Source organism: Propioniciclava soli (genome assembly GCF_038502305.1).
In the GTDB taxonomy this organism is placed as follows: Bacteria; Actinomycetota; Actinomycetes; order Propionibacteriales; family Propionibacteriaceae; genus Propioniciclava; species Propioniciclava soli.
In genome coordinates, this window is the sequence record NZ_CP115965.1 from 1,091,734 (window position 1) to 1,147,416 (window position 55,683).

57 protein-coding genes (2 of these 57 cut by a window edge) are annotated in these 55,683 nt (G+C 72.1%); 31 read left to right on the forward strand and 26 right to left on the reverse strand.

Translation table 11 applies throughout. The annotated features are described in order from the left end of the window. The 4 genes in view from PCC79_RS04980 to PCC79_RS04995 are tightly spaced (at most 46 nt apart) and all read left to right on the forward strand, a layout consistent with a single transcriptional unit that may run on beyond the window. On the forward strand, positions 1–163 hold the 3' portion of the coding sequence (locus PCC79_RS04980; RefSeq protein ID WP_232548942.1) for a GNAT family N-acetyltransferase. 323 nt of this gene lie to the left of the window's left edge; only the last 163 of its 486 coding nucleotides appear in the window; the start codon falls outside the window, past its left edge; the stop codon is at positions 161–163. Then, the gene (gene tsaD / locus PCC79_RS04985; RefSeq protein WP_342373170.1) at positions 156–1,199 is read left to right on the forward strand and encodes a tRNA (adenosine(37)-N6)-threonylcarbamoyltransferase complex transferase subunit TsaD; all 1,044 of its coding nucleotides are present in this window, start codon (positions 156–158) and stop codon (positions 1,197–1,199) included. The genes PCC79_RS04980 and tsaD overlap by 8 nt, the downstream gene beginning before the upstream one ends. Before the next feature lie 46 nt (positions 1,200–1,245). After that, the gene (locus tag PCC79_RS04990) at positions 1,246–2,199 is read left to right on the forward strand and encodes a DMT family transporter (RefSeq protein WP_232548940.1); all 954 of its coding nucleotides are present in this window, start codon (positions 1,246–1,248) and stop codon (positions 2,197–2,199) included. Next, a complete protein-coding gene (locus tag PCC79_RS04995) occupies positions 2,199–2,696 on the forward strand; it encodes an 8-oxo-dGTP diphosphatase (RefSeq protein WP_342373171.1) in 498 nt (165 codons plus the stop codon). Before PCC79_RS04990 ends, PCC79_RS04995 begins: the two co-directional genes overlap by 1 nt. Positions 2,697–2,817: 121 nt before the next feature. On the opposite strand, the gene PCC79_RS05000 is transcribed toward PCC79_RS04995, so the two are convergent. Genes PCC79_RS05000 through PCC79_RS05010 form a run of 3 tightly spaced genes read right to left on the reverse strand, consistent with a single transcriptional unit; the run spans position 2,818 to position 4,847 of the window. Continuing rightward, positions 2,818–3,891 carry a polysaccharide pyruvyl transferase family protein gene (locus tag PCC79_RS05000; RefSeq protein ID WP_342373172.1) on the reverse strand — a complete coding sequence of 358 codons (1,074 nt, stop codon included), beginning with the start codon at positions 3,889–3,891 and terminating at the stop codon, positions 2,818–2,820. Between the two features lies 1 nt (position 3,892). After that, positions 3,893–4,477, reverse strand: coding sequence for an acyltransferase (locus PCC79_RS05005; RefSeq protein ID WP_232548937.1), 585 nt, complete (start codon positions 4,475–4,477; stop codon positions 3,893–3,895). A gap of 7 nt (positions 4,478–4,484) precedes the next feature. Next, positions 4,485–4,847 (reverse strand): DUF2200 domain-containing protein, encoded by a 363-nt coding sequence (locus PCC79_RS05010; protein WP_342373173.1) that lies wholly within the window; start codon positions 4,845–4,847, stop codon positions 4,485–4,487. Positions 4,848–4,887: 40 nt separating this feature from the next. Here PCC79_RS05010 and PCC79_RS05015 point away from each other — a divergent pair, with 40 nt between their 5' ends. After that, the gene (locus PCC79_RS05015; protein WP_342373174.1) at positions 4,888–6,609 is read left to right on the forward strand and encodes an NAD-dependent malic enzyme; all 1,722 of its coding nucleotides are present in this window, start codon (positions 4,888–4,890) and stop codon (positions 6,607–6,609) included. Between the two features lie 4 nt (positions 6,610–6,613). On the opposite strand, the gene galE is transcribed toward PCC79_RS05015, so the two are convergent. Further along, positions 6,614–7,627, reverse strand: a complete 1,014-nt coding sequence (gene galE / locus PCC79_RS05020) for a UDP-glucose 4-epimerase GalE (RefSeq protein ID WP_232548934.1) — start codon at positions 7,625–7,627, stop codon at positions 6,614–6,616. Positions 7,628–7,722: 95 nt separating this feature from the next. Between galE and PCC79_RS05025 the strand changes: the two genes are divergently transcribed. From PCC79_RS05025 to PCC79_RS05040, 4 genes are all read left to right on the forward strand, one after another. Next, a complete protein-coding gene (locus tag PCC79_RS05025; protein ID WP_342373175.1) occupies positions 7,723–8,436 on the forward strand; it encodes a type 1 glutamine amidotransferase in 714 nt (237 codons plus the stop codon). Between the two features lie 48 nt (positions 8,437–8,484). Next, positions 8,485–8,874, forward strand: a complete 390-nt coding sequence (locus tag PCC79_RS05030) for a hypothetical protein (protein WP_232548932.1) — start codon at positions 8,485–8,487, stop codon at positions 8,872–8,874. Then, positions 8,871–9,260 (forward strand): hypothetical protein, encoded by a 390-nt coding sequence (locus PCC79_RS05035; protein ID WP_232548931.1) that lies wholly within the window; start codon positions 8,871–8,873, stop codon positions 9,258–9,260. The genes PCC79_RS05030 and PCC79_RS05035 overlap by 4 nt, the downstream gene beginning before the upstream one ends. A 173-nt stretch (positions 9,261–9,433) precedes the next feature. Next, a complete protein-coding gene (locus tag PCC79_RS05040) occupies positions 9,434–11,194 on the forward strand; it encodes a nucleoside-diphosphate sugar epimerase/dehydratase (protein ID WP_342373176.1) in 1,761 nt (586 codons plus the stop codon). A gap of 31 nt (positions 11,195–11,225) precedes the next feature. Here the strand turns inward: PCC79_RS05040 and PCC79_RS05045 are convergent, their stop codons facing one another. From PCC79_RS05045 to PCC79_RS05055, 3 genes are read right to left on the reverse strand one after another with little or no spacing between them, the layout of a single operon-like run. After that, positions 11,226–12,128: an NAD-dependent epimerase/dehydratase family protein gene (locus PCC79_RS05045; protein ID WP_342373177.1), complete on the reverse strand. Its 903-nt coding sequence runs from the start codon at positions 12,126–12,128 to the stop codon at positions 11,226–11,228. Further along, the gene (locus PCC79_RS05050; protein WP_342373178.1) at positions 12,125–13,309 is read right to left on the reverse strand and encodes a glycosyltransferase family 4 protein; all 1,185 of its coding nucleotides are present in this window, start codon (positions 13,307–13,309) and stop codon (positions 12,125–12,127) included. Before PCC79_RS05050 ends, PCC79_RS05045 begins: the two co-directional genes overlap by 4 nt. 54 nt (positions 13,310–13,363) lie before the next feature. Next, a complete protein-coding gene (locus tag PCC79_RS05055; RefSeq protein ID WP_232548927.1) occupies positions 13,364–14,173 on the reverse strand; it encodes a hypothetical protein in 810 nt (269 codons plus the stop codon). Between the two features lie 283 nt (positions 14,174–14,456). Here PCC79_RS05055 and PCC79_RS05060 point away from each other — a divergent pair, with 283 nt between their 5' ends. From PCC79_RS05060 to PCC79_RS05110, 11 genes are all read left to right on the forward strand, one after another. Further along, positions 14,457–15,404: an NAD-dependent epimerase/dehydratase family protein gene (locus tag PCC79_RS05060; RefSeq protein ID WP_342373179.1), complete on the forward strand. Its 948-nt coding sequence runs from the start codon at positions 14,457–14,459 to the stop codon at positions 15,402–15,404. Then, positions 15,401–16,684, forward strand: coding sequence for a nucleotide sugar dehydrogenase (locus tag PCC79_RS05065; protein ID WP_232548925.1), 1,284 nt, complete (start codon positions 15,401–15,403; stop codon positions 16,682–16,684). Before PCC79_RS05060 ends, PCC79_RS05065 begins: the two co-directional genes overlap by 4 nt. Further along, a complete protein-coding gene (locus tag PCC79_RS05070; protein ID WP_232548924.1) occupies positions 16,681–17,721 on the forward strand; it encodes a glycosyltransferase in 1,041 nt (346 codons plus the stop codon). The genes PCC79_RS05065 and PCC79_RS05070 overlap by 4 nt, the downstream gene beginning before the upstream one ends. Beyond that, positions 17,718–18,608, forward strand: a complete 891-nt coding sequence (locus tag PCC79_RS05075) for a glycosyltransferase (RefSeq protein WP_232548923.1) — start codon at positions 17,718–17,720, stop codon at positions 18,606–18,608. Before PCC79_RS05070 ends, PCC79_RS05075 begins: the two co-directional genes overlap by 4 nt. An 80-nt stretch (positions 18,609–18,688) precedes the next feature. Continuing rightward, positions 18,689–19,879, forward strand: coding sequence for a lipopolysaccharide biosynthesis protein (locus PCC79_RS05080; protein ID WP_342373180.1), 1,191 nt, complete (start codon positions 18,689–18,691; stop codon positions 19,877–19,879). Positions 19,880–20,034: 155 nt separating this feature from the next. Beyond that, a complete protein-coding gene (locus tag PCC79_RS05085) occupies positions 20,035–21,168 on the forward strand; it encodes an O-antigen ligase family protein (RefSeq protein ID WP_232548921.1) in 1,134 nt (377 codons plus the stop codon). After that, complete coding sequence (locus PCC79_RS05090) at positions 21,165–22,541, forward strand: right-handed parallel beta-helix repeat-containing protein (protein ID WP_342373181.1); 1,377 nt, start codon at positions 21,165–21,167, stop codon at positions 22,539–22,541. The genes PCC79_RS05085 and PCC79_RS05090 overlap by 4 nt, the downstream gene beginning before the upstream one ends. A gap of 4 nt (positions 22,542–22,545) precedes the next feature. Beyond that, on the forward strand, positions 22,546–23,703 hold the full coding sequence (locus PCC79_RS05095; protein WP_342373182.1) for a class I SAM-dependent methyltransferase: 1,158 nt from the start codon (positions 22,546–22,548) through the stop codon (positions 23,701–23,703). Between the two features lie 187 nt (positions 23,704–23,890). Beyond that, the gene (gene groES, locus PCC79_RS05100; RefSeq protein WP_232548918.1) at positions 23,891–24,187 is read left to right on the forward strand and encodes a co-chaperone GroES; all 297 of its coding nucleotides are present in this window, start codon (positions 23,891–23,893) and stop codon (positions 24,185–24,187) included. A gap of 41 nt (positions 24,188–24,228) precedes the next feature. Continuing rightward, positions 24,229–25,827 carry a chaperonin GroEL gene (groL, locus tag PCC79_RS05105; protein WP_342373183.1) on the forward strand — a complete coding sequence of 533 codons (1,599 nt, stop codon included), beginning with the start codon at positions 24,229–24,231 and terminating at the stop codon, positions 25,825–25,827. Between the two features lie 340 nt (positions 25,828–26,167). Next, positions 26,168–26,704 carry an Lrp/AsnC family transcriptional regulator gene (locus PCC79_RS05110; RefSeq protein ID WP_342373184.1) on the forward strand — a complete coding sequence of 179 codons (537 nt, stop codon included), beginning with the start codon at positions 26,168–26,170 and terminating at the stop codon, positions 26,702–26,704. On the opposite strand, the gene PCC79_RS05115 is transcribed toward PCC79_RS05110, so the two are convergent. Continuing rightward, positions 26,589–27,995 (reverse strand): DUF418 domain-containing protein, encoded by a 1,407-nt coding sequence (locus tag PCC79_RS05115; protein WP_342373185.1) that lies wholly within the window; start codon positions 27,993–27,995, stop codon positions 26,589–26,591. The two genes, PCC79_RS05110 and PCC79_RS05115, sit on opposite strands and share 116 nt — an antisense overlap. 152 nt (positions 27,996–28,147) lie before the next feature. On the opposite strand from PCC79_RS05115, the gene mptB reads away from it, so the two are divergent. Genes mptB through PCC79_RS05135 form a run of 4 tightly spaced genes read left to right on the forward strand, consistent with a single transcriptional unit; the run spans position 28,148 to position 34,224 of the window. After that, a complete protein-coding gene (mptB, locus tag PCC79_RS05120; protein ID WP_342373186.1) occupies positions 28,148–29,557 on the forward strand; it encodes a polyprenol phosphomannose-dependent alpha 1,6 mannosyltransferase MptB in 1,410 nt (469 codons plus the stop codon). A gap of 57 nt (positions 29,558–29,614) precedes the next feature. Continuing rightward, positions 29,615–31,135, forward strand: coding sequence for an IMP dehydrogenase (gene guaB / locus PCC79_RS05125; RefSeq protein ID WP_342373187.1), 1,521 nt, complete (start codon positions 29,615–29,617; stop codon positions 31,133–31,135). A gap of 30 nt (positions 31,136–31,165) precedes the next feature. Beyond that, a complete protein-coding gene (locus tag PCC79_RS05130) occupies positions 31,166–32,272 on the forward strand; it encodes a GuaB3 family IMP dehydrogenase-related protein (protein WP_232548912.1) in 1,107 nt (368 codons plus the stop codon). Further along, entirely contained in the window at positions 32,272–34,224 is a 1,953-nt protein-coding gene (locus PCC79_RS05135; RefSeq protein ID WP_342373188.1) for a penicillin-binding transpeptidase domain-containing protein, read from the forward strand. The genes PCC79_RS05130 and PCC79_RS05135 overlap by 1 nt, the downstream gene beginning before the upstream one ends. Before the next feature lie 42 nt (positions 34,225–34,266). On the opposite strand, the gene PCC79_RS05140 is transcribed toward PCC79_RS05135, so the two are convergent. The 4 genes from PCC79_RS05140 to PCC79_RS05155 form a co-directional block, all read right to left on the reverse strand. Beyond that, positions 34,267–35,424, reverse strand: coding sequence for a phosphatase domain-containing protein (locus PCC79_RS05140; RefSeq protein ID WP_342373189.1), 1,158 nt, complete (start codon positions 35,422–35,424; stop codon positions 34,267–34,269). An 83-nt stretch (positions 35,425–35,507) separates the two neighbouring features. Next, positions 35,508–35,912: a hypothetical protein gene (locus PCC79_RS05145; RefSeq protein WP_232548909.1), complete on the reverse strand. Its 405-nt coding sequence runs from the start codon at positions 35,910–35,912 to the stop codon at positions 35,508–35,510. A gap of 308 nt (positions 35,913–36,220) precedes the next feature. Further along, positions 36,221–36,979, reverse strand: a complete 759-nt coding sequence (locus PCC79_RS05150) for a MerR family transcriptional regulator (RefSeq protein WP_342373190.1) — start codon at positions 36,977–36,979, stop codon at positions 36,221–36,223. Between the two features lie 56 nt (positions 36,980–37,035). Beyond that, complete coding sequence (locus PCC79_RS05155; protein WP_342373191.1) at positions 37,036–37,953, reverse strand: DUF2268 domain-containing protein; 918 nt, start codon at positions 37,951–37,953, stop codon at positions 37,036–37,038. 101 nt (positions 37,954–38,054) lie between these two features. On the opposite strand from PCC79_RS05155, the gene PCC79_RS05160 reads away from it, so the two are divergent. Then, positions 38,055–38,537 (forward strand): hypothetical protein, encoded by a 483-nt coding sequence (locus PCC79_RS05160; protein ID WP_342373192.1) that lies wholly within the window; start codon positions 38,055–38,057, stop codon positions 38,535–38,537. A gap of 11 nt (positions 38,538–38,548) precedes the next feature. Here PCC79_RS05160 and PCC79_RS05165 read toward each other — a convergent pair whose 3' ends face one another. The 4 genes from PCC79_RS05165 to PCC79_RS05180 form a co-directional block, all read right to left on the reverse strand. After that, positions 38,549–39,115, reverse strand: coding sequence for a PIN domain-containing protein (locus tag PCC79_RS05165; RefSeq protein ID WP_342373193.1), 567 nt, complete (start codon positions 39,113–39,115; stop codon positions 38,549–38,551). Then, complete coding sequence (locus tag PCC79_RS05170; RefSeq protein ID WP_342373194.1) at positions 39,115–39,555, reverse strand: excisionase family DNA-binding protein; 441 nt, start codon at positions 39,553–39,555, stop codon at positions 39,115–39,117. The genes PCC79_RS05165 and PCC79_RS05170 overlap by 1 nt, the downstream gene beginning before the upstream one ends. Before the next feature lie 1,079 nt (positions 39,556–40,634). Next, the gene (locus PCC79_RS05175; RefSeq protein ID WP_342373195.1) at positions 40,635–41,399 is read right to left on the reverse strand and encodes a DUF1345 domain-containing protein; all 765 of its coding nucleotides are present in this window, start codon (positions 41,397–41,399) and stop codon (positions 40,635–40,637) included. Positions 41,400–41,433: 34 nt separating this feature from the next. Next, positions 41,434–42,399, reverse strand: a complete 966-nt coding sequence (locus PCC79_RS05180; RefSeq protein ID WP_342373196.1) for a diacylglycerol/lipid kinase family protein — start codon at positions 42,397–42,399, stop codon at positions 41,434–41,436. A 59-nt stretch (positions 42,400–42,458) separates the two neighbouring features. Between PCC79_RS05180 and PCC79_RS05185 the strand changes: the two genes are divergently transcribed. Continuing rightward, entirely contained in the window at positions 42,459–42,755 is a 297-nt protein-coding gene (locus PCC79_RS05185) for a chorismate mutase (RefSeq protein WP_232548901.1), read from the forward strand. Between the two features lie 3 nt (positions 42,756–42,758). Here the strand turns inward: PCC79_RS05185 and PCC79_RS05190 are convergent, their stop codons facing one another. From PCC79_RS05190 to cysK, 3 genes are read right to left on the reverse strand one after another with little or no spacing between them, the layout of a single operon-like run. After that, positions 42,759–43,487, reverse strand: coding sequence for a glutamine amidotransferase (locus PCC79_RS05190; protein ID WP_342373197.1), 729 nt, complete (start codon positions 43,485–43,487; stop codon positions 42,759–42,761). Continuing rightward, entirely contained in the window at positions 43,484–44,617 is a 1,134-nt protein-coding gene (locus tag PCC79_RS05195; RefSeq protein ID WP_342373198.1) for a carboxylate-amine ligase, read from the reverse strand. Before PCC79_RS05195 ends, PCC79_RS05190 begins: the two co-directional genes overlap by 4 nt. Before the next feature lie 53 nt (positions 44,618–44,670). Beyond that, on the reverse strand, positions 44,671–45,600 hold the full coding sequence (cysK, locus tag PCC79_RS05200; protein WP_232548898.1) for a cysteine synthase A: 930 nt from the start codon (positions 45,598–45,600) through the stop codon (positions 44,671–44,673). A gap of 983 nt (positions 45,601–46,583) precedes the next feature. On the opposite strand from cysK, the gene PCC79_RS05205 reads away from it, so the two are divergent. Further along, entirely contained in the window at positions 46,584–47,492 is a 909-nt protein-coding gene (locus PCC79_RS05205) for a type IV toxin-antitoxin system AbiEi family antitoxin domain-containing protein (RefSeq protein WP_342373199.1), read from the forward strand. A 173-nt stretch (positions 47,493–47,665) separates the two neighbouring features. On the opposite strand, the gene PCC79_RS05210 is transcribed toward PCC79_RS05205, so the two are convergent. Next, positions 47,666–48,085, reverse strand: coding sequence for a hypothetical protein (locus tag PCC79_RS05210; RefSeq protein WP_342373200.1), 420 nt, complete (start codon positions 48,083–48,085; stop codon positions 47,666–47,668). Next, positions 48,082–48,672 carry a hypothetical protein gene (locus PCC79_RS05215; protein ID WP_342373201.1) on the reverse strand — a complete coding sequence of 197 codons (591 nt, stop codon included), beginning with the start codon at positions 48,670–48,672 and terminating at the stop codon, positions 48,082–48,084. The genes PCC79_RS05210 and PCC79_RS05215 overlap by 4 nt, the downstream gene beginning before the upstream one ends. Positions 48,673–48,809: 137 nt before the next feature. On the opposite strand from PCC79_RS05215, the gene guaA reads away from it, so the two are divergent. Further along, positions 48,810–50,369 (forward strand): glutamine-hydrolyzing GMP synthase, encoded by a 1,560-nt coding sequence (guaA, locus tag PCC79_RS05220; protein ID WP_342373202.1) that lies wholly within the window; start codon positions 48,810–48,812, stop codon positions 50,367–50,369. Between the two features lie 38 nt (positions 50,370–50,407). Further along, positions 50,408–51,271: an oxygenase MpaB family protein gene (locus PCC79_RS05225; RefSeq protein WP_342373203.1), complete on the forward strand. Its 864-nt coding sequence runs from the start codon at positions 50,408–50,410 to the stop codon at positions 51,269–51,271. 65 nt (positions 51,272–51,336) lie between these two features. Here the strand turns inward: PCC79_RS05225 and PCC79_RS05230 are convergent, their stop codons facing one another. The 3 genes from PCC79_RS05230 to PCC79_RS05240 are packed head-to-tail and all read right to left on the reverse strand — an operon-like array spanning position 51,337 to position 52,974. Further along, complete coding sequence (locus PCC79_RS05230) at positions 51,337–51,588, reverse strand: PspC domain-containing protein (RefSeq protein WP_342373204.1); 252 nt, start codon at positions 51,586–51,588, stop codon at positions 51,337–51,339. A 55-nt stretch (positions 51,589–51,643) separates the two neighbouring features. Then, positions 51,644–51,817, reverse strand: coding sequence for a hypothetical protein (locus tag PCC79_RS05235; RefSeq protein ID WP_232548891.1), 174 nt, complete (start codon positions 51,815–51,817; stop codon positions 51,644–51,646). After that, a complete protein-coding gene (locus PCC79_RS05240) occupies positions 51,814–52,974 on the reverse strand; it encodes a PspC domain-containing protein (RefSeq protein ID WP_342373205.1) in 1,161 nt (386 codons plus the stop codon). Before PCC79_RS05240 ends, PCC79_RS05235 begins: the two co-directional genes overlap by 4 nt. Before the next feature lie 106 nt (positions 52,975–53,080). Between PCC79_RS05240 and PCC79_RS05245 the strand changes: the two genes are divergently transcribed. After that, positions 53,081–54,340 (forward strand): PspC domain-containing protein, encoded by a 1,260-nt coding sequence (locus tag PCC79_RS05245; protein WP_342373206.1) that lies wholly within the window; start codon positions 53,081–53,083, stop codon positions 54,338–54,340. Continuing rightward, positions 54,337–55,017, forward strand: coding sequence for a response regulator transcription factor (locus PCC79_RS05250; protein ID WP_342373208.1), 681 nt, complete (start codon positions 54,337–54,339; stop codon positions 55,015–55,017). Before PCC79_RS05245 ends, PCC79_RS05250 begins: the two co-directional genes overlap by 4 nt. Before the next feature lie 124 nt (positions 55,018–55,141). Here PCC79_RS05250 and PCC79_RS05255 read toward each other — a convergent pair whose 3' ends face one another. Together PCC79_RS05255 and PCC79_RS05260 are read right to left on the reverse strand one after the other, a co-directional pair. Beyond that, the gene (locus PCC79_RS05255) at positions 55,142–55,408 is read right to left on the reverse strand and encodes a GlsB/YeaQ/YmgE family stress response membrane protein (protein ID WP_342373209.1); all 267 of its coding nucleotides are present in this window, start codon (positions 55,406–55,408) and stop codon (positions 55,142–55,144) included. A gap of 143 nt (positions 55,409–55,551) precedes the next feature. Further along, positions 55,552–55,683: the 3' end of a phospholipase D-like domain-containing protein gene (locus PCC79_RS05260; RefSeq protein WP_342373210.1), read on the reverse strand. It continues 1,101 nt past the right edge of the window; 132 of the gene's 1,233 nt are visible here — the last part of the coding sequence; its start codon lies beyond the right edge, outside the window; its stop codon occupies positions 55,552–55,554.

A 55,683-nucleotide genomic window follows, 5' to 3' on the forward strand; every position in this document is an offset into this window, starting at 1 on the left:
CGTCCTGCTGGAGGTGGCCGCGATCAACGCCCCCGCCATCGCCCTGTACGACGCCTGCGGCTTCAACCGCGTGGCCGAGCGGGCGCACTACTACGGGCCGGGGCAGACGGCGCTGGTGTTGGAGACCTCCATCGCCACGACCCACGGGGGTGGAGATGAGTGAACCGCTGGTGCTCGGCATCGAGTCGAGCTGCGACGAGACCGGGGTGGCGCTGGTGCGCGGCCGGGAGCTGCTGGCGCACGAGGTGGCGAGTTCGGTGGAGCAGCACGTCCGCTTCGGCGGGGTGGTGCCCGAGGTCGCCTCCCGGGCGCACCTGCAGGCCATGGTGCCGACCCTGCAGCGGGCGTGCGCGTCCGCCGACGTCGATCTCGCCCAGATCGACGGGGTGTGCGTGACGGCCGGGCCCGGGCTGATGGGCGCGCTCGTGGTGGGCCTGTCGGCCGCCAAGGCCATTGCCATGGCGCTGGACAAGCCGCTGTACGGGCTGAACCACCTGGTTGGCCACGTCGCGGTCGACCTGCTGGACCACGGGGCCCTGCCCGAGCGCTTCGGCGCCCTGCTGGTGTCGGGCGGTCACACGTCGCTGCTCGTCGTGGACGACATCACGAGCGCGCTCACCGAGGTCGGCGCCACCATCGACGACGCCGCGGGAGAGGCGTACGACAAGGTGGCCCGCCTGCTGGGCATGGGTTACCCGGGGGGTCCGGTGATCGATGCGGCCGCCGCCGGCGGAGATCCGCGGGCCATCGCGTTCCCCCGCGGGCTCACCAGCGCGCGCGACCTGGAGCGGCATCGCTTCGACTTCTCGTTCTCCGGGTTGAAGACCGCCGTGTCCCGCTGGGTCGAGACCCGGCGGCTGGAGGGGGGCGACGTGCCGGTCGCCGACGTGGCGGCCTCGTTCCAGGAGGCCGTCGCCGACGTGCTCACCGCCAAGGCCATGGACATGTGCGCCCACCACGGCCTCGACACCCTGGTGCTCGGCGGGGGCGTGGCCGCGAACTCACGCCTGCGCGGGTTGCTGGCCGAGCGGGCGGACGCCGCGGGCGTCACCGTGCGCCGCCCGCGTCCGGGCCTGTGCACGGACAACGGGGCCATGATGGCCGCGCTCGGCGCCGAGGTGATCCGGCGCGGCCACCGGCCCAGCAGCCTGGAGATCGGGGCCACCCCGGGCCTGCCCGTGGGCACGGTGCTGGTGTGAGCGGAGCCACCTCGGCCGTCGGCGTCCTCGCTCGGCGCGCGATCCGGTGAGCCGCACCGCCCGCTCCACGCTGTTCCTGGTGGCCTGCTCGCTGATCTGGGGGTTCACGTTCGTCGCGCAGCGGCTGGGTGCCGAACACCTGGGCGCGTACGCGTTCAACGCCGCGCGCGGCGTCCTCGGCACCCTGGCTCTGCTGCCGCTGGTGGCGGTGCTGGACGCCCGCGCCCGGCTCAGCCCCCGCGAGCGAAGCCTGGCGTGGCGCGGCGTCGTCGCGCCCGGGGTGTTCATCGGGCTGATGCTGACCGGTGGGCAGACGCTGCAACAACTCGGCATCGAGCAGACCACGGCCGGCAACGCCTCGTTCGTCACCGGGCTCTACATGGTGCTCGTGCCCCTGGCCGGGGTGCTGTTCGGGCAGCGGACGAGCGGGTTCACCTGGGCCGGCGTGGCCCTGGCCGTGCCGGGGCTGTTCCTGCTGACGTGGACGGGGGGCGGCATCGGCCCGGGCGACCTACTCGTGTTGGTCGGCACCCTGTTCTGGACGTTCCAGATCCTCGGCGTCGGACGCGTCGCCCGGCACGTCGACCCGATCCGGCTGTCGGCGGTGCAGTTCGCGGTGATGGCGGCGGTGTCCGCCGTGATCGCGTGGGTCGCGGAGCCGGCCCCGTTCGCCGGGCTGGTGCCGGCGCTGGGGGCCGTGCTGTTCGCCGGCATCCTCTCGACGGGGGTGGCGTTCACGCTGCAGGTGGTCGGTCAGCGGCACGTGAAGGCGTCGATCGCCGCGATGATCATGGCGTTGGAGGCCCTGTGGGGGGCCGTGGGTGGCGCGCTGTTTCTGGGCGAGCGGTTCACGCCCGCCGGTTACGTCGGGGCGGCGCTCATGATGGCCGGCATCCTGCTCGCTCAGGTGCCGAGCCGTGCCGAGCGCGAGCAGGACGCCGAGGTCGCTGCGGTGCCCGTCCCCGTCCCGCCGGCCACGGCGCTGAGGGAGGACGTCTGATGCCCTACGCACCCGTGCTGACCACGCTGGCCTACGTCGTGCGGGGTGAGGAAGTGCTGCTGGTGCACCGGACATTCCGGGAGGACGACGCCGCGCACGGCAAGTTCAACGGCCTCGGCGGCAAGGTGGAGCCGGCCGAGGACGTCGTGGCGGGCCTGCGGCGGGAGCTGCGCGAGGAAGCGGGCCTCGAGGTCACGTCGTGGGTGTTGCGGGGGACGGTCAGTTTCCCGGGCCTGGGCGCGGGTGAGGAGAGTGAGCTGGCGATGGTGTTCGTGGTCGACGGCTTCGCCGGCGAGCCGCCGCCGTCGAACGAGGAGGGCACCCTGCACTGGGTGCCTCGCGACCGCTTGGGCGAGCTGCCGATGTGGGAGGGCGACCTCTGCTGGCTGCCGCACGTCTTCGACCCCACGATCGGGCAGTTCCACGGCGTCATGCCCTACCGCGACGGCCACCCCACGGGCTGGTCGGTGAGCATCCAACCGGCGGGAACCGGTTGACCTCGCTCCTCTGCCGTGGCGGTGCCCGTGGTGCACGGAGAGCGCCGCCAGGGGCGGGGAGCGAAGTGGCTGGGTGGGGCCCCCTCCGGATCGGGCTGGGCGCCTGTGGACGCCGCGGGCATCAGACCAGTGCGCGCAGGCAGTCGCGGGCGGCGTCCAGCATCGGCTGCGCGGTGGGCCGGACGTCCGCGGCGGCCGCGGTGAGGTCGTCGGAGCGGTCCAGGAGGCCGCGGACGGCGTCGCGGGCGTCGGCGTCCGCCAACGAGACCACGTGGGGCCACCCGACCGCCGACAGCAGCGGCGCGAACTTGCGCGAGTAGGCCAGCGGGATCGCGGGCGTGCCGACCGACAGGGCGTTGAGGCAGGCGTGCATGCGCGAGCCGAGCACCAGGCGGGCCCCGCGCATGGCCCGGCGCACGTCGGTCAGGTCGGTAGGCACCACCTGGTCGAGCCCGAGTTCGTCGCCCAAGGCGCGCACCACGGCCACGTCGCTGTCGGCGGCGTCATCGGCCTCGAGCACGTGCGAGAGCAGTGTCACGGTGCGTCCCCGCTCCTGCAGGTCGGCGATCACGCCGCGCACCAGTTCCTGGTATCGCGAGGCGGGCCCGTGGCTGTCACTGGTCCACAACAACCCCGACACGTTGAGCAACACGTCGCGCTCCGGGCCCGGCTCGGGAACGTCCAGGGCGAAGACGACATCGGTGGTGAGCACGTCGACCGGACGCCCCAGCGCGCGGGCGGCGTCCGCCGAGAGCGGATCGCGGGCCATGACCTTGGTGGCGCGGTGGAGCGACCAGCGCCCGATCGCGCGGCCGCGCGGGGTGTCGAAGGGGCCGACCGTCTGCGGGCCCATCACCAGCGGGACGCCGCAGGAGCGGACGAACTCGGCCATGCTGCTCATGGCGAACAGGCGCTGCAGGCCGTAGATGTCGGCGAAGGAGTCGCCGGCGCGCATGTCCACCACGTAGTCGAACGAGCGCATCCAGGAGCGCAGCCCGGCACGGTCGGTGACGCGTTCGCGCAGCAGCGTCCGGGGCACGCCGATGTTGACCGGTGCCGGCCCCTGGCGGTAGGACTGGCAGACGACCTCGCTGCCCGGGTGAGCCAACCGGACCAGCGCCGACGTCCCCTCGCCCAACACGCGGACGCCGAGGTTCGACGACGCATCCTGGGCCCACAGCGTCAGCACGCGCATGTCACCACCACCACGTCATCGCGCCGGGCCCGGCCGGCGTGTAATCCAACCCCCGCGGCCGTTCGCCGAGCTTCGTCGCGGGGACCCCACCGACCAGGGTGTAGGGCGCCACCTCGCCCCGCACCACCGCATGGGCGGCGACCACGCACCCCTCGCCCAGGTGGGCCCCCGGCAGGATGGTGACGCGCGGGCCGACCCACACGTAGTCATCGATGCGAATCGGAGCGGTCACATAGTCAAAGCTGGGGGAGCGCCATTCGTGCTGGGCCGTCCAGAGGTGCACCTGGGAGGACAGGTTCACCCGGTCGCCGATGGTGATGCCCCCGCGGGCGTCCAGGATCGCGTCCTCCCCGATGGAGGAGTGGGCGCCGATCGCCAGCGCCTCGGCCCGACGCACCTGCGCACCGTGGTACACGGCCGCGGTGGGGTCGACGGTCGCCCCGTAGCTGCGCAGCAGGGCTCGCCGGACGTGGTGGGAGCGGATCGTGCCGCCGAGTTCCAGGACGGTGAACTCGGCATCCGACCACCGCTTGCGCGCAAAGCGTTTCAGCGAGGTGAGCCTGGAACTGATCGAGGGTGACGGCACCGGGTCACTATAGCGAGGCGTCCCCGCGGCGGATCGAGGCCATCTTCTTGCCGCGTGCGACCTCGTCGACCAACTTGTCCATCCACCGGATCTGCTGCATCAGCGGGTCCTCGATCTCCTCCACGCGGTGCCCACAGATCACCCCGGTGATGAGCGACGCGTTCGGGTTCATCGCGGGCGCCGACGCGAAGAACGACTCCAGGCTCACCCCGGCGTCGATGGCCCGCTGCAGGCCGGCCTCGTCGTAACCGGTGAGCCAACCGATCACCTCGTCCACCTCCGCGCGGCCGCGGCCCTTCTTCTCCACCTTGGCCACGTAGAGCGGGTGGATGGCCGCGAAGGGGGTGTCGAGGATGCGGTGGCGGGGCATCGCGCCACGCTACCAAGCGTCCGACCGCTACAGTGCCGCCATGCCCCAACGCCCCTATGAGATCCTGCCCGGCAATCACGGTTCGCGGATCCGCGTGAACGCGCGCGGCAGCGCGGTCCTCCGCGTCCCCCGGCTCAACCGCGGCACGGCGTTCACGCACGAGGAGCGCGAGCAACTGGGCCTCGAGGGGCTGCTGCCGGAGCGGGTCACGCCGCTGGAGGGGCAGCTCCACCGCGCCTACACGCGCTTCGTGCGGGCGCACCACCCCCTGGAGAAGTTCTCCTACCTCCAAGGGCTGCGGGACCGGAACACCGTGTTGTTCTACCGCCTGCTCAGCGAACACCTCGACGAGATGATGCCGATCGTCTACACCCCGACGATCGGCGATGCGATCCAGGAGTTCAGCCTCTGGTACCAGCAGATCAGCGGCGTGTTCTGCTCCATCGACGCGCCCGACCGCATCGAGGACGCCCTGCGCGCCTTCGGTCGTGACCCCGAGCAGGTCGACATGCTCATCGTCACCGACTCCGAGGGCATCCTGGGCATCGGCGACCAGGGCGTCGGCGGCATCCAGATCTGCCTGGGCAAGAAGAGCCTCTACACCGCCGCCGGCGGCGTCGACCCCGACCGGATGATCCCCGTCGTGCTCGATGTCGGCACCGACAACCTGCAACTCCTCAACGACGACCTCTACCTCGGCCTGCGCCACGCGCGCGTGCGGGGGGAGCGCTACGACGCCTTCATCCGCTCCTTCGTCGAGGCCGCGCAACGGGTTTACCCCCACGCCATGATCCACTGGGAGGACTTCGGGGCCGACAACGCCCACCGCATCCTCACCACCTACCGCGACGAGATCTGCACGTTCAACGACGACGTGCAGGGGACGGCGGCGGTGGTCGCCGCGGCGTTCATCGCCGGCGTGCGCGCGAAGGGAGAGCGCCTGTCGGACCAGCGCGTCGTCATCCACGGCGCCGGCACGGCCGGCATCGGTGTGGCGGACCTGCTGGTCGACCTCATGGTGCAGGAGGGCCTCACCCCCGACGAGGCCCGGATGCGGTTCTGGGCCACGTCCAGCCGCGGGCTCATCACCGACGAGCCCACCAAGCGCTTCCGTGACTTCCAGCGTCCCTACGCCCGGCCAGCCGCGGAGCTGGCGGGCTGGCAGACGGACGCCCCCGGGCTGTACTACCTCGCCGACGTGGTGCGCAACGTCCACCCGACCGTTCTCATCGGCACCTCGGGTCAGCCCGGCTCGTTCCGCGAGAGCGTCATCCGCGAGATGGCCCACCACGTCGACCAGCCGATCATCATGCCGCTCAGCAACCCGACGATCCTCGCCGAGGCGACGCCCACGGAGCTGCTGACCTGGACGGAGGGGCGCGCCCTCGTCGCCACCGGGTCGCCGTTCGCGCCGGTGTCGCTGGACGAGACGACCTACACCGTCGCGCAGGCGAACAACGCCTTCGTGTTCCCCGGCATCGGGTTGGGGGTCGGCGTCTGCCGGGCCACCCGGGTGACGGACCCCATGATCGCCGCCGCGGCCCAGGCCGTCGCCTCGCTGGTGCGCATCACGCGGCCCGGTCAGTCGCTGCTGCCGAGCGTCCGCGACCTGCGGCGGGTGTCGGCCACCGTCGCCATCGCCGTCGCGCGCGCGGCCGAGGCCGACGGTGTGGCGGAGCGTCCGCTGACCGACCCGATCCAGCAGGTGTTCGACACCATGTGGCAGCCGGTCTACCCGGAGATGGTGCTGGACGAGGGCTGAGCCGTCAGTCGGCGTACCCGTCGGGGTTCGCGGTCTGCCAGCGCACCGTGTCGGCGCACGCCTGCGCGATGCTCCGCTCGGCGTGCCAGCCGAGCTCTGCCGCGGCCAGCTCGACGTTCGCGTAGGACGCCGCCACGTCGCCGGGACGCCGCGGGGCCACCTCGTAGGGGATCTCGACGCCGGACGCCTTCGCGTACGCCGCACGGATGTCGAGCACCGACGTGGGGTTCCCGGTGCCGAGGTTCCACACGTGGTACCCGTCGTGGCCGGTGAGGTACTCCAGCGCCGCGAGGTGCCCCGCGGCGAGATCCACGACGTGGATGTAGTCGCGCTGGCCCGTCCCGTCCGGCGTGGGGTAGTCGTCGCCGAACACCATGAGCTTCTCGCGGCGCCCCGACGCCACCTGCGCCACGAACGGCAGCAGGTTGTTGGGGATCCCCTTCGGATCCTCGCCGATCCGGCCGCTGCTGTGGGCGCCGATGGGGTTGAAGTAGCGCAGCACCCCCACGCGGAGGGAGGCGTCGGCCGCTGCGGCGTCCGCGAGGATCTGTTCGATCATGTGCTTCGTGCGGCCATAGGGGTTGGTCGCGCCCGTGGGGGAGTCCTCGGTGAAGGGCGGCTGCGACAGGTCACCGTAGACCGTCGCGGACGAGCTGAACACGATCGTGCGGCAGCCGTGGGTGGCCATGACCTCCAGCAGCGTGAACGTCGAGCCGAGGTTCTCGCGGTAGTAGGTCAGCGGAATCTGCGTCGACTCGCCCACCGCCTTCCACCCCGCGAAGTGGATCACGGCCTCCGGGCCGAAGTCGGTGAAGGCGGCGTCGAGCGCCTCGGCGTCGCGCACGTTGGCCTCCACGAACCCGGGCTCGCGCCCGGTCAGGTCGGCGACCCGCTCCAGCGAGGTGGGCGAACTGTTCGACAGGTCGTCGACGACGAGGACGTCGTGGCCGGCCTCCAGCAGGGCGAGCGTGGTGTGGGAGCCGATGTAGCCGGCGCCGCCGGTCACGAGAACGCGCATGGCGAAGGGGTCCTTTCGACGGGTCGTGCCCACTGTAGTGGTGCCCCCCGGATCGCTGTGACCGCACCGTCACACCGGCGCGTTACGGTGACCGGGTGACCCGCCTCACCGTGCTGCAGCTCGACGACGCCGTGCCCCTCGACCGCTTCGGCCCCTGGCTGCGCGACGCCGGCGCGCGCGTCACGGTGGTCGACGTGCCCGGGTCCCATCGCGCGGGGCGCGGGGTGCCCGGGGTGGACGCCCTCGGCCACGGCCTCGTCGTCCTCGGTGGGCGGATGAGCGCCCACGACACCGAGGCGCACCCGTGGCTCACCGCGCTGGCCGCCCTGCTCGCCGACTGCGTCGAGGTCGATCTCCCCGTGCTGGGCATCTGCCTGGGCCACCAGATTCTCGCCGAGGCGCTCGGTGGTCAGGTGCGCGTCGCCGACCCGGGTGGGGGAGAGGTGGGGCCGGTCGCGTTGCGCTGGGCCGAGGCCGCGGCGTCCGACCCCGTGCTCGCCGGCGCGGTCGCCGCGGGTCAGCGGGTGGCGGAGTCGCACCACGACGTGGTCTCCCACCTCCCCGCGGGGGCGATCGCCCTGGCCTCGTCGGCGGCGTACCCCCACCAGGCCTTCCGCGTCGGATCGGCGCTCGGCGTGCAGTTCCACCCCGAGGCGGGCCCCGCCCTCGTGGGTCGGTGGGAGGAACTCTCGGGGCATGACCCGACGCCCGTCGTCGTCGCCCTGGCGGCGGTGGACGCCGAGGTCAGCGCCGTGGGGCGGGCCGTCGCCGAGGGCTTCGTCCGCGTCTGCACCCCGGCGCCGCACTGACCCGCCCGGTGGCGCCGCGGACGCCCCCGGGGGCAGTAGAGTGCGCGCATGAAGATCCTGAAGGTCCTGCTCGCGGTGCTCGGCGTCGCGGGCCTTGTCGCCGCGGGTGTGCTGCTGGCGCGCTTCGCCCTCGATAGCCGCGAGCTCATCGGGGCGGCCCAGCGCTACACGGGCAACGTGATCCCCGACCCCTTCATGACGACGGCGATGCTCACCGGCATCGGGGCCGCCACCGGCCTGGCCCTCGGCCTCGCCATCGGGTTGCCCAACCGCACCTCCGGTCAGATCCGTCGTGCGACGCTGGACGAGGTCAACACGCGTCGCACCACCGAGATCGGCAACCGGGCGGCGTCCCACACCTCCGTCCCCGTCTCGGAGCAGGGCCCAAGCGAGCTGCCGCCGGGTGAGGTGCCCCCGCCGGCCCCGCGGGCTCGATGAAGCTCTCCGACGCGGCGCGCGTCGTCATCACCACCTTCGACGCCGCGGGCACCCCCACGGCGTCGTCGGAGTGGGTGGTCGAGGTGGATCGCGACGTCGTGGGTTTCTGGACGCCCCACATCACTCCTTGGCTGGCGCGCCTCGAGCTGACCGACGTCGTCACCGTCCAGGCCGCGAGCGGCAGCGGTCAGGGCCTGCGCGAGGAGCCGGTGCTGGAGGGACGTGCCCAGCTCGTCACCGAGGGCGACCAGCTGGCCGCCGTCCGGCAGCTCACGCACGCGAAGTACGGTTTCGGAGCCCAGCTCGCCGACATCGTCGATCGTGCCTGGGAATGGGGCTCCACCCGGACTCCCGAGGGTGCGATCGTCATCCACGTGGTGGGCTGACAACAGGGATCGCACGCGATCGGCTCAGCCGTCGCTGTGTGAACAGTGAATTAAAAGCGTGCTCTTCGGCGGCGAATCAGATTCATCATTGAATCATTTCGGTCTATGCTTCCGCCAGAGGTGTCCGTGGATGTGCCTCTGCCCGACAATCCCCCCGGGAAAGGCGCAGGCCCATGTCTGCAGCAACCGTCCGCTCCCAGCGGCTGATGCTCATCGCCCTCGATGCAACCGCTTGGTTCGTCGGTGCCGTCGCCGTGGTCGGTGCGCGGTACGACTTCGGTCTCGCAGCGGCGCAGTGGGAAGGTGTGCTGATCTACGCCGCCGCTGCGGCCGGTCTCCAGGTCTTGCTCGGCCTCTTCACCTTCCTCTACCGCGGGGTGGCGCGGATTGCGAGCTTCATCGAGGTCGGGGTCTTGGCTCTGGTCGTCCTCGTGGTCGGCGTTGCGGTGGGCGTCGCAGCGCAGTGGTGGCCGGCCGGCGTCCCCCTCGGAGTCGCGGTGCTGGCCCCCGTTGCCGCCGGCGTCTGCATGGCGGGCGGTCGTTTCGTCGCCCGCGCTCTCACCGCAGTGGGCCTGCGCCGCCGCAAGCACCTCGCCGGTGAGCCCGTGCTGATCTACGGTGCAGGCAACGCGGGCCGCCAGATTGGGCGCCTCGTCCTCAGCGACCTCGACTCGCCCTACAGTGTTCGCGGATTCATCGATGACGACCCCTTCAAGCGCCACCTCAACCTCGGCTCGGGCCGCGTCATCGGCCGCCGTGAGGATCTTGCGGAGCTCGCGCGCCGCCACCGGGTGACCACGGTCATCCTGGCCATCGCCCGGGCGGACGCCGCCTTCATCCGGGCGCTCGGTGACGAGCTCGAGAGCCAAGGCCTGCGCCTGCTCGTGCTGCCGCCGTTTCACGTCATCCGCCAGGGCCGCATGACGCTGTCCCACCTCCACGAGTTCGACCCGGCGGACCTCCTCGGGCGCACCCAGGTCACCACCGACGTCGGGGCCATCGCCGGCTACCTGACCGGCAAGGTCGTGCTGGTCACGGGGGCCGGCGGCTCCATCGGATCCGAGCTCGCCCGCCAGATCCATCGTTTCCGCCCCAAAGAACTCGTCCTCCTCGATCGGGACGAGTCGGGCCTGCACGGCACCCAGCTCTCGATCTACGGCCAGGCCCTGCTGGACTCCCGCGACATGGTGCTGTGTGACATCCGGGACGCCGACGCGCTCGCGCGCGTGTTCGCCGACCACCGCCCGGAGGTGGTGTTCCACGCCGCGGCGCTGAAGCACCTCCCGCTGCTGGAGCAGTACCCCGACGAGGGCTGGAAGACCAACGTGCTCGGCACGCTCAACGTGCTGGAGTGCGCCGACGCGTACGGCGTCGAACGCGTCGTCAACATCTCCACCGACAAGGCGGCCGACCCCACGTCGGTGCTGGGGCGGACCAAGCGGACTGCCGAGGAGCTCACCGCCTGGTTCGCGCAGACCGGTCAGCGCCGGTGGGTGTCGGTGCGGTTCGGCAACGTGCTCGGGTCGCGCGGCTCGGTGCTGCACACGTTCACCGCCCAGATCGAGGCGGGTGGCCCGGTCACCATCGTCGACCCGGAGGTGACGCGCTACTTCATGACGATCCCGGAGGCGTGCCAGCTCGTCATCCAGGCCGGTGCGCTGGGGGTGGGCGGCGAGGCGATGGTGCTCGACATGGGGGAGCCCGTGCGCATCGTCGACATGGCGCGTCAGCTCATCCGCAAATCGGGCCGCGACGTCGAGATCGTCTACACCGGTCTGCGACCCGGTGAGAAGTTGCACGAGGTGTTGTTCAGCGCGGGGGACGGCGTTCGGCCGACCAGCCACCCGCTGGTCTCGCGCGTGCCGGTCAACCCGGTGGCGCCCGCGGCCGTCACCGGCGAGCGCGTGGTTCAACTCGTCCCACGTTCGGCGTGAGCCCGCGGGGCGTGCGGGAGGCGCACGCCATTCAGCTGAGGGTCGCGTGCCGGGCCACGTACCAGGCCACCTCCTCGGCCAGAGTGTCCGCCACCGGTCGCGGCGCGTAGCCGAAATCCTGTGCGGCACGGTCATGGGGGAAGGACCGGTCCTCGCCCATGCGAAGCACCTTCTCCACCACGTCGACCCTGTTCGCCGTGAGCGCGCGCACCGCGCGTGCGGCCGGCCCCGCCAGGAGGAGGGGCACCGCCACGAAGAGTGTGCGCTTCCCCAGTCCCGAGGAGATCTGCTGAAGCAGCTCGCGCAGGCGTACGGGGCGCTCGCCGGAAAGGACGTACTCCGCGCGCGGCAGCGTGCCCCGGGTGAGTGCCTGGTGGTAAGCGCGCCCCAGGTCGCTGGCGTGCACCGGTTGCAGGGTGCTCGCGCCGCCATTGATGAGCGGAACGACCCGGAGACGGTCGACCAGCCGGATGAACACGCTCACGTTGTGGTCGCGGGGCTGGCCGAAGATCATGGTGGGCCGCAGGATCGTGACCTCGATCTGGTGCTCCGTGGCCGCCAGCAGGGCTGCCACCTGCGCCTCGAGGGCGCGATACTCCAGGGAGGCAGACTTGTGCCGTGAGAAGACGGCCGCCGTGTGGACCAGCAGGACGCGCCGCACGCCCTGACGCAGCGCTGCCGCGACGATGGCCGGCGAGAAGCGGAGCGACGCGATGTGGACAACGGTGTCGGCTCCGCTCAGTGCCACGTCCAGGAACGTGGGGTCGTCCAGCTCTCCGGTGAGCACCTCGATGTCCAGCGGTGACGCCACCAGGCCGTCGACCGCGGTGGATGTCCTCACGAGGCACCGCACGGGCTGGTCGAACCCGTGGGCCTCGAGCTCCCGGATGAAGTGGGTGCCACTGTTGCCGGTTGATCCCGTCACCACGATCATGCGTCACCGTCCCGGTTCGATGCGGCGCGGGTGCCGCGTCTGGCGTCCCGTGCCGGCAGGCGATCCAGACGCTGGAGGTCCGGGCTCGCGTAGGTCCCGTCCAGCAGGGCTTCGAGCCCGCCCCAGATGCGCTGGGGGGAGAACGAGTCGAAGGCGCGCTCCCGGGCACGCGTACCCATCTGCTGGCGCAGGTCGTGGTCGGTGGCGAGTCGGGTGAGCGCCCGGGCCAGGGAGCTGGAGTCGTCGATGTTCACCAGGAAGCCGGTGACCCCGTCGACGACGGAGTCCACGGCGCCCGTGGCACGGGTCGTCACCGTGGGGATGCCCGCGGCGGCGGCCTCGAGAACGACGTTGGGAAAGCCCTCGCGGCGGGTGGGCAGACACAGGACGTCCAGGATCGGCCACTTCGCCCACAGGTCACTCGTCCAGCCCAGCACATGCACGCGGTCTCCCAGTGTCGCCAGCCTCGCCTCGACACCGGGGTCCTCCACCGCGCCGATGACCACCAGGTGAACGTCGCACGCGACCTCGATCTGCCGCAGGGCCGCGAGCAGCGTGTCAACCCCCTTGTCCGGCGCCAGCCGGCCGACGAAGCCGACGGTCACGGCGGCGGCCGGAATTCCGTGCTCGGCCCGTAGGTCTGCGCTGTCGATCGCGGCGGCGCGTGCCGCGATGGTGGCGGCGTCGACGCCGTTGCTGCTGCCCTCCCCGATCAGCCACGCCTTGCGCGCATTCACCAGGTGGCGCGCCAGGAGCTCGTCGGCGAGCGACCGGCTGACCACCACCACATCCGTGGCAACGGCGGTGGACAGACGCTCCATCACCCACAGCACCAGGGCCAGCGGGCCGCTCGAGCCTTCCAGCCGCAGGCCGCGGCAGACGTAGAGGCGCTTCGGCACGCGGAGCGCCCAGGCGGCCAGACCGCCCAAGAGGCCCGCCTTGGGCGTGCCGACGTTGACGGCATCCGGGCGCTCGCTGCGCAGGAACGACACCCAGAGCCGCAAGGTGCGCAGGTCGGCCAGCAGTGAGATCGCGCGCTGGGTCGGGATGGCGTGGAACGCGATGCCCTCGCGCTCGACGGCAAGGGCCGCCTGGCGATCGGGCGAGCAAGCGAGGGTCACGTCCCAGCCGCGCTCTCGGAACCACGCGAGCTGGCCCCGCATGAGGGCGAAGGCGCTCACGCCGACGCCGACGCCGTAGACCAGGGCAGGTCGACCGTGCCGCGAACCCACCGCTCAGCCGATCCGTGCGGCCATCGGGCGTGCCCGGTCCAGCGCGACGGCGCGGTGTGCGGCGGTGGCGCATGCGGCGGCAGCCCCGGCATAGGCGAGCGCCACCGTGGCGTGTCCCCAGCCGGCCTCGTTGGCCAGGCGTTGGTACAGGTGTTGCCGATGGGCCTCCATCACGTTCTCTCCTCGGAGTGCCCGGATGATCAAGGTGGCGCCGGTGTCCAGTGCATACGGAAGCAGGGGGGCGAGCAGGCGCAGGCGGGCCGGCCCCGGCAGACCCGGCAGCAGCGTCGTCAGTGCCATGGAGGTGCCGATGAAGTAGCTGCCCACGTCGCCGAGAAACATGCGCCGGGAGCGCAGGTTGTGGGGGAGGAAGCCCAGCGCACTGCCGCCGAGGGCGGCCCCCAGCACCGTCACCGCCACATTCTCGGACCGGGTGCCGACCACCGTGGCGCTGGCCCCCCACACGGCGGTGGTGAGGGCCGTCATGCCGTTGATGCCGTCCATGAAGTTGACCATGTTGACGATAACGGGAGCGAGGCCCGTACCCAGGACGGGGTGGCCGGCAGCCGCCCCGGCCGTCAGACCGACACCCACCTGGGCGGCCAGACGGGGGGCGGCCGGGACGCCGACGTGGTCGTCCGCCCAACCGAGGCTGGTGAGGGCCAGGGTTCCCAGGGCGACCGGGAGTGAAATCCGAAGGCCCGCCGCGCGCGCAGCCAGGCACCCCGTCGCGGTCCCCGCCAGGCATGCCCAACCCCCGCCGCGGGGAACCGGCTCGGTGTGGGAGCTCCGCGTCGTCGGGGTGTCCATCATGCCCCTGTGCGTCAACCAACGCCGGAGGGCCGGAGCCACCAGCGTGGCCGTGACGCCCGCCACGGCGGCCACAGTGGCAGGCAGCGGCGTCGCACGGGGGGACGGCGAAACGCTCACCGAATTCTTCGCCCTGCGCATGGAGCAGAGACTATCGGCACACGGGGGCCCCGACCGCGAGGAACGCCGCTGACCCCCGGCGTGGCGCGTGTGCGGCACGATGGCGCGGAAGTCGATATCCTCACGCCGGGGGGCGGTCACTGACAGCCAGAGGATGGAGTGGAACGTGCGTGCTCTCGTGACAGGCGGGGCCGGGTTCATCGGGTCGACGCTCGTGAAGCGGCTCGCCGCGTCCCCCGGGATCGCCGAGGTGCGGGCACTCGACGACCTGAGCACCGGGTATCGCTCCATCCTGGCCGGTCACGAGGACCTGCTCCGCGAGGGGAGCATCCTGGACGCCGACGCGCTCGAGGACGCCGTCAGGGGTGTGGACGCCGTCGTCCACCTCGCCGCGATCCCCAGCGTGCCACGCTCCATCGCTCAACCCCTGGCCTCCCACGAGGCCAACGCGACCGGCACGCTCCGGGTGCTCGAAGCGGCTCGCGCCGCCGGCGTCGGCCAGGTGATCGTGGCCTCCTCCAGCTCGGTCTACGGAGCCAATCCGCGCCTGCCGAAGGACGAGTTCGACTGGACGCGGCCGCTCAGCCCGTACGCCGTCAGCAAGCTGGCCACGGAGGGCTACGCGATCGCCTACGGCCACTCCTACGACATGACGACGTTGGCCTTCCGCTTCTTCAACGTGTACGGGCCTGGGCAGGCGGCGGGGCACGCCTACGCCGCGGTGATCCCGAAGTTCCTGGAGGCGGCGCTGGCCGGGCGACCGGTGGAGATCCACGGCGACGGACGCCAGTCGCGCGACTTCACCTACGTGGACACCGTCTGCGAAGTGATCGAGACCGCGCTGGCCGAGCAGATCGGCAGCCCCGATCCGGTCAACCTGGCCTACGGCACCCCCACCACGCTGCTCGACCTGCTGGCCCTGCTGGAGGACGCGCTCGGGCACCCGGTGGAACGCACCCACGTGGACAGTCGCCGCGGCGACGTCCGCGCCTCCCAGGCGGACGGCGAGCGGGTGCGCGCGCTGTTCGGCGGCGTCACCCCCGTTGAGTTGCCCGAAGGGTTGGCGGCCACCGTGGACTGGTTCCGCAACGGCGGTGCGGCGGGTCAGCGGTGAGCGCGCGCCGTCCGGCCGAGACCCGGCTGGCGGTCGTCGGCCTCGGATACGTGGGCCTGCCGCTGGCGGTCGAGTTCGGCCGCACCCTGGACGTGCTCGGCCACGACATCAACGCCGCGCGCGTGGCCGAGCTGGCCGCCGGTCAGGACCACACCCTCGAGGTCGACGCCGCCGAGCTCGCCGCCGCACCGGGGCTGCGCTTCAGCGCCGATCCGGCCAGCCTGGCGCAGGCCAACACCTTCATCGTGACCACGCCGACGCCCATCGACCGCCACAAACGACCCGATCTCGGGCCCGTCCTGGCCGCCACCCGGGCGATCGCGACCCACATGCCGCCCGGTGCGCTGGTGATCTACGAGTCGACGGTCTACCCGGGCGCGACGGAGGAGGAGTGCGTCCCGTTGCTCGAGGAGGTGTCCGGCCTGCGATTCAACGAGGACTTCTTCGTCGGTTACAGCCCCGAACGCATCAACCCCGGCGACAAGCAACACCGCCTGCCCGGCATCGTGAAGGTCACGTCCGGCTCCACGCCCGAGATCGCCGAGGAGGTCGACACGCTCTACCGCCGCGTGGTGACCGCCGGCACCCACCGGGCCCCGACAATTCGGGTCGCCGAGGCGGCCAAGGTGATCGAGAACACCCAACGCGACGTGAACATCGCCCTGGTCAACGAGCTCAGCGTGCTGTTCGGACGCCTCGGCATCGACACCGAGGACGTGCTGGCCGCGGCTGGCACCAAGTGGAACTTTCTTCCCTTCCGGCCCGGCCTGGTGGGCGGCCATTGCATCGGCGTGGACCCCTACTACCTGACCCACAAGGCCCAGGCGGTCGGCCACCACCCCGAGATCATCCTCGCCGGGCGGCGGCTGAACGACGCGATGCCCGAGCACATCGCGTCCGAGCTGGTGAAGCTGATGACGCGGCGCGGCCTGGCTGTGAGCGGGGCCCGCGTGCTCGTTCTCGGGTTGACCTTCAAGGAGAACACGCCCGACCTGCGCAACTCGAAGGTGGCCGAGGTGGTGGCCGAACTGCGCGAGTACGGCATGGCGCCCGAGGTGCACGACCCATGGGCCGACCCGGACGAGGCGGCCGCCGAGTACGGCCTGCAACTCGTCGAGCGGCCCGAGCCCGGGGCCTACGCCGCGATCGTCCTCGCCGTCGCGCACCGGCAGTTCACGGAGCTGGACGAGGCCGGCCTCCGGGCGCTCGGCGCCCCCGGCGCGGTCATCTACGACCTCAAGTACGCCCTGCCCCGCGCCTGTGTGGACCTGCGGCTGTGAGCGCCCCGCGGCTCACGACCGTCACCCCCTACGGACGCCGGGGGGCGTCCTCGCGCGTCCGGGTGTTCGGCTGGCTGGACCACCTGGGCCTGGACGCCGACAGCCACACCTACCTCGGCGGCGCCCGCAACGCCCCGCGCGCGCTGCTGCGGCGCCCGGCCGCCGTTTTGGGCGCCGAGACGGGCCTGCGGCGCCTGCCCCGCACCCTCGCCGGGGGGCGGCTGCTGCTGTCCAAGCAGGCCAGCCCGTTCTCGAACGGACGCCTCGAGGCGCGGCTGCTGCGCGCGGCCGGGCGAGGCGTCTACGACGTGGACGACGCGCTGGGCACCGAACCCACCGGGCTGCGTCCCGTCTCCCGGGCCCGGGTGTGGCACGCGGCGCTCGCCGCGGCCGACGTGGTGATCGTGGGCAGCGACCACCTCGCCGGCCTGGCGCGGGCTGTCGCGCCGGCCGACCGGATCCACGTCATCCCCAGCTGCGTGGAGCCGGACGCCTACCCGGCCCTCGCCGCCACGACCGACGGACCGCCACGGGCGCTGTGGGTGGGGTCACCCACCACCGAGGCGCACCTGGCCAGCATCAGCGGCCCGCTGCTGGCGCTGCACCGACGCCGCGGCCTGCGCCTCACCGTCGTCTCCGGCGCCGGGGGCGACTTGGGGCCGCTGGAGGCGATGTGCGACCGCCGCGCGTGGCACCCGGACATCTGGCGTGACCTGCCGGCCGCCGACGTCGGGCTCATGCCGCTGCCCGACGGCCGCTACGAGCGCGGCAAGTGTGCCTACAAGCTCCTGCAGTACGGTGCCGCGGGCCTGCCGGCTGTCGTCAGCCCCGTGGGGGCGAACCGGCTGGCCGCCGAACGGATCGGCGCCCGGACGGCGACGACCGAGGCCGCCTGGGTCGACGCCCTGGACGGGGTGCTCGCGCTGCCGGCGGCCGAGCGGCTCAGCGCGGCCCAGACCGCCCGTCAGGCGGTGCAGCGACACTATTCCTACGCCGCCTGGGCCGATGCCTGGCGCACGCTGGTGGTGGGAGCGTGAGCGCACCGGTGATCGTCGCGGTCGTCGTCGCCTACCGTTCGGCCGAGGACCTGCCCGGATGCCTGGCCGGTCTGCTCGCCGACCCCCACGTGCGCGTGGTGGTGGTCGACAACGCCGATGAGGCTGCCTGTCGCGCCGCCGTCGCGGCGGCGGGGGAGCGGGCGACGTACCTCGCGCCCGGGGCCAACCTCGGGTACGGCCGAGCCGCCAACCGGGGGGTTCGGTGCGAGCCCGAGGCCACCCACGTGGCCATCGTCAATCCGGACGTCCGACTCGTCCGCCCCCTCTCGGAGCTGCTCACCGTGGTGGAGGCGATCCCGGGGGCAGTGGTGGCCGGTGTGCTGGGGCAGGGTCCGGGCCTGAACGCGCGGCCGCTGGTCACCGTGTCGCGCGAGGTGGCCAAGGCAGTGATCGGGAGCCGTGCCTATCGGATGGAGCGCCCCACCGGAGACGCCCCGGTGCGTGTCGAACAGCTCGACGGCGCACTGCTGGTGACCTCCGTGGTGACGTGGCGCGAGCTGGGCGGGTTCGATGAGCGCTTCGAGCTGTACTACGAGGACGTCGACCTGTGCCGCCGGGCCCCGGGAGGCTGCTGGCTGGTGCCGCAGGTGTGGGGCGAGCACGCCGGTGGTGCGTCGTTCGCGGTCAGCGGGGGACGCGCCTTCATCGCGTTGCGGGTGAGCCGCCTGCGCTACCTGCGTGTGGGGCACGGCCTGGTGCGCGGCGGTCTGCTGGGCCTCGGCATCGGTCTGCTCGAGTTCGTCGTCCGCGGGGTCACGCGCCGCGGCGAGGGGGGCGCGGTGCGGCGCCAGGCGCTGCGAGCCCAGGTGGCCGAGTGGTGGCGTCCCGGTCACGTGGTCGTCCTCACCCCAGCCGGTGGGCGATGAGCGGCCGGGCTCCCCGTGGGCTGCCGGTGCCGGTGCAGCTGACCGTATTGAGCGGGATGACTGCGGGCGCCCAGGGTCTGATGGCTCTCCTGATCGCCAAGTGGCTGGGGGCATCGGATCGGGGAGTGCTGGCCCTCGGGCAGACCATCGTGAATCTGATCGTGCTCGCGGCGTCACTGGGGCTGCTCTCCTCGGCCCGGATCGTGTTGTCCAGCCCCCGGTGGGGGCTCTCCCTGCGCCAGTACGTGCGCGCCACCCGGCCGCTCGTGGGGCTCGACCTCGTGGTGACCGCGGTGGCGGCCCTGACGGTGTTCCCCCTGCTCAGTCGGGTGTCCGACCCGGTGCTCGTAGCGGCCCTCGTGATCATGGGCACCGCCCACCTGCGTTCCGGCCTCCTGCGCGAGGGGTTGCACGGGGTGGGGTGGCACCGGACGGCCGTCACCGGCGAGTTCGTCGGGGCCGCCGCGGCGCTGGGCCTGCTGGGGGCGCTGTGGGCGTCCGGGACGCTGACGCTCCACACCGGGATGCTGAGCGTCGTCGCCCGCCCGCTGGTGCACCAGTTGGTCCAGACGATCTCCGTGCGGCGCCAGATGGCGGCCGAACCGCCCGGCACCGCGCAGGAGCGGGGGCTGCTGGGGCGCCTGGTGCGGTTCAGCACCCCGGGCCTGGCCGTCGCGGCTGGGATGGGCGTGGCCGGCCAGATGGACCGGGTGCTGCTCGGCGCCTTCGCCGGGCCGGCCCCCGTCGGGGTGTACGCGTCCGCCGCGACCCTGTCGGTGCTCGCCGGGACGCTTCCGGCGGCGGTGGCCCCCATGGTCGTGCGCAGCGTGGCGCGCGGCTGGCAGCCCGCCATGCACCGCTACTGGTGGACGCGCGTGATGCTCGGCTCGGCCGGCATCAGCGTCCTGATCGGCGTCTTCGGGTCCTTGTTGCTCGAAGTGTGGCTCGGCGGCGAGTTCGCGGGCAGCACCCCGATCCTCGTGCTGCTGCTGCTGGGTGGCATGGCGATGGCCAGCCAACTCGTCGACAACTCCGTCAATAACGGGTTCGGCGACCTGCGCGCCAGCGCGGTGACGGCCCTGGCAGGGATCCCGGTGGGCCTGATCGCCTACCTCGTCCTCATTCCACGGTTCGGCATGGTCGGGTGTGCCGTCGGCAACGTCCTGACCTATGTCACCATGGCCGTCGTCGCGCGCCTCCTCATGCGCCGGACCATGGCCCGACACCCCGCCCCGGCGGCGGATGAACCACGCGAGGGAGCCACGCCGTGAGACGAGTCGTCACCAACCACCCCCTGGCCTGGCTAGGTGTGTCTCGCCCTCTTAGGCCGCTGCCCCGGTGGCTGTCCGGTTTGAGATGGCTGGCCCTCGGGTTTCTGCTGCTGTGCTCCGCAGCACCGACGACGCTTCACTCGGTCGGAATCATCTTGCCCAGCACAGTGTTCGAGCTGGCCGTCGTGGTCGTCCTTCCCATCGCGGCCCTCGTCCTGGTCAGTACCGGCCTCGGGCGTCCACCCTTGGTCTACCTCGCTGTGGGGGGCGTCACGATTGTGTGGACCTGGCTGTCCCTGGCCTGGACGCAGAACGACTGGCAGACCAATTACTACCTGATGGGAGCCACCGAGTCGCTGCTCGTCTTCGGCCTCATCGTGGTGTTCACCCGGGGTCTGACCGGGGAGCAGGTCGCTCGCGTGATCACGGCGTGGGTGTTCCTGCTGCTGCTGCCCTGTGTGCTCCTCCAACTGCGCGTCCCGGGCTTCCTCCCTCCGAGCACGCTCGACCCGGCCTCGGGGGACTACATCTCGTACTTCGCCCGCCTCAGCCACCCGTTCATAGGCCGCTCCAACAACCCTGCGGCGCTGGTGACACCGCTCATCCTCCCGCTGCTTGCCTTCGCGCTGCACCGCCGCGACCGGGTCGCGGGAATCGGCGGGGTGGTGGCCTTCGGGATGCTCGTGCTCACCATGAGCCGGGGCAGCCTGGTGACGTTCGGCCTGTCGATCGTCCTGTACGTCCTGCTCGAGCCTTCGGGCCGAATGCTGGTGCGCCGCCTGTGGAAGGTGGCCGCGGCTGTGTTGCTCGTCGCATTGTTGTTCGTGGCCGTTCTGCCCACGGCGCGCACGTTCGTGGGGTCGCGGTTCGGGCTCCGCAACGTGTTCGCCCGTGGCGACCTGCTGGACGAGGGCTTCGCCCTGGTCGCGGTTGAGCCCTGGCTGGGCACGGGGGCCGGCGTGGGCGTCCACGTGCACAACACGTTCCTGCAGCAGATCGTGTGGTTCGGCATCCCGCTGGGGCTGCTCCTGGGAGTGCTCATTGCCTGGTCCGCCGTGGTGTGGCTCTTGCCCAGGGTGGCCCCCGACGTCCGCTGGCTCGCCGTCGCCATCGGCGTCAGCCTCGTCGGTCAGGTGGCCTCCTTCGCCATCCAGTCCAGCTACGAGGGCAACCTGCTGCGCAGCATCATCTGGCTCGGCTGGGGTCTGCTCTTCGCCCTCTACCAACGAACCCGCTCGGCCGATGAGCCGTACCGCCGGCCCCGCCGCGTGCAGGAGGAGACCCGATGAGCCCACTGTCCCGACGCCTGCTGCTGTGGGGAGGTGCCGCCGGTCTGGTCGGCTGCGCCCGGACACCCGGGGGGCAGGCCACGCCGACGTCGACCCCCACGCCGACGCCCACCCCCACGCCGACCGCGACGCCCACCCCCCCGCCAACGCCGACGCCGACGCCCACGCCGACGCCCCCCCCCACCCCGACCCCCCAGCCGACCGACATCCCGCTCGACCCGCCCGTGGACTGGGAGGCAGCGATCGACGGCGAGCGCCTCGACGAGGCGTTCGCGTCCCTGCGTTCCTACCGGGGCACGATGCGCGACATCGTCGTACGGCCCGGAACCTACGAGCGCACCGAGCCGGTCACCCCGCCCGACGGCGTCCGCCTGGTCACGCTGGGGTCGACCTTCGTGTGCCGCGTGCCCGGCACGCACGGCGTGCTGCTCGACCTGACCGGCCGGCGCGACGTCACGGTCGTCGGCGGGGTCTGGGACGCGAACCGCGCCGACTACCGGGGGGACAGAACGGAGTGGCGTCACGCGATCCAGGTCAACAACGCCCGGTCGGTGACCCTGACCGACCTCGAGGCGTGCCGTGCCCTGGGCGACGGGATCTACGTCGGCGCCGACCGGCGCCCGAGCCAGGACGTCACCTTGGCCCGGGTGGCGTGCCACGACAATGACCGGAACGGCATCTCGATCACCTCGTGCGCCAGGCTGCTGTGTGAAGACTCCACCTTCCACGCCAACGGCCACGGTGACCTCGAACCGAGGGCCGGCATCGACGTCGAGTCCCACGGCCCGACGTGGGCCTTCGACGACATCGTGTTCCGGCGGTGCACGGCGAACGACAACGCGGGGCGGGGATTCCTCTACGTCGACGTCGCCCCCGATTCGGCCTCCACCACGGTGCTGGTGGAGGACTGCACCTTTGCCCGCAACGGCCGGCCGCAAGGCATCGCCACCTATGCCGCCTTCTACGTGCGGCGTCCCCACTCCATCACCGTCAACCGCTGCAGCGGCGTCGACAGCTACGTGGGCCTCATCGTGGAGGGTGGGGGTGGTGGCGAGGCCGTGTTCAACGACTGCCGCTTCAACAACAATCGGCACGAGGGGCTCTACGTGATGGGGGAGAACACCACAGTCACCCTGAACCGGATGACGTTCGCCTCCAACATCCGCGAGTCGTCCTACTCCGGCGCGGCGACCTTCGTCGGATCCGGCACGCTCGTCGCCCACGACAGCGTGTTCTCCGCCGACCCGAACCAGACCGTGATGGCCGTCTCCGGGGGCGTTCGCTCGGTGGAGCTGGTGGGCTGCACGTTGCGGGGACGAGACGGCGGCGCGGTCGACCATCCGAGCGGCGTGGCGGTCGACATCGCAGAATAGGGGCATGGATCCTGACGTCGCCCGCTGGCTGGTCTCGGACGCCGCCCGGCCGGTGTTGGCCGCCGCCGCCGCGGAGGCCGACCCGGCGTCGCTGGCCGCCGGGACGCGGCTGCGCGCCCTTACCGCACCCGACTTGGCCGCCGCGGCGCTGGCCCAGGTGGCGCTGCGGCGTCGCGCCCGGGCGAAGTTCGGTGACCGCGCCGAGAGGCTGTTCCTCACCCCCGACGGGTTGGAGCAGGCCACCCGGGCTGAGGTGGCGGTGCGGCGCGCCCGGCGGTTCGCCGCCCTGGGGGCGAGGCGGGTGGTCGATCTCGGTTGCGGCATCGGGGCAGACGCCCTCGCGGTGCTGGACGGGGGGCTCGACGTGGTCGCCGTGGAGCGCGACGAGGCGACCGCCGTCTTCGCCGCCGCCAACCTGGGCCGCGAGGTCGTGACCGGCGACGCCGAGGAGCGCTGGCCGGAGCTGTCGGCGTCCGACACGGCCGTTTTCGCCGACCCGGCCCGGCGCACGGCGTCCGGCCGCTCGTGGCGGGTGGAGGACCTCAGCCCGCCCTGGCCGTTCGTGGCGTCGCTGCTGGACGGGACGCGTCCGGCGTGCGTGAAACTCGGCCCCGGCGTACCGCATGCTGTGCTGCCCCCGGGTGCCGACGCGGAGTGGGTCTCGGACGCGGGCACCGTGGTCGAGTGCGCGGTGTGGGCCGGGCCGGGCTTGGCCGGCGGGGCGCGCACCGCCGTCGTCGACGGGGTCGAGCTGCCCGGGTCGGGCCGACCACCCGCCGACGTGGGGCCCGTGGCCGCGTTCGTCTACGAGCCGGACGGCGCGGTCGTCCGCGCGGGCCTGGTGGACGAGCTGGCCGGGCTGCTGCGGGCGCACCGGGTGGCGTCCGGCATCGCCTACCTCACGGCGGACGCCGCGCTGCCCACCCCGTTCGCGACGTGCTTCCGCGTGCTGGACGTGCTGCCGTTCGACGAGAAGGTGCTGCGGGCCTGGGTGCGCGAGCGCGGCATCGGCACCCTGGAGATCAAGAAGCGTGGCCTGGACGTCGATCCGGCGGCGTTGCGCAAGCGGCTGAAGCCGACGGGGCGGGCGTCCGCCACGCTGATCCTCACCCCCACCGAGCGCGGGGCGGTGGCCCTGGTCGCCGAACGCACCGCGTCCTAGCACCGCACGACGCGGCTTAGCACTCAGGTTGAACGAGTGCTAACTCGGGTGTAGCGTCGCTTCTGGCACTCGACACCCGAGTGTGCCAGCCCCGGCGGCACCGCGACGACGCAGGGGACGGCGCAACACCAATGAACCACCCACCCGCCGACCGGCGGGGGGACGAACCAAGGAAAGGGCACCCATCGTGGCCGTCACGATCAAGCCGCTCGAGGACCGCATCCTCATCCAGCCCCTCGAGGCCGAGACCACCACCGCCTCGGGTCTGGTCATTCCCGACACCGCCAAGGAGAAGCCGCAGGAGGGCAAGGTCGTGGCGACCGGCCCCGGCCGCATCGACGACAAGGGCAACCGCGTCCCGCTCGACGTCGCCGAGGGCGACGTCGTCATCTTCAGCAAGTACGGCGGCACCGAGGTGAAGTACGACGGCACGGATTACCTGCTGCTCAACGCGCGCGACATCCTCGCCGTCGTCTCCAAGTGAGCCCGGTCCACACCAACCAAGCGATAGGGAAGTAACCACCCATGGCAAAGATCCTTCAGTTCGACGAGGAGGCCCGCCGCTCGCTCGAGCGTGGCGTGGATGCCCTCGCCAACACGGTGAAGGTGACCCTCGGCCCTAAGGGCCGGTACGTGGTGCTCGACAAGAAGTGGGGCGCCCCGACGATCACCAACGACGGCGTGACCGTCGCCAAGGAGGTCGAGCTCACCGATCCGTACGAGAACCTCGGCGCCCAGCTCGCCAAGGAGGTCGCCACCAAGACGAACGACGTCGCCGGTGACGGCACCACCACCGCAACCGTGCTCGCCCAGGCGCTCGTCCACGAGGGCCTGCGCGCCGTCGCGGCCGGCTCCAACCCCGTCGGCCTCAAGCGGGGCATCGAGGCGGCCGTCGAGGCCGTCGGCGACGAGCTGCGCGGCGCGGCCAAGCAGGTCGAGACGACCGCCGACATGGCGAACGTGGCGACCATCAGCAGCCGTGACGCCGAGATCGGCGAGCTCATCGCCGAGGCGTTCGACAAGGTGGGCAAGGACGGCGTCATCACCGTCGACGAGTCCAACACCTTCGGCACCGAGCTCGAGTTCACCGAGGGCATGCAGTTCGACAAGGGCTACCTGTCGCCGTACATGGTGACCGACCCCGAGCGCATGGAGGCTGTGCTGGACAACCCGTACATCCTCATCCACTCGGGCAAGATCAGCTCGATGAACGACCTGCTCCCGCTGCTGGAGAAGGTCATCGGCGCCTCCGGCACCCTGTTCATCGTGGCCGAGGACGTGGACGGCGAGGCGCTCAGCACGCTGGTCGTCAACAAGATCCGCGGCACCTTCACCTCCGTGGCCGTCAAGGCGCCCGCGTTCGGTGACCGCCGCAAGGCCATGCTGGAGGACATCGCGATCCTCACCGGTGGCCAGGTCGTCGCCGCCGAGGTCGGCCTCAAGCTCGACCAGGTGGGCCTCGACGTGCTGGGCCGCGCCCGCCGCGTCGTCGTCACCAAGGACGACACGACCATCGTCGACGGCGCCGGCGAGGCGTCCGCAGTCGAGGGGCGCGTCGAGCAGCTCCGCGCCGAGATTGGCCGCACCGATTCGGAGTGGGATCGCGAGAAGCTCTCCGAGCGCGTCGCGAAGCTCGCCGGTGGCGTGTGCGTCATCAAGGTCGGTGCCGCGACCGAGGTCGAGATGAAGGAGAAGAAGCACCGCATCGAGGACGCCGTCAGCGCGACCCGCGCGGCGATCGAGGAGGGCATCGTCGCCGGTGGCGGCTCGGCCCTCGTCCACGCCGGCAAGGTGCTCTCCGACGGCCTCGGCAAGAGCGGTGACGAGAAGGCCGGCGTCAAGATCGTCGAGAAGGCGCTGGTCGAGCCGCTGCGCTGGATCGCCGAGAACGGTGGCGAGCCGGGCTACGTCATCGTGGCCAAGGTGGCCGAGCTCCAGCCGGGCAGCGGCTACAACGCCGCCACCGGTGAGTACGGCGACCTCGTCGCCGCTGGTGTGATCGACCCGGTGAAGGTCACGCGCTCCGCGCTGGCCAACGCCGCGTCCATCGCCGCGCTGCTGCTCACCACCGAGACCCTCGTGGTCGACAAGCCCGACGAGGACGAGGACGGCCACCAGCACTGAGCTGGCGCCGCACCCCTCCCGGGTACGCCGACGGGCCCCGCACATCTTTGTGCGGGGCCCGTTCGCGTGGTGGTGCCGGTGGACGCGGCCGACCGTGGGTGTGCGGTGCGGGCCCGGCCGGCGTCCGGATCGCGGCCGCCGCCCTCTGAGGTCCTCGGGCGGTGGCTCCTTGTGGGAGTACCGGCCCTGTTGTGTGCACCACTTCACCCCACAGCGGCACTGCTGCACAAGCGAGTGCCATACTGGTGGGCAATCTGATCACTGCGCGTCCGCGTGCACGGTCAGGATTGATCAGGACGCCCGCCCGAGCCACTCAGCCCGCCCCCGGAGGAGCACCGCCGTGTACCAGTTGGACGCCACCGACCGCCGCCTGTTGTTGGAGTTGGACGCTGACCCGCGCATGACGGTGCTCATGCTGGCGCAGCGCACCGGGCTGGCCCGCGGCACGGTGCAGGCCCGCCTGGAGCGCTACCGGACGGAGGGGTTGTTGCGGCTCGCGTCCACGATGGTGCCCCCGGCCGCGCTGGGCCACCGGTTGGCCGCCACGGTCAGCGCCGAGCTCGACCAGCACTTCCTGGAGGACGCGATCGCCGCGTTGCGCCGCATCCCTGAGGTGCTGGAGTGCCTGGCGCCGGCGGGGGAGACGGACCTCGTGATCCGGGTGGTGGCCCGCGACCCCGACGACCTCTATCGGGTCGCTGAGGACATCCGGCTCTGCCCCGGCATCGTCCGCACCTCGACGAGCGTCTACCTGCGCGAGGTCATCGGCTACCGGGTGCGTCCGTTGCTGCGGGAGGGGCTCCCGGGCCGTGCGGCGGCGTCCGGATCTCCGGTGCCGGGTTCCCCCGCACCTGGGCGGCGTCCGGAGGTCCGATGAGGCGCCGCAGCAGTGCCTCGAACGGGCCCGGGCGGTTGCGTGCTCCGAGCCGTGCGGCGATCAGGACCGATGCGAGCCACACTCCCGAGGCGATCGCGAGGACGCCCGCCGTGGTGACGTGGGCGCCCAGGCCGAATCCCCACGCGGCGAGCAGTGGCGCCATGACGATCGACTGCCACAGGTAGCCCGAGAGCGACCGCTGGCCAAGCGCGGCGACGGCCCGGCCGACCGGCCCCGGGGCCCGATCACGCGCGGCTAGCCGGCCGAACAGCGCCACGTAGCCGACACCGGCGAACGGGCCGAGGGCATAGCTGAGGGTCATGGGGGCCCAGCTGACCGTCACGGGCAACACCAGCACGCCCAGATGCTCCAGCGCCAGCGGCACCCCGCCCAGCCAGCCCAGCCCCAGGCCGCCGACGGCGACCCGGGTGAGCAGGCGGCGGTGCTCGGCCGGGCGTTCCAGGATGCCGCGGCGGGCCGCCAGCCAGCCGAGCAGGATCATTGCGGGCACGGTGAAGCCCAACACCACGCTGGGGGTGGAGACCAGCCACAGCACGGCACGCACGAGCGCTGCCACCAGGTAGTTCGTCTGACCGGCGAAGAGGTCGGCCAGCGAGCCGAAGGGCACCGCGTCCAGGCCCGCCGCCCCGAGATCGGCCGCATCGAGCTCGGGGGCGTCCCGGGTGAGCCACCACAGCAACGGCGCCGCCACCACCGTGAGCAGGGCGGGGGAGCAGAACAGGCAGGCGAACACGACGGTCCACACCAGCAGGGTGCGGTCGCGCGCCCCGAACAGCAGCGCGACGAGCACCAGCCCGGCCAACCCGTAGGCGCCGAGCACGTCGCCGGCGAACAGCAGCAGCGCGTGTGCGAAGCCGAAGAGCAGCATGAAAGCGTGGCGACGCTGCAGGTGCCGCACGATGGCCGGCGGGCTCCAGCCGCGGGCGACGCGGCTGCGGGCCAGCTGCACCATGCCGTACCCGAACAGGAACGCGAACATCGGGTAGACGTGGCCGTCGATCGCGACGGCCATGACGGCCCGCAAGGCCCGGTCGAGCGGCCCGCCGTCGGCGGGGTGCGCCGACGTCCAGGACGCCGCGTCCGACTCCCGCCCCCACAGGTACCAGGTGGAGTTGGCCCAGGCGATCAGCAGCAGCATGACGCCCCGCGCCAGGTCGGGGGCCCGGCTGCGCCCCGTCGCGGCGGGTGGCAGATACCACGGCGGCGGCGGGGGCGGCGGCAGCGGACGCGGAGCCGGCAGGGCGTGCGGCGGTGGCGGCGTGGTCGGCATGCCACCCACCCTAGGGTGACGCGGGGTTCGTGGGCACGCCGGGCCGTCGGCTGCGGCGTGGGTGGAGGCCGACACGTCCTAGGCTGGTGCCGCATCGACCACGTCGCAAACGACAGGAGGGCCGGGTGAGCGAGCGGCAAGGGGCCCGTGGCGTGCGCGAATCCGCGAGGCCCGGCCTCCCCTGGGGGGTGGCCGCGGCCGGGGGCACGCTGGCGACCGCGCTCGTGGCGTGGGGGTCCGCCCACCCGGAGTTCGCGTTCGACACCGCCGGCTGGCCGGCCGGGTGGGTGAACGCGGTGGGGGCGGCCCTCCCGATCCCGCTCAACAGGGTGGCCGTCGTGCTGGGGGTGGTGGCCCTGTGCGGGGTGTGGTGGGCGTTGCGGGTGCGTGACGGCGTCCGCCCCGTCGAGCGGCCCGGGTGGCTGCTCGCGCTGTGGTCGCTGCCGCTGCTGGCGCTGCCGCCCGTGCTCAGCAACGACGCCGTGCTCTACGCCGATGCGGGGTGGATCGAGAACGCCGGCGGCTCGGTGTACCGCGATGGCCTGGCCAGCGCCGGGGGGCCGTTCGCGTCCGGCGTCGACCCGCTGTGGGTCGGCAGTGGGGTCGCGTACCCCGCCCTGTCGCTGGTCGTGAACCAGGTCGTGGTGGGCCTCACCGGTAACCACCCGTACTGGTCGGTGGTCGCGATGCGGTGGCCCGTGGTCGTGGGGGTGGTGCTGCTGGCGCTCGTGCTGCCCCGCATCGCGCGCTTCATCCGCCCAACCGATCCGGACGCGGCCGGTCGCGCCCAGTGGTGGGGGCTGCTGAATCCGCTCCTCGTCGTGCATTTTCTGGGCGGTGCGCACAACGACGCCCCCATGGTGGGCGTGGCGCTCGCGGCGGTCTGGGTGACGGTGGTGGCCCTGGAGCGCCCCGCGTCCCGGGTGACGCCGTGGCTGCTGTGGCTGGCCGCGCCCGCCCTGGTGGGCGTCGCGATGGCGTTCAAACAACAGGCGGGCCTGATGGTGCTGGCCATCGCCGGCCTGCCCGTGCTCGCCGAGCTGGCCCGGTTGCCGCTGGGGCAACGGCTGGTGCGGCTCGGCGTCCGAACGGTGGGCGTGACGGCCGTCACGCTCGCGGTGTTCGCGGCGATCAGCCTGGCGAGCGGCAAGGGCTTCGGCTGGGTCGCCTGGCTGGCCCTGATGGGGGAGGCGGGCACGGTGGCGCCCTTCGCGCTGCTCTCGCAGTGGGGAGGGTGGGCCGTCGACGGTTGGGGGCTGGACGCGACGCTGTTCCGCGCGGTCGTCGGCGCGGTCTCCAACGCGGTGCTCCTCGTCGTGCTCGCCTGGTGTGTCGTCCGGTTCAGCGACCGCCCCCTCGCGGCCGTCGGCTGGGGTTCCCTGGCCGTGGCGCTGCTGGGCCAGGCGCTGCACCCCTGGTACCTGCCGTGGAGCCTCGCCGTGCTCGGCCTGGTGCCCCTGAGCCGGCGGCAGTGGCGGGCGCTGGCCGTGCTCGTCGTCGCGTTCGTGGTGTGGAACGCCGTCCAGACCGTCGTCTGGCACGGGGAGCAGCTCGAGATCTGAGCCCCGAGCCGGGGGATAGACTGGCGGCCCACGTCCACGGAGAGGTGCCGCATCCCAATGTCGTTCGACGACCTGACCCCTGCCGGTGTTCCCAGACCCTTCCTCCCCCTCGGGCTGACCTTCGACGACGTGCTGCTCCAGCCGAACGAGAGCGACGTCGTGCCGGCCGAGGTGGACACGACGACCCAGGTCTCCCGCTCGATCACGCTGCGCGTGCCCCTGATCAGCGCGGCGATGGACACGGTCACCGAGGCGCGCATGGCCATCGCCATGGCCCGCCAGGGCGGCCTCGGCATCCTGCACCGCAACATGAGTGCGGCCGACCAGGCGGGCCGGGTCGATAGGGTGAAGCGCTCCGAGGCAGGCATGGTTGACCAGCCGATCACCACCAGCGTCGATGCCACGATCGGTGAGGTGGACGAGATGTGCGGCCGGTACCGCATCTCCGGGCTGCCGGTGGTGGACGACGCGAACCGCCTCGTCGGCATCATCACCAACCGCGACATGCGCTTCGAGGACGACCCCGCCCGCCGCGTCGGCGACGTGATGACGCGCATGCCGCTGGTCACCGGGCACCCGGGCATCGCGCCCGAGGACGCCCTGCGCCTGCTGGCGCAGCACAAGATCGAGAAGCTCCCCCTGGTGGACGCCGACGGGAGGCTCACCGGGCTCATCACGCTGAAGGACTACGTGAAGTCCGACAAGTACCCCCTCGCGACGAAGGACGACCACGGCCGCCTGCGCGTCGGCGCCGCGGTCGGCACGTTCGGCGACGCGTGGGAGCGGGCCATGGGTCTCGTCGAGGCCGGCGTCGACATGATCGTCACCGACACCGCCCACGGGCACAGCCGCTCCGAGATGGACCTCATCCGGCGCCTCAAGGCCGAGCCGCGCGCGGCCGGCGTCGACATCGTCGGCGGCAACATCGGCACGTTTGAGGGGGCCAAGGCGCTCATCGAGGCCGGCGCGGACGGGGTCAAGGTCGGCATCGGCCCGGGCTCGATCTGCACGACCCGCGTGGTCGCGGGCGTCGGCGTCCCCCAGGTGACGGCGATCCACGAGGCGGCGCGCGCGGCCCGGCCGGCCGGCGTCCCGGTGATCGGCGACGGCGGGCTGCAGTACTCCGGCGACATCGCGAAGGCGCTCGTCGCCGGCGCGAACACCGTGATGCTCGGCTCCCTGCTGGCCGGTTGTGACGAGAGCCCGGGCGACCTGGTGTTCATCAACGGCAAGCAGTACAAGAGCTACCGCGGCATGGGCAGTCTCGGTGCGATGAAGGCCCGCGGCACGGCCGGCAGCTACGCCTCCGACCGCTACTTCCAGGCCTCCTCGACCACGGATGAGAAGTTCGTGCCCGAGGGCATCGAGGGGCAGGTGGCCTACCGGGGGCCGCTGGCCGCGGTCGCCCACCAGCTCATCGGCGGCCTGCGCCAGTCGATGTTCTACTCCGGGGCCCGCACCGTGCCCGAGCTGCAGGCCAAGGGCCGGTTCGTGCGGATCACGTCGGCCGGCCTGCGCGAGTCCCACCCCCACGACATCCAGATGACCGTCGAGGCGCCGAACTACTCGTCCCGCTGACCCACCTTTCCCACGACCGAGGAGACTTTCGTGATCGAGATCGGACGCGCCAAGCGCGCCACCCAAGTCTACGGCTTCGACGACATCGCCATCGTGCCCACGCGGCGCACCCGCTCGCCCGAGGACGTCCGGCTGGCGTGGACGATCGACGCGCTGACCTTCGACTTCCCGCTCATGGCGGCGCCGATGGACTCGGTGATGTCGCCCGAGACGGCCATCGCCTTCGGGCGCCTGGGCGGGCTGGGCGTGCTCAATCTCGAGGGGCTGTGGACGCGCTATGACGACCCCGAGCCCCTGCTCGAGGAACTCGGCGGCATTTCCGACGCCGGCGCCGCGACCCGCCGGATGCAGGAGCTCTACGAGGAGCCGATCAAGGCCGAACTCATCGGGGCGCGCATGCAGCAGATCCGGGACGCGGGCGTCCCGGTGGCCGGCGCGCTCAGCCCCCAGCAGACGCAGGAGTTCGCGTCCGCCGTGGAGAAGGCGGGGGTCGACTTCTTCGTCATCCGCGGCACGACGGTCTCGGCCGAGCACGTCAGCCACGACGCCCAGCCGCTGAACCTCAAGGAGTTCATCCGCAAGCTCGACGTGCCCGTCATCGTCGGCGGGTGCGCCACCTACCAGGCGGCGCTGCACCTCATGCGGACGGGTGCAGCCGGCGTCCTGGTGGGCTTCGGCGGCGGCGCGACGGGCCGGACGCGGCACGTGCTGGGCGTCGAGGTGCCGATGGCGTCCGCGATCGCGGACGTGGCGGCGGCGCGGCGCGACTACATGGACGAGTCCGGTGGCCGTTACGTGCAGGTCATCGCCGACGGGGCCCTGGGCCGCTCGGGCGACCTCGCCAAGGCGATCGCCTGCGGGGCGGATGCCTGCATGGTCGGGACGCCGCTGGCCCGCGCCGCGGAGGCGCCCGGCCGGGGCTGGCACTGGGGGCCGGAGGCGTGGCACGCCCGCCTGCCGCGCGGTGAGCGCGTCCGCATGGGCCGCGCGGGCACGCTGGAGGAGATCGTGCTCGGGCCTTCGCACACCCCGGACGGCACGATGAACCTCGTCGGGGCGCTGCGCAAGGCGATGGGCACCACGGGGTACACCGAGGTCAAGGAGTTCCAGAAGGTCGAGATCGTCGTCCACGCCTGATGCGCGCCCCGCAGGAGGCGCCGACGACCCGCGGGCTCGTGGCCGCGGCGGTGGCGCTCGTCCTGCTCATCGCGGCGGGGGTGTGGTGGTTCGCGGTGCGGCCCGGCCAACGGGCCGCGCAGGTGGCGCACGACGTGGCCGCCGGTTTCGCCTCCGGAGTCCTCGACGACGCGCTGTTCACCGCGCCGGACGCCGGCGCGCTGACCGAGATCTACGCCGGCATGGGTGACCTGCGGCCCACGGTGGCCGTGCAGGAGCTCGAGAGCAGGCCCGACGGGACGCTGCGGGCCCATCTCGCCTGGTCATGGGTGATCCACGAGGGCAAGCCGGCCTGGGAGTACGCGACGGCCATCGACCTGCGGCGCGGGGAGCCGGGGCAGGCGGTGGCGCCGGCGGCCTTCGGTGACTGGCGCGCCGTCTACGCCCCCGAGGCCGTGGCCCCCGGCCTGCAGCCGGGGGAGCACCTGCGGGCGACGCGGCTGGCGCCGGTGCGCGGGCCCATCCTGGGGCAGCGCGACGAGCCCCTGGCCTGGAACCAGCCGGCGCTGCGGGTCGGTATCGACAAGACGCTCACCGATGCCGCGACGGCCGAGGCGTCCGCCGCGCAGATCGCCGGCTTGCTGGGTTTGGACGCCGAGCGGTTCGTCGCGCAGGTGCGCGGCGCCGGCCCGCGGGCTTTCGTGGAGGCGCGGGTGCTGCGGGCCCTGGTGCCGGCCGAGGCGGAGCTGGCCCGGGCGGCGCAGCGGTGGATCGGCGTGCGCGCCTTGGAGACCACCCGCCCGCTGGGGCGGACGGCGACGTTCGCTCGGCCGCTGCTGGGCGCGGTGGGGGAGGCGACGGCCGAGCAGGTGGACGCCTCCGGCGGCACCATCCGCGGCGGTGACCTGGTGGGCCGCGGCGGCCTGCAGGAGGCGCGCAATCACGTGCTCGGCGGCACGACCGGCTTCGTCGTCGAGGCCGTCGGTGAGGGCGTGCCGCCGCCGGCTCGGGAGCTGTTCAGGGTCGACGCCCTCGACGGCGCGGCGGTGCGCACGACGATCGATGTCGGCGTGCAGGAGGCCGCCGAGGCTGTGCTGGCGGACGCCGCCGCCACCCCGGGCGGGCCGACGGGCGCCAGCGCGCTCGTGGCGATCCGGCCCTCCGATGGCGCGGTGCTCGCCGCCGCGTCCGGCCCGGGCTCGGCGGGCCACTCGACCGCGACGCTGGGCCAGTTCGCGCCCGGTTCGACGTTCAAGATCGTGACCGCCTTGGCCATGCTCCGCGCCGGTGCCACGCCCGATGCGCTCGTGCCGTGCACCGACGGCCTGACGGTGGACGGGTACCGGTTCGACAACTGGGCGGGCTACCCGGCCGCCGCCCTGGGTGACGTGCCGCTGCGCACCGCGTTCGCGTGGTCGTGCAACAGCGCCTTCCTGGCCCAGGCGGCCACGCTCACGCCGGAGCAGGTGGCGGACGCCGCGGCGTCCCTGGGGCTGACGGGGGAGAAGAACCTGGTGGTCGGCTCGTTCTCGGGCGCCGTGCCGGCCGAGGGCACCGACGTCGAGCGGGCCGCTGCGCTCATCGGGCAGGGCCGGGTGCTGGCCTCGCCGCTCGGGATGGCGACGGTGGCCGCCTCGGTGGCGGCCGGTCACACCGTCGACCCGGTGCTCGTCGAGGAGCCAGGGCGGACGTCCGCCGCCACCCCACTGACCCAGGCCGAGGCGGACGCCCTGGCCTCGCTCATGGGCGCGGCGGTCACGGACGGCACCGCCGCCGAGCTCGGGGGGATCGCCGCCGCCCACCCGGGCGTGCGCGTGCTGGCGAAGACCGGCACGGCGAGTTGGGGCTCACCGGTGCGCCACCACGGCTGGGTCGTGGTCGTCGCCGGCGACCTCGCGGTCGCCGTGTTCTGCGAGGACGCCCCCGGTGGCTCGTCCGACGCCCTGGCCATCGCCCGCGCCTTCCTGGCGTGACCCAGCGGGCCACAGGCCCGGCTGGGCGCTGGGGGCGGCGGCTCAGCCGAGGGCGGCGTCCCGCTCGAACAGGGCCCGGGTGGCCCGCTCCTGCTCCACGCTGCTCCAGCGGATCTCGGCCAGCGCGGACAGCGACTCCTGCACCACCCGGTCGAGGCCGGCGCGGGCGATGAGGCCACGCTCGTGGGCGATGCGGGCCGCCCCGACATAGGTGTCGACGAGGTGGATGCGTTCGCCGCGCAGGCGCGCACGCTCGGCGTCCGAGGTGTGCACGACGTCGTGGATGAACACGATGTCGAGCGCGTGCTCCAGCCGCTGCCACAAGGTGTCGCCGACGCGGATGTCGGCCTGGCCGGAGTCGCCGATGAACAGCAGCCGGTACTCGGGGAACAGTGCGTGGTAGTGCTCGATGTTGGCGATCTTGCGGCCGGCCATGAGGTCGCAGGTGAACAGGGCCTGGACGGTGCCGGTCATCACCGAGTGGTGGGCGATGCCGGCGCGGCGCAGGGACGCGCGCGTGTGGTTCTCGATGAGGCCGAACGCGTCACCGGGGCGGGCCGTGACGAACGTCAGGTCGCCCATCGAGAACGGCTCGTCGTCGGGGCCGCGGTCGAGGGCGTCCAACAGGGCCAGGATGCCGGGGTAGATCGTGCCGCGCGGGTAGCGCCGGTCGTGCAGCGCGCAGACGACGGTGTCGTCGATGTCGCACAGCACCTTCGCCTCGCCCGGTTCGACGCCGGCGGCCTCGCGGGCGATGTGGTTGAGGATCTCCGCACGGATGGTGGGGCTCCCGACGTCGGAATAGACCAGACCTTCCAGGTCGTGGGAGTCGGTGCGCATGTTCATCGCGTTCTTCAGGCGAGTGAGGTCCTCCCCGCGGCAGGAGAGGAACACCGCGCGGATAGCTTCCGCATCTGCCCGCGACGTGGGCCCGGCCTGCAGCCCGTAGGCGAGGTTGGCGCGGGCCTGGATGCTGAGGTCGCCGATCCGCGCCACGAGCAGGTCACGCACGGCCGTCCGGTTGGCCGGGCCGAAGCGGCGGTCGTCCAGGCTGCCGATCAGCTCGGCGGCGTCGGTCTCGAGCAGGATGCGATCCAACGCGGACGCCGACGCCATCCGCAGCAGCGCCAGCACCTGCTGCTCCTCCGTCCGCGAGGTGCGACCGGCCAGGAGCGAGGCGAGCAGGGTGGGCGACGACATGATCTCCACCCTAGCCAGCGGACGCGGCCGCGCCGCGCGGGTTCCAGGAGCCGGCCAGCCCCGCGGGGTCAGGACCCGGCCAATCACCCCTTCTCGAAGCCCCCCGCAGGCGAGAAGAACTCACCAGCGCCGACACCCGGGTGACCACCGGAGGCGGGGGACCGTCGCCATGCACGCCACGACGCAGCGGCGATCGCGACAGCCGAGAGGACAGCATGGAGTGCATCCATACCCGGCGGGTCAGCCCACGGGCCGAACCTGAACAGGGCGAGCATCACCAGCACGGTCAGGCCAAGGGCGACAGCAAGGCCTACGACGACCTCCGCGAGGAAGCGACTCCAAGCGCGGCCCGGTAGCCCCAGGCACAGGGACAGCCCGGCCACCACAACGACCCCCAAGGGCACGGCGAGAAGGTCTGAGCCCGACAAGGCCAGGGCGACCACCCCAGCCGTGCCGGCGACCATGGCCAGCAATCCGACGCGCTTCATGATTTCAGGGTAAGCCGCGGCCAGGCACCTGACCACCCTGTGGGCAGCAGCCTGACGGTGGCTCTGGCTCGCGCAGGGGGATGACGGTGCGCTCACCGATCCGTCGACACAGCTGCCGTGCCCCCTGGTGGACACTGCACGGCCTGACATGGTTAGAGAGTCCGGTCACGGTCGTCGCTGACAACGGCGACGAGCTGGCAGTGCGCCTGGACCCGGGAGACCCTTTCTCCTTCACCAAGCATCCGTTTGGTCAACATCCCTGATGGGCCTTGAGTCGTGGCCCCTGGAGCGCCCGTGGCCGACTGGTTTCAGCCCGTTGAGGCTCCCACGTGGATTCGGAGAGCGTCGGCGGCGAGGCGGGCGACGTCGGGACCGCCAAAGGTGTGGTGGAAGTCGGGGTTGGTCTCGTACATGTCGGCCATTCCGCAGATCATGGCGGCGGCACCGGCCTCGTCGCCTGCGTGGGTCGGGGTGCCGGGGATTTGGGCGAACCAGGCGATATGGGTTGCGGCATGCTGCTGCGCTGCGAAGGACCCAGGGGTCTCGCCATCTTTCGCAAGTTGGTCCCACTGCTCAACGAGGGCCTCGTTCCTGGTCTTCCAGTCACGCTGCTGGTTGACCGTCATTTCGTGCCACCACCGATTCGAGGCCTCGAAGGCTTCTCGCCCCCAGCGGCGGACCACATCGTCCTCGTAGGCGTCATTGAAGCCTTGAAGCATGAGGTCCATTTGCGGTTCGCGTCCTTCTTGGCGCATCTGCAGGGTGTGTTCCACCGCGTGGATTCGACGTTCGAGGGCGAGCTGTTCGGAATGGAGCGCCTCAAGCTGAGTGACCAAGGCTTCGACCTCAGTCGCGGTCGATGTCGAAGCGCTGAGGGCTGCTGCGATTTGAGCCAGCGGCATGCCAGTGCCGCGCAGCAGCAGAACCCGCTGCAACCGTGCGACGGCGCGGGGCCCGTAGTACCGGTAGCCGTTGGAACCGACCCGGTCAGGAGCGAGTAGGCCGATGCGGTGGTAGTGGCGCAGGGTGCGGCCGCTGATCCCCGCGCGTTCGGCGAGCTCGTGCACGGTCCACTCCACTGCTGGCCCCAATCTGCGTGAGTCGTGTCGTCCTGGGTCGGGGGCTAGTGTTCCGCGCCCGGCTCCAAGCCGAACCGTGGCAGCGCTACATCGAGGATATCGGCCGCGGGCGTCCGAGTACTCGTCGCTGCAGTAGTTCCGGTCACGTCGAGGTAGGCCCCCACGAGTCGGGCGCCAGCCGCGTACCCGGCACCTGTCGGCAGCCCCACGGGCGCGGCCCCGAAGAACTCGGCTGTGGCGTCGCCGAGCACCCAAGACGCGAAGTCGGACATACCGGTCACGCCGAGCCCGGAGACGACCTTGGCGAGAACAGCGTCGTCCTTGCGGGTGGCGTCGCTGACAAAGTGGGTGTAGCCGCGCTGCCCATACAGCTCTACCGCGAACATGTCGGCCAGGCCTTCAGAGATCACGTGCTCGCCCACCGTCACGGTGGCGGGATCCCACACCACCCCGCCCGGGGAGTAGCGCACGTTGTGGTGCAACTCGTGCACCACAATTGCCTCGAGGCGATCGATCACGGCTGGTGACGGCCACACGGTGATGACGATGTAGCCGCTGATTCCGCCGAATCCGGAAATGCCGCCAGCCTCCTCGAAGAAGTGCCGGTTGGACGGATCACCAAGGAGCAGCAGGACACGCAGGTCGGGAAGCTCCAGGCCGGGCATCACCGAGGTGAGTGCCGCCAGTCCCTCGTTGACAGCGGCACGGGTGCGACGCCAGGCATCAGCCGCTCTCAGCTCATCCAGACCTTGCCGGATCTGGTCGTCGAGTGAGTCCGGGCCGGCGAGTGGGAAGCCGAAGTTCTGGTGGTGGGCGCTCACCATGTCCATCCCACCCGGGATGAAGAAGTACATGCCGGCCATCGGGTCCCACAACTCCCGTACCCGAGCGGCACGCTCGGCCGGCGTTGCGGCCAGAACCCGGCTCATTCCCGCGGCACTGTCGATCACTGAGATGGTCATGGCGGTGACGCTAGACCTTGTCGCGACGACAACGTCAAGAAGAGAATGGGCCTCCCGTCGGGTTGCACGGCGGCAGGACAAGACTGACCTGGCCGCCCTGCGTGTCTCTTGAGCGTCTCGTCGAGGGGGACGTCGAGGTAGACGACGAACGTCGGACCGTCGTGCTCGGCTCGCACGGTGAGCGGGGCACGCACGACGGTGCCGCCTACTTCGACGCCGTCGAGCAAGAGCCCGCAGCCCACGTCCGACTCGCCACCGTTGGGAGGTTCGGCAGGCGCAAAGCCAGGAACGAGCAGCAGGCCCCGACCCAGCAAGCCGCCACCGTGCGAGCGCAGATACGCGACGCCTGGGGCGAGCCGCCCCGTACCGCCAAGGCTCTGCCCGCCTGGGCACCCCAGGCCGCCGCGCGGCAGGCCGAGGCCGATGAACTCCGCGCCCTGCCAGCAGGCGAAGCCGCCCGACGCATCGAAACCAGCCGCGTCGAGCAAGACCCGGCACGTCAGCGAGGGGCAGAGCGGGCGCGGGGACTTCACGACCCGTACCGCAGTGACCCGCACCGCGAGGGGCCAGCACGCAGCCTGTAGACGTTCCCCGCCTACGCAGTGGGGTTTTCGAGCGCTTGGCGCACCAGCCCTGCGGTGCGAGGCGCATCGACGGCGAGGCGATCCAGCACGTCTACCGCCGTGGCATCGCCGCCCCAGGCGCGAGCGATCGCGGTCACGATCCCGTCCAGCACGTCCGGGTGCGCTGCGCGAAGCCCGGTGAGGAAGGCATCCGGGTGCTGAGCCTCGATACCCCACGGGCTGAGGGCGTGGGCAGGGAAGTCGCGCAGATTCCGGGTGACGATCACCTGTCCCCCGGCATGGATCGCAGCAGCCAGGACGTGTCTGTCGCCGGGGTCGGGGAGTTTGAGCTGGTCGACCAGGTGTTCGTAGCCGGTGACCGTCACGTCGCGGATCGCATCGTTCATCAACCGCCGGGTGCGCTCCAACCTGGCCGGATCGAGGTCTGGCCGGTTCTTCCGGAGGTTGCCGAACACCTCATCGAGAATCTGCTCCGTCCACTTCGGCGACGCCAGCCGTGCCAACCCGACCCGGATCAGCACGTCTCTGAGCGTGGACGGGTAGAACACGTTCGCGTCATAGACGACGACCCGCGCCATCAGCTCAGCCCGAGCGCGTGAGCCTCCGCCGCCAGCTCGTCCGCTGCCGCCGCCCGGCGCGCGTCGTCCTCCCGCATGTACCCGATCAGGGAGGCGGCCTTGATCCGGCGGTGCGTGCCGACCGTGCGGTAGGCGATCTGCCCGGCATCGAGCAGCCCGATCAGAAACGGCCGAGACACGCTCAGGGCATCTGCTGCCTGCTGCGTGGTCAGCTCCGCGTGCGCAGGCACGAGGGTCACGCCCTCACCGTGGGCGAAGCTGTCCAGCACGCGGGCGAGCGCGGCCAGCGCCGAACGCGGCACATCCACCTCCCCCCCCGACCCGCCCAGGCTCAACCGCACCGGAGTATCTGCATCCAGTGCAGCGTCAAGGCCGCGTAGCGCCGAGGCCGCCAGCTCCGCGTCTGTCGGCTCGGGCACCAGCGTCGCGATGTCACTCATCGCCCCACCCCTTCCAATCGAAACACTCGCAGCAGTCGCAGCAGTCGCAGCAGTCGCAATAAGCGTAATGCGGATGGGTCGTCACCACCAGTGGTCGAGAGCGCCATCCAGGACACAGACGCCGGCAGTCGAGAGCGTGCACAGTAGCGTCAAACGCGACATGTGGTATTCCCCGAGGCGGAGTTGCCCCGGAGGATCACCAATCGAGGGCGCTCTTGGGTCATGTTTTCCTGCTGTCCGCGTCTCTGGCTGGGGCATGGTCGGACGCTACGCCCCGACAGCGGCAATTCAGTGCGTCCGCACGGTCGCTACTCCAGCCATCGGCCGGTGGCGCGCTCCACCCAGGCCCCGGGGCCTTCCTCGTCGCAGCTCGTTCCGCGGCGTGACGCGTGACCCACGCATCCGTCGGCAGCTCACAACCACGTAAGACCTTGTCGACCTCTACGTTGAGGATGATCGACCCGTCGGGATACAGCGCGTCGTAAGTGAAGGACGGTGACCGCAGGGGCCAATGGCCGGGCCGCCGAATAAGCACACCGCCTTGTTCGTACGTGCCTTCTCCACGCCGTCACCCTAACTGGGCTTGGCGAATCCGCCGTGCAGCAGCGGCACCCCCGCGGAAGAAGAGCGCATCCGCCTGCCTGACTCACTGACGTGCCGATCCGAGAGGCTCCACGCACGTTGATCGCGGCAGATCCGGGGCGCCTGCAGGGAAGACCTGTACCCCTGGTGGGTGGCTGCGTGACCGAGTCGTTCGAGGTGGCAGTGGGAGTCGACGTGCTGCTTGTCACAGGTCAGCTGAGCCAGCGTCGCCCTGTGCGTCCTTTCCGTCGTGGTGCGCCCAAGCGACAACGGCGGTGCCCAAACCAGTGCCTCGGGTCGAGGATGCCCCCCGGCCCTGCGTCCCATGGGGAAGGGGCGTGGACCCACAGGCGACGGCCCCGTTCGACTTCGTAACGAACCCCCGTTGCCGTGTGGCAGAAAGCCCAGGGCGTTGGTGATCGTGCGCAGCGGCGGCCCGAACAAGTGAGTCGGCCCACCCTGGAACCGGGTTCCAGGAGCCGGCCTGCCCCGCGGGGTCAGGACCCGACGGTGCTGATGGCGCCGACGGCGACGGCCAGCACCACGGTGTTGAAGACAAACGCCAGGACGCCGTGCAGCGATACCTTGCGCCGCATCCGGCGGCTGGCGACCTCCACGTCGGTGGTGCCGAACGTGGTCGACACCGCCACGGCGAAGTAGAGGTAGTCCACCGGGCGGCGCGCGGCGGCCCGTGCGCCTAGCGGGGGGCCGGGCGCGTCGTCCCAGGGCTGCGCCCCGGCGTCCGCCTCCGGATCGTCGGGGAAGCGCAGCTGCGTCCAGCCGTGCCGGCCGTCGGTGCGCAGGTAATCCAGGCCGAAGGACAGCAGCATCGTCAGCCAGCTCGCGATGAGGAGCATCACCGTGAGGAGCAGGTCGACCACCCCCAGGGAGCGGTCCACGACGAGCAGCACCGCGAACACCAGCGACAGGTACGAGACCATGACAGCCAGCCCTGAGCCGGGCTCCAGGAGCAGCACGTACCGGCGTACCCAGGTCGGCTCCCGCGAGGCCTCGGCCCAGCGCACCAGGCGGGGCCACGGCTGCAGGTACAGCGCCGCGGTGAGCGCCACATAGCCGGCGAGGTACAGGGCCAGCCACCCGAGACCCCAGCGCGACACGACCTGGTGGGGCTCGGCCGCCACCGGGTTGGGGCCGAACACCGACGTCACCACCGCCACGGCCACGGGGGCGGCCAGCGTGGAGCGGCGGAGCTCCGTGCTGAGCACCCACCACCAGGGATCGAACCGACGCCGCGCAGCCATCACGCCGGTGAGTGTGCCAGACCCGGGTGACAACTCAGCGACCACGGCGTACGAGCAACGCGCCGGCCTGGACGCGCACCCGCAGGTCGGCGACCGTCCCGACGACGTCGCCGTCCAGGTGCAGGGGCGTGGGGTGGTCGGGGACGGCCCACACCGTCCGGGCCTGGTCGTACCGCAGCGCCGTCACCTCCCGCGCGTGGTGCAGGATGCCCTTGGCGGCCACCTCACCCCACTGCAGCGGTGAGCGGATCGGTACCTCCAGCGTGTCCAGCACCCCGTCGAAGGGGGACGCCGTGCCCACCACCCGCACCCCGGCCGGGATGGCACCGCAGTTGGCGACGATGAGCGTCCACGTCCGGATGCGTCGCGCCGGCGTCATGTCGAGCGACACGCGCATGTCAAGGGGGTGGGCCCGCAGCCGCCTGAGGCCGGCGGCGACGTAGGCCAGCCAACCCAGGCGATCCTTGTGCTCGGGACGGGTGTCGTGCACCGTCGCTGCGTCGTGACCCACGCCCGCCATCACCAGGAACGCCCGCTCGCGCGTCGGCGTCCCGACCACCCCGTCCGCCGACACCGGACGCCAGCTCGCCCAGCCCACGTCGACCGGTGTCGCTCCCGGCCGCAGCGCCCGCCGAATTGCCGCGCGCAGGTGCCGGGTGCGCAGCCCGAGGTTGTGGGCGAAGAGGTTGGCCGTTCCGAGCGGCAGGATGCCGAGTTCGACCCCCGAGCCGGCCAGCGCCTCGGCGACCTCCCGGACCGTGCCGTCCCCGCCGCCGACCACGACCTGGCGGGCGCCGCGCGCGAGGGCGGCGCGCGCCTGGGGGCCGCCGGCGTCCTCGCGGGTGGTCGTGACGATGTGCGGATCGCCGAGGCCGCCCGCCGCGCACATCGGGCCGATCTCGCGGCGGGCGCGCGCGTACTGGCCGGCCTTGGGGTTGAGGATCACCCAGACCGGGGACGTGGGCTCCGGGCCGGAGAAGGGTTCGTCGTGCGCGGGCACCCGTCCATTGTGACCCCAGGCGGCCCGATCCGCGGACGCCGCGGCGTTAGGGTGAGCCCATGAGCGATGTCCCCGCCGACCTGGCCGCCCTGCGCGCGAGCATCGACAACCTCGACCGGGCACTCGTGTGCCTGCTCGCCGAGCGTTTCCGCATCACCCAGGCCGTGGGCCACCTCAAGGCCGACCGGGGGATGCCGGCGTCCGACCCGGAGCGGGAGCGGCGCCAGATCGAGCGGCTGCGGGGGCTGGCCGACGAGGCGGGCCTCGACCCGGAGTTCGCCGAGAAGTTCCTCACCTTCATCGTGCGCGAGGTCGTGCGCCACCACGAGCTGATCGCCCGCGACGCTGAGGAGTGAGGTTCAGCCCGCGAACGCGCTGACGAAGTTGCGCAGGATGAGCGACGGCACCTCGCGCACCCCGGACGCCCGGGTCTCCTCAATGAGCTGGGGCAGCTCGTCGGGGTGGAAGTAGCCGGCGTGCGCGTAGATCCGCAGCCGTTCCACCAGGCGTTCCACGTCGAGCTCGGGGTGGAACTGGGTGGCGTAGGCGCGGCGTCCGACGCGAAAGGCCTGGACGGGGCAGGCGTCGCCGGTCGCGAGCAGCACCGCGTCGGGCGGGAGCGCCGCGCACGCCTCCTTGTGGCCCACGAAGGCGTCGAAGGTGGCCGGCAGCCCGGCAAACACCGGGTCGGACGCCGCCGCGTCGGTCAGCGACACCGCGACCGCACCGGGCCGCTCGCCGTAGGACTTGTCGACCACGCCGCCCAGCCGCTGGGTGATGAGGCCGACGCCGTAGCACAGGCCGAGGAACGGAACGTCGTGGTCGAGTGCGGCGTCCAGGACGCGGCCGAGGTCGTCCTCCACCCGCTGCTGAACCGCCGACTTGGTGGCGTCGGAGGCGTTGTACTGCCCGCCGCCCACGATGACGCCGGCGTAGTCGGCCACGTCGACGTCGGGCAGCGGGGCGTGCTCGGCGCGCAGCGAGACGAGGGCGTCCGGCTCCAGCCCGGTGAACGTGCACAGGGCGTCGTACTCGGCCGCCGCGGCCTCGTCGTGGTCGCGGATCGACAGGTGCAGGAACGGCTTCACAGATCCTCCTCGAGCGAGGCGCTCGTCTCGGCCATCAGGGCCTTCGTGATGGTGGCGGGGTCCGCGCCGTCGGTGGCGAGCGCGCGTTGTCGCTCCGCGGACGTGCCGTGGGTCAGCAGGCGGGTGGTGACGGCGAGGGCGTCCGAACAGCCGAGGTCGGACGCGATCGGTGTGAGCTCGGCGAGCCAGCGGTCGATCTCGTCGCGCAGGGGCACGGGGGTGCCCGCGGCGTCGATGAGCTGGGCGTCGAGGCCGTGGCGGGCGGCGCGCCACTTGTTCTCCCGGACGAACCACGCCGGTCGGCGGGGCGGGGCGTCATCGGCATCGTGGTGGCGCCAGAACCACTCCGTGAGGCACTGGCTCCAGGCGGCGACGGCACCCAGCTCGGCCAGGGTGGGGGAGCAGTCGGCGACCCGGTGCTCGACGGTGCCGAACTTGGGGGCAGGCCGGACGTCCCAGCGGATCTCGGTGGCCTTGGTGGCCATGCCCGCGCGCTGCAGGTCGGCCACGTAGGCCTCGAAGGCGGGCCAGTCCCGCACCTGGTCGGGCGGCAGGCCGTTGGTGGCGAGCTGTTGGAACAGCATGGTGCGCTGCGACGCAAACCCGGTGTCCTCGCCGGTGAAGAAGGGGCTGGACGCCGTCAGCGCCAGCAGCACCGGCGCCGTCTCGGCGAGGAAGTGGGTGAGGGGCAGGGCAAGGCGGACGTCGGGGACGCCGACGTGCACGTGGGTGCCGCAGATCAGCATCCGGCGGCCCCACCAGGCGTTGCGTTCGGCGACGGTGGCGTACTGCTCACCGGGGCTCACGGTGGCGTCGTCCGGACGGGCGCCCGGGTGGGTGCCGGCGGCGAGGACGGCCAGGCCCAGGGGCGCGGCGGCGTCAGTGACCCGGCCGAGCAGGGCGCGCATTTCGGCGAGGGCGTCGGGCACGGTGGCGTGCACGCCCGAGACGAGCTCGATCATCGTGGTGAGGTACTCACCGACGATGGGACCGTCCTCGGTCGCGCCCAGGGCGTCCAGCAACTCCGGGGCGCGCGGCGCGAGGGCACCGGTCGCAGCGTCCACGACGAAGAGTTCCCACTCCAGGCCCAGCGAGCCCCGGGTGGAGGAACCGAACGGGATCGGGGCCACGGCCACGCCCGGCGTGCGGGCGGCGTCCGTGGCCCCGGAGGTGCCGTTCAGGGTCAGTCCAGCAGGTCGGCGTAGAGCACCGAGCTGAGGTAGCGCTCACCGAAGCTCGGGATGATGACGACGATCGTCTTGCCCTCGTTCTCGGCGCGGGAGGCCACCTCACCGGCGGCCTTGAGGGCGGCGCCGGAGCTGATGCCCACCAGCAGACCCTCGTCGGTGGCGGCCTTGCGGGCCCACGAGACGGCGTCCTCGGAGGCGACCGGGATGATCTCGTCGATGACGTCGCGGTCGAGGATCGCGGGGACGAAGTTCGCACCGATGCCCTGGATCTTGTGGGGCGCGGGCGCATTGCCGGCGAGCACCTGCGACTCGGCGGGCTCCACGGCGACCATGCGCACGTCAGCCTTGCGCTCCTTGAGCACCTGGCCCACACCGGTGATGGTGCCGCCCGTGCCGACGCCACTCACCACGATGTCGACCGAGCCGTCGGTGTCGTTCCAGATCTCCTCCGCGGTCGTCTTGCGGTGGATCTCGACGTTCGCCTGGTTCTCGAACTGGCGGGCCAGGACGCCGCCCCGCTCCTCGGCGATCTCGTTGGCCTTGTTGACCGCGCCGCGCATGCCCTCCGGGCCCGGCGTGAGCACCAGCTCGGCGCCGAACGCGCGCAGCAGGGCGCGCCGCTCCTTCGACATGGTCTCCGGCATCGTCAGCACCACCTTGTAGCCGCGCGCGGCACCGACCATGGCGAGCGCGATGCCGGTGTTGCCCGACGTGCCCTCGACGATGGTGCCCCCGGGCTTGAGCTCACCGGACGCCTCCGCGGCGTCCACGATCGCGACGCCGATGCGGTCCTTCACCGAGTTGGCCGGGTTGTAGAACTCCAGCTTGGCCAGCACCGTCGCCTTGGCATCGGGGAACAGATTGTTGATCTTCACCAGCGGCGTGCGGCCGATGAGTTCAGTGACGTTCTCGAACACGTTCATGCCTCCTCACCCTACCGGGCGACGCCCCGTATTCCCGACCGCATCTCATTGGTCGGCGCCCGGATACCGGGGTGGTCTTGCGACGATTCCTCCATGGTTCCGGGGCGGACGCCCCCCACCCCAGGTCGGCGCCTCCCACCCGGTCGGGCCTCCCACCCCGGTCGGCGCTGGGGCGGGCTGGGCGTTCAGCATGGTTTCGTGCCCCGGCGCCGTCCCTTGCCCGAATTCCCACGACCCGTCGAGGTCACCTGGCGCTCTCCTGACGGGGCGCACCCTCGGGCCCACGTGGCGGGGGTTCCCACGTCGTGGCGCAGTGGAGCCCACGTGGCGGCCCTTGCACGGCCCTCCACGTGAGCGGAGCTGCGCCACGTGCAGATGAGGTGCGCCACGTGGGGCAAGCGGAGGCGTCCATGCTGCGTCAGGTCGTCTGAGCTGCGCCACGTGGGGCAAGCGGGGGTGTCCATGCTGCGTCAGGTCGTCTGAGCTGCGCCACGTGGCACTGCGTCAGGTGCGTCACACCCGGCGGGGGCGCCAAGCGGCTCCAACGGTGAGTGGTTCGGTTCTGAGCCGGGACGCCGGCCCCCGCGAGAGTGCCCAGGCGAACACGGGGGCCGTCGAGCCACGGCGTTCTCCGCGGGGTCCGTGGGGTCCGTGGGGTCCGTGTGGATGGGCCACGCGGCGCACCTGGGGCTCACGTGGCGGGATGCCCCACGTCGTGGCGCAGTGGAGCCCACGTGGCGGCCCTTGCACGGCCCTCCACGTGAGCGGCGCTGCGCCACGTGGAGATGAGGTGCGCCACGTGGGGTCCGCGCTGGGATGCGCGGTGCGCCAGGTGGCGCCCGAGTGCGCCACGTGGCGGCCACGTGCGCCAGGTGGGGCGAGGCGCCAGGTGTGGGGAGCGTGATCGCGGAGTTCTCCACAGATGTGGCCCGGATCGGGTTCCCGAGGGGCGCCGGACGCGCGAGGAGTGGTGAGCTGTCGCCATGGAGCTTGAGATCTTCACCGCGAAACAATTGGCCGGAGTCGGCGTCGGCCCCCGGGAGGTGGCGCGTGAGCTGGCAACCGGCAAGCTGATCCGGCTGCGACGCGGCGTCTACCGGCCCGGCGGGCAGCTCGACCCCACCGACGCCCATCGGCTCCAGATTGCCGCGGCGAGGCTGGTGTTGCCGCGGGGGGTCGTGAGTCACGGCAGCGCGGCAGTGCTCCATGGTCTGCCGGTGCCCGGCTCGGCGATCCAGAGGGTGTCGTTCACCCAGTCGGTCCGCGGACGGGGGCACGTCTCGGGATCGGTCCATGTCCGGGGTTGCCCGTTGGAGGCCGACGAGATCACCGAGATCGACGGGGTGCCATTGACTTCGCTCGCCCGCACGGTCTCCGACCTCGCCAGAGAGTTGCCTTTCGAGTGGGCAGTCGGGGTGGCGGACGCCGCCCTGCGCCTGGGCGCCACGCGTCCCGAGCTGCTGGACGAGGTGGAGCGGGCGCGCCGGCGTCCGGGCAATAGGCAGGCGCGCGCAGTGGTGACCTTTGCCGACGGTCGTGCCGAGTCCGTCGGTGAGTCGCGGAGCCGGGTGATCTTCGCGCGCAGCCTCATCGCTGAGCCGACGCTGCAGCATGAGGTGTGGTGCGATGGCGTGCTGATCGGGCGCAGCGACTTCGGGTGGATCGACCAGCGGGTGCTCGGGGAGTTCGACGGGAGGGTGAAGTATGGCCGCTCCCGGTTGCGCGACGAGACGGCCGAGGACGCTGTCGTCCGCGAGAAGATTCGCGAGGACGCGCTGCGCCGGGAGAACTGGCTGGTCGTGCGGTGGATCTGGCCCGACCTCGACCATCCCGACATGCTGGTGCGTCGCATCCGGGCGGCGCTCGCGTCCGGGCGAGACATGGCTGCCTGACCTCCAGCCGGAGGCAGGAGAGTGGCCGCACCCCCGTGGGGGAAGCCGGTTCACCGCGCACCCGGGGCACCAACGCAGTGCGGATCACGACCACGTGGGTTCGAGGTGCGTCACGTGCGTGTGAGGTGCGCCGCGTTCACAGGTCCGGCGTGCGCCGGGTCAGGGCCGACCCGTCAGGGCAGCAGCGCCAACGCGCCCAGCCCGACCGCGACGGCCACGCCGAAGGACGCCAGGGTGCCCACGATGAACCGCTCGGACGCCCCGCCTGCCTGTTGCAACTCGGGGTACCGGCCGAGCCCCTTGATCGCGACGACGATCGCGATCAGCTCGGGGTGCTGGGCCATGATGGCGCCGGTGATGGCGATGCGCTCCAGGATGCCCACCCACAAACCCCCACGCAGCAACGGTCGCGGCTCGGCGGAGCGCGGGGCCAACAGGGGCACGAGGCGTCCGGTGCTGTCGCGCTCCATGGTCGGCAGGATCACCTCGGGCACCCGCGCCAGCCGCAACACCCCCACGGAGACGGCCCAGCCGACCAGCACGGACGCCACGAGCGCGCCCACGATGATCCCCGCCACCAGCCACGGATTCATGACGCGTCAGCCTCCTCCAGCAGTCGGACGAGCACAGGGTAGCCCGCCCGCTCCACGCCGATGGCGGACGCGGTGAGCGTCTGCGACACGTTCTGCGGGGTGACGCCGAGCGTCTCGGCCGCCGCGCGCTGGGTGGCGGACGCGTCGACGGCGTCCACGACCACCCACTGCGTCGACGTGCGCCGGAGCACCATCGTGCCGATGAGCCCGATCAGCGCCTCCACCTCGGCGGCGAGGTCGGGGGCGGACGACGAGGCCACGGACACGCGGACGGGACCAGCGCCCTTGGCGCGCTCGACCGCGTCGCGGGCGTCCAGCAACGCCGGGCCACGCGCAGCGCGCACCGAGGCCGGCAGCGGATGCTCCACCGCGCCGATGCCCAGGCCGGCCGACCAGCGTCCGTCGCGCAGGACGATGAGCAGGGCGTCGAGGGCGGCCCGGCCGTCGGCGGGCAACCCCTGCACCTCGTCGCCCACGGTGCGCTCGAACGGCAGCACCGTGCGGACGCCGCCGAGCAGCCCGAGCAACTCCGGCACCAGGTCGTCACCACGGCGCGAGAGGCGCTGGTCGATGGTCAAGGCGAACATCCATCAATCCTGACCACTTTAGACAGCGAAGTCAATCTTCAAAGCTTGCCGATGAGCACTGGCGGCCGTGCCGGGCGTCGGTCCCCGGCGGACGCCCTCCCTACGGTCCTTCCCCGGGGCGACGGTAGGGTTTCCCCATGACCTCGGTTGAGTCCCACCGCCCCGTCATCGTCATCGACTTCGGGGCGCAGTACGCCCAACTCATCGCGCGCCGCGTCCGTGAGGCGAAGGTGTTCTCCGAGATCATGCCGCACACCGCATCGGTGGAGGCGATCATGGCGAAGGATCCGCTCGCGATCATCCTCTCCGGCGGGCCCCAGTCGGTGTACACCCCCGGTGCTCCCCAGGTCGACCCGGCCCTGTTCACCCAGGGCGTTCCCGCGCTCGGTATCTGCTACGGCTTCCAGGCCATGGCCGCGGCGCTGGGCGGCGAGGTCGCCCGCACCGGGTTGTCGGAGTTCGGCCGGACGCCGACGCGGCTGGACGCCCGCGGCGTCCTGTTGCAGAACCTCCCGGACACCTTCTCGACCTGGATGAGTCACGGCGACTCCGTCCAGCGCGCGCCCGAGGGGTTCGCCGCCTTGGCCCACACTGCGGGTGCCCCCGTCGCCGCCTTCGAGGACGCCGCCCGTCGACTCGCGGGCGTCCAGTGGCACCCCGAGGTCATGCACACCGAACACGGCCAGCAGGTGCTCGCCCAGTTCCTCAGCCAGGTCGCCGGCATCGAGCCGACGTGGACGCCGGCCAACATCGTCGACGAGCAGGTGGCGCTCATCCGCGAGCAGGTGGGGGACGCCCAGGTGCTCTGTGCCCTCTCCGGCGGTGTCGACTCCGCGGTCGCCGCGGCGCTCGTCCACAAGGCCGTGGGTGACCAGCTCACCTGCGCGTTCGTCGACCACGGGTTGCTCCGCAAGGGCGAGCGCGAGCAGGTGCGGGAGGACTTCGTCCGCATCACCGGCATCAACCTCGTCGTCGCCGAGGCGGAGGAGCAGTTCCTCTCCGCCCTCGCCGGCGTCTCCGAGCCCGAGACCAAGCGCAAGATCATCGGCCGGGAGTTCATCCGTGTCTTCGAGCACACCGTGCGCCAGATCGACGCGGCCACCGACATCAAGTTCCTCGTGCAGGGCACCCTCTACCCCGACGTGGTCGAGTCCGGCGGCGGGGAGGGCGCGGCCAACATCAAGAGCCACCACAACGTGGGCGGGTTGCCCGACGACCTCCAGTTCACCCTCATCGAGCCGCTGCGCACCCTGTTCAAGGACGAGGTGCGCGCCGTCGGTGCCGAGCTCGGCCTGCCCGACGAGATGGTGTGGCGCCAGCCCTTCCCGGGCCCCGGCCTGGGCATTCGGATCATCGGAGAGGTGACGCGCGAGCGCCTCGACATCCTCCGCGAGGCGGACGCCATCGCCCGCGAGGAGCTCACCCGCGCCGGCCTCGACCGCGAGGTCTGGCAGTTCCCCGTCGTGCTGCTGGCCGACGTCCGCAGCGTCGGCGTCCAGGGGGACGGCCGCACCTACGGCCACCCCGTCGTCCTGCGCCCCGTCACGAGCGAGGACGCCATGACGGCCGACTGGGCGCGGCTGCCCTACGAGCTGATGGAAAAGATCTCCACCCGCATCACCAACGAGGTCCGCGAGATCAACCGGGTCGTGGTCGACGTGACCTCCAAGCCGCCGGGCACCATCGAATGGGAGTGAGCCGTCGCGTGGGGGCGGTCGGTCGAACGGCCGGCAGAGTGCTGCGCCCCGCCCAGCGTCTCCTCGGTGAGACGCTGCGTGCCCGTGTCGCCGGCTCCGACGCCGCCGACCGCGGCCACCAGATCTGGGGCCAGCCGGGGGAGCGGTGGTTCAGCCCCACCGACCCGATCTGGCGCGTGCACGAGGACGCCTCGATGTTCCCGGGCGGCGTTGCCGCCCTGCTCCTGCAGTCGCTGCACCCGCTGGCCATGGCGGGCGTCGCCGGCCATTCGGGCTACAAGGGCGATCCGTGGGGACGCCTGCAGCGCACGAGCCACTACATCGCGATCACCACCTACGGCACGATTCCGCACGCGACCCAGACCATCGACCACGTCGCCGCCGTCCACGAGCGCGTCCGCGGCAAGGACGACCGCGGCCGTCCATACCGCGCCAGCGACCCGCACCTGCTCGCCTGGATCCACGCCGCCGAGATCGCCAGCTTCCTCGCCGCCCACCGGGTCTACGGCGCGCACCCGCTCAGCGCCGCCGACGCCGACACCTACGTGGCCCAGACCGCGGTGCCCGCGGCGCGGCTGGGCGTGCTCGACCCACCCACCTCGGTGGCGGCGTTGGCCGCCGTCCTCGCGGCCTACCGGCCCGAGCTGGAGCTGACCCCCGCGGCCGCCGAGACCATCGACTTCCTCCTGCGGACGCCCCCGCTGCCCGGCGCGGCCCGTCCGGGTTACTGGATGCTCGCGGCGGGCGGTATCGCCGTCCTGCCGCCGTGGGCCCGCGCGCTGGTCGGCACCCGCCTTCCCGTCCCCGTCGGTCGCGCCCTGGGCAGGGCCGGCACGGCCACCGTCCGCTGGGGCCTGGCAGGCATCGACTCCGGACGCCGTCCCGCACCCCCACCCGACTGAGGCCCCGGGCCCTGGACGCACGGCGGCCCGGACGCCACGAGGGCGTCCGGGCCGTCGGTGTGAGGTCAGGAGCGCGAGGGACCCGAGCCGAACTGACGCTTGAGCTGGTTGAAGCCGGTCTCGCCGCCGTCCTCGTAGGGCAGGAACAGCCACAGGGCGACATACGCCATCCAGCCGAGGGGCTGGATGAAGATGGCGGCGAGCAGGAACAGGATCCGGACGATCGTCGCGTCGATGCCGAGCGTGCGGGACAGCCCGCCGCAGACACCGGCGATCACCTTGTCGGAGCGGCTCCGGACGAGTGAGGTGGAGGCCATGGTTGGTTTCCTTTCGTTGGTGGTCGAGGGGACGTCGGACGCAGCGTCCGACGGATCAGGGTGGGGTGCGGGAGGCGAACAGTCCGAGCAGGCCGAAGATCACGAGGGCGACCGGCGCACCGACCCACACCCAAGGCCAGTGCACGGTGCCGAAGGCGTCCCACAGGCCCAGCCCGGCGACCAGCAGGCCGACGAGCCCGAGCACGAGCGCTGTCACGTCCGTCTTCACGGCTGCACCTCGACCCGGCCGACGTCGAGCGCGGCGCGCACGGTGAGCACCGGAGCGCTGGGATCGTCGATGCGTTCCCACGTCAGGGTCTGCTCGACGCCGTGGGCGGACGCGTCGGGCGCGACCAGGGAGCCGACATCCACGCTGGCCTCCACCCGCACGTTGCCGGAGGCGGGGAGCAGCACGGTGAGGCGTCCCATGTCCTGTCGGTAGGTGACCGTCTCCGTCTGCACCACCACGGCGTCGCGCAGGTTGATCGTCTGGTCACCGGAGGGCAGCTCGGTTTCGGACGGCACCGCGACGGGGCCGACGGCGCGGTGCATCTCGGGTGCGACCAGGGCCGACGGTGCCGGGATCAGCAGCATCGTCACGGTCGCTGCCGCGGCCACCACGGTGGCGGGCACGAGCCCGCCAGGTCGGCCGTGGACGGCACGGCCGGGGCTCGCGACGACGATGAGCGCCAGCGAGAGCACCGCCAGGGTGGATGCCACCCAGGCCAGCCCGGGCACGTCGGTGCCCCGGGCCACGAGCACGCCGAGCGCGCTCCAGGCGCCCCCGAGCACCACGACGACGCCGCACCAGGTGCGCCAGCCGCGCCGGCGGCGTGTGCCGGCCGGTGCGCGGGTGCCGTCCGGCGCGGGCGCGGTGGCGGCGCTCAGCGGCGGCTCCCAACCGGCCGGACGGCCGGCGTCCACGTTGTCGAGGCGGCTCTGCCAGGCCAGTGCGAGGCGCTCGAACTCCGTGCGGGGTGTGGCCGGGTCGCTGGGGGCGGGCGCGGGGGCCGACTGTCGGCCGCGTCCGAGCCGCAGCACGAGCCAGACGATGCCCATGATCGCCAGCGCCCCGGGGCCCGCGCCGGTGACCACCAGACCACCCAGGGTGGCCGTCACCACGGCGAGCACCAGCGTGCCCCGCGACCAGCCGCGGGTGAAGGGCAGGAGGTGACGGATGGGTTCGCCCGCGCCACCCGTGCGCGGGATCAGCGCCCAGCCGACGAGGTAGGCGCCGATGGCGACGCCGTTGGTGATCAGGGCCGCGGCGACGAAGCCGAGGCGCACGAGGAGGGGGTCGATCCGCCACTCCCGGGCCAGCGCGACGCAGACGCCCGCGATCTGCGCGGCGTGGGGGTCGCGGCGCAGCGCAGGAACGTCATTCACCGTTCCAGTGTGTCCGATGCCCCCGGCCGGCTGATCAGGGAATCCCCGAGGGCACCCCGGGGTTGGTGTCAGCCCGTGGGCTCCCCTCGCCCCTAGGCTGTGAGCCGTGACCCGGCCCGAACTCGTGGCGCCCGGAGAGCCCCGACGGCTCGACCGGCCGCTGGACCGTGCCTGGCTGGGCGGCGTCGCCGCCGGTCTCGCCGACCAGACCGGGTTGCCCGTCCTCGCCGTCCGGATCCTGTTCGTCGTCGTGGGTGCGTGGCGGCTCGTCGGCGTCGGCGTCTACCTCGGGCTGTGGCTGGCGCTGCCGCCGGCGGAGCCGGATGCGAACGCCCCCGGTGTGGACGCGGCCACCCGCCAGAACCTGCGCACGGTGGCTGCGCGCCGCCCCCGCACCACGGACGTGGGCCAGGCCGTGGCGCTCGGCGTGATCGGGGTCGGGCTCGTGTGGCTGATCCAGTGGCTGGGGTGGGGCTTGGCGTGGGACTGGTGGGCGGCCGCGGTGGCCGCCGCTGTCGGGCTCACGCTAGTGTGGTGGCAGGCCGACCATGCCGGGCCGGGGCGCAGCGACGCGTCGCCGGACTGGCGGGGCCTGCTCGGCCCGCTGGTGGCCCACTGGACGACGGTGGTCTGCCTCGGGGTGGGGTTGGGGCTGCTGGGCGTCGCGGTGCTGCTCACCTGGTGGGCAGTGCCGGACCTGGGGGCGTTCTGGGGGACGGCGCTGGCCGTCGGAGCGGCGGTGGTGGCGGTGGTGGCCGCGGCCGCGCCCTGGGCGGTGCGGACGCGGCGCGCCTTCGTCCGCGCCCGCGAGGCCAAGCTGCTCAGCGACGCCCGTGCCGACATGGCGGCCCACCTGCACGACTCCGTGCTGCAGACCCTTGCCCTCATCCAACGCCAGGCACATCACCCGCGCGAGGTCGTCCGGCTGGCCCGCCGGCAGGAGCGGCAGCTGCGCCAGTGGCTCTACGGTGCGTCGTCGTCGGCCCAGACGCTGCGCGACGCCCTGCACGAGGCCGCCCAGGCGATCGAGGACGACTTCGACGTGACGGTCGAGTGCGTCACGGTGGGGGACGTCGCCTTGACGGCCCGGCTCGAGCAACTCGTGCGGGCCGCCCGGGAGGCCATCGTGAACGCGGCGAAGCACTCGGGCGCCCCGGTGGTGGACGTCTACGCTGAGGTCGACGAGGATTCCGTCGAGGTGTTCGTCCGCGACCGCGGGCGTGGTTTCGATGTGGACCTCGTGGCGGAGGATCGCATGGGCGTCCGGGGCAGCATCCTCGAACGCATGGCGCGCCACCACGGCGTGGCGCGCATCCGGTCCGATGCCGAACGTGGCACCGAGGTGAGTCTGGAGATGAGGTTATGAGCAGCAACGGTCCCGAGCTCGAGGAACCGAAGGTGGCGGGGCAGCGCCGCGTCGTCCTGGTGGACGACCACGCGATGTTCCGCAGCGGCGTGAAGCACGACATCGGGCCCTACGTCACGATCGTGGGGGAGGGTGAGGACGTGCCCAGCGCGGTCGAGGTGATCACGCGGACGCTGCCGGAGGTGGTGCTGCTGGACGTGCACCTGCCCGGTGGCGGGGGCGTCGAGGTGATCAAGCAGGTGCTGGCCGTGACGCCGGACGTCACGTTCCTGGCCGTGAGCGTCTCCGACGCGGCCGAGGACGTCATCGGCGTCATCCGCGCCGGCGCCCGGGGGTACGTGACGAAGTCGATCTCGGCGCCCGAGCTGGTGGAGGCCATCGGGCGGGTGGCTGACGGGGACGCGGTGTTCAGCCCGCGGCTGGCCGGCTTCGTGCTGGACGCCTTCAGCGGGGCCATCGACGTGGCGTCCATCGACGAGGATCTCGACCGGCTGAGTCAGCGCGAGCGGGAGGTGCTGCGGCTGATCGCGCGCGGCTACGCGTACAAGGAGGTGGCGAAGGAGCTGTTCATCTCCATCAAGACGGTGGAGACCCACGTGAGCAGCGTGTTGCGCAAGCTGCAGCTCTCCAACCGCCACCAGCTGACCCGCTGGGCGACCGACCGGCGGCTCGTCTAGCCGCCCCGGGACGCGTCCCGGCAGATGGGGCGCGCCCGCGGGGAAGCGGTCCGGGCCAGGACGTGAAGAACCGGCGCGCCCCCGAGGGGACGCGCCGGTTGTGTGTGGTTGCGGTGTGTGGTGGTCAGGCGCGCGCGCGGTTCCGGGTCACGAAGCCCCAGATGGCCAGCACGAGCAGCGCACCGAGAATGGCGACGAGCCACGTCTGGAGGCTCCAGAAGTTCTCGAGGCCGATGTTGAAGACGGCGCTGCCGATCCAGCCGCCCACCACGGCGCCGACGACACCCAGGAGCAGCGTGGCGAGCCAGCCGCCACCCTGGTTGCCGGGCATGATTGCCTTAGCGATGGCCCCAGCGAGGAGGCCCAGAACGATCCATCCGATAAAACCCATGGCTGAAACGCTAGTGCGGTTTCGGGCATCGCCGCTACTCAGATTGGGCCGTTCAGGGTTCAATCAGGACAGACCCCCAGGAGGAGGGTCGGGGGTGCCCGGGGTGGACCTGGGATCGGACCCAGGTCACAGGCCGGCGGGCGTCACAGCAGCGGGCGCAGCGGCGCCAGGATGGCCTCGGACACCTTCGCGATCAGGGAGCGTTCGCTCCAGCGGTCGAGGGTCAGCTCGCGGCACTGGGCGGCGTCCATGTGGAACAGCTGCTCCATCTCGGC

Excerpts from the sequence above, each read along its gene's own strand:
- galE (WP_232548934.1), bottom strand. The coding sequence starts at position 7,627 with ATGCGCGTTCTCGTGACCGGCGGCGCCGGCTACATCGGCTCCCACACC.
- groL (WP_342373183.1), top strand. The coding sequence starts at position 24,229 with ATGGCAAAGATCCTTCAGTTCGACGAGGAGGCCCGCCGCTCGCTCGAG.
- PCC79_RS05090 (WP_342373181.1), top strand. The coding sequence starts at position 21,165 with ATGAGCCCACTGTCCCGACGCCTGCTGCTGTGGGGAGGTGCCGCCGGT.
- PCC79_RS05175 (WP_342373195.1), bottom strand. The coding sequence starts at position 41,399 with ATGGCTGCGCGGCGTCGGTTCGATCCCTGGTGGTGGGTGCTCAGCACG.
- tsaD (WP_342373170.1), top strand. The coding sequence starts at position 156 with ATGAGTGAACCGCTGGTGCTCGGCATCGAGTCGAGCTGCGACGAGACC.
- PCC79_RS05000 (WP_342373172.1), bottom strand. The coding sequence starts at position 3,891 with ATGCGCGTGCTGACGCTGTGGGCCCAGGATGCGTCGTCGAACCTCGGC.
- PCC79_RS05255 (WP_342373209.1), bottom strand. The coding sequence starts at position 55,408 with ATGGGTTTTATCGGATGGATCGTTCTGGGCCTCCTCGCTGGGGCCATC.
- PCC79_RS05250 (WP_342373208.1), top strand. The coding sequence starts at position 54,337 with ATGAGCAGCAACGGTCCCGAGCTCGAGGAACCGAAGGTGGCGGGGCAG.
- PCC79_RS05165 (WP_342373193.1), bottom strand. The coding sequence starts at position 39,115 with ATGGCGCGGGTCGTCGTCTATGACGCGAACGTGTTCTACCCGTCCACG.
- PCC79_RS05095 (WP_342373182.1), top strand. The coding sequence starts at position 22,546 with ATGGATCCTGACGTCGCCCGCTGGCTGGTCTCGGACGCCGCCCGGCCG.
- PCC79_RS05010 (WP_342373173.1), bottom strand. The coding sequence starts at position 4,847 with ATGCCCCGCCACCGCATCCTCGACACCCCCTTCGCGGCCATCCACCCG.
- PCC79_RS05055 (WP_232548927.1), bottom strand. The coding sequence starts at position 14,173 with ATGATGGACACCCCGACGACGCGGAGCTCCCACACCGAGCCGGTTCCC.
- guaA (WP_342373202.1), top strand. The coding sequence starts at position 48,810 with ATGACCTCGGTTGAGTCCCACCGCCCCGTCATCGTCATCGACTTCGGG.
- PCC79_RS05040 (WP_342373176.1), top strand. The coding sequence starts at position 9,434 with ATGTCTGCAGCAACCGTCCGCTCCCAGCGGCTGATGCTCATCGCCCTC.
- PCC79_RS05215 (WP_342373201.1), bottom strand. The coding sequence starts at position 48,672 with ATGTTCGCCTTGACCATCGACCAGCGCCTCTCGCGCCGTGGTGACGAC.
- PCC79_RS05080 (WP_342373180.1), top strand. The coding sequence starts at position 18,689 with ATGGCTCTCCTGATCGCCAAGTGGCTGGGGGCATCGGATCGGGGAGTG.
- PCC79_RS05135 (WP_342373188.1), top strand. The coding sequence starts at position 32,272 with ATGCGCGCCCCGCAGGAGGCGCCGACGACCCGCGGGCTCGTGGCCGCG.
- PCC79_RS05230 (WP_342373204.1), bottom strand. The coding sequence starts at position 51,588 with ATGGCCTCCACCTCACTCGTCCGGAGCCGCTCCGACAAGGTGATCGCC.
- cysK (WP_232548898.1), bottom strand. The coding sequence starts at position 45,600 with ATGAACGTGTTCGAGAACGTCACTGAACTCATCGGCCGCACGCCGCTG.
- PCC79_RS05170 (WP_342373194.1), bottom strand. The coding sequence starts at position 39,555 with ATGAGTGACATCGCGACGCTGGTGCCCGAGCCGACAGACGCGGAGCTG.
- PCC79_RS05035 (WP_232548931.1), top strand. The coding sequence starts at position 8,871 with ATGAAGCTCTCCGACGCGGCGCGCGTCGTCATCACCACCTTCGACGCC.
- PCC79_RS05115 (WP_342373185.1), bottom strand. The coding sequence starts at position 27,995 with ATGCCGACCACGCCGCCACCGCCGCACGCCCTGCCGGCTCCGCGTCCG.
- PCC79_RS05030 (WP_232548932.1), top strand. The coding sequence starts at position 8,485 with ATGAAGATCCTGAAGGTCCTGCTCGCGGTGCTCGGCGTCGCGGGCCTT.
- PCC79_RS05210 (WP_342373200.1), bottom strand. The coding sequence starts at position 48,085 with ATGAATCCGTGGCTGGTGGCGGGGATCATCGTGGGCGCGCTCGTGGCG.
- PCC79_RS05140 (WP_342373189.1), bottom strand. The coding sequence starts at position 35,424 with ATGTCGTCGCCCACCCTGCTCGCCTCGCTCCTGGCCGGTCGCACCTCG.
- PCC79_RS05185 (WP_232548901.1), top strand. The coding sequence starts at position 42,459 with ATGAGCGATGTCCCCGCCGACCTGGCCGCCCTGCGCGCGAGCATCGAC.
- guaB (WP_342373187.1), top strand. The coding sequence starts at position 29,615 with ATGTCGTTCGACGACCTGACCCCTGCCGGTGTTCCCAGACCCTTCCTC.
- PCC79_RS05155 (WP_342373191.1), bottom strand. The coding sequence starts at position 37,953 with ATGACCATCTCAGTGATCGACAGTGCCGCGGGAATGAGCCGGGTTCTG.
- PCC79_RS04995 (WP_342373171.1), top strand. The coding sequence starts at position 2,199 with ATGCCCTACGCACCCGTGCTGACCACGCTGGCCTACGTCGTGCGGGGT.
- PCC79_RS05205 (WP_342373199.1), top strand. The coding sequence starts at position 46,584 with ATGGAGCTTGAGATCTTCACCGCGAAACAATTGGCCGGAGTCGGCGTC.
- PCC79_RS05045 (WP_342373177.1), bottom strand. The coding sequence starts at position 12,128 with ATGATCGTGGTGACGGGATCAACCGGCAACAGTGGCACCCACTTCATC.
- PCC79_RS05145 (WP_232548909.1), bottom strand. The coding sequence starts at position 35,912 with ATGAAGCGCGTCGGATTGCTGGCCATGGTCGCCGGCACGGCTGGGGTG.
- PCC79_RS05015 (WP_342373174.1), top strand. The coding sequence starts at position 4,888 with ATGCCCCAACGCCCCTATGAGATCCTGCCCGGCAATCACGGTTCGCGG.